The organism is Corynebacterium sp. 11A (assembly GCF_008930935.1).
GTDB lineage: Bacteria > Actinomycetota > Actinomycetes > Mycobacteriales > Mycobacteriaceae > Corynebacterium > Corynebacterium megadyptis.
Genome location: NZ_PQMR01000012.1, coordinates 1 through 57,671, shown reverse-complemented (window position 1 = coordinate 57,671; position 57,671 = coordinate 1). Strand labels below are relative to the sequence as shown.

51 protein-coding genes and 1 tRNA gene (1 of these 52 running past the window's edge) are annotated in these 57,671 nt (G+C 63.0%); 35 read left to right on the top strand and 17 right to left on the bottom strand.

Features of this window, described 5'->3' with window-relative positions; all coding sequences use genetic code 11:
• Both GBB18_RS08980 and GBB18_RS08975 read left to right on the top strand, forming a co-directional pair.
• A protein-coding gene (locus GBB18_RS08980; protein ID WP_151641444.1) for an ATP-binding protein crosses the window boundary here: on the top strand, window positions 1-955 show its final stretch. It extends 1,718 nt beyond the left edge of the window; the window shows 955 of its 2,673 coding nt (coding positions 1,719-2,673); its start codon lies beyond the left edge, outside the window; its stop codon occupies window positions 953-955.
• A gap of 424 nt (window positions 956-1,379) precedes the next feature.
• Window positions 1,380-1,787, top strand: coding sequence for a MarR family winged helix-turn-helix transcriptional regulator (locus tag GBB18_RS08975; RefSeq protein ID WP_225979130.1), 408 nt, complete (start codon window positions 1,380-1,382; stop codon window positions 1,785-1,787).
• Window positions 1,788-1,898: 111 nt separating this feature from the next.
• Here GBB18_RS08975 and GBB18_RS08970 read toward each other — a convergent pair.
• The 5 genes from GBB18_RS08970 to GBB18_RS08950 form a co-directional block, all read right to left on the bottom strand.
• Window positions 1,899-1,971: transfer RNA gene (locus tag GBB18_RS08970), tRNA-Arg, on the bottom strand.
• A gap of 162 nt (window positions 1,972-2,133) precedes the next feature.
• A complete protein-coding gene (locus GBB18_RS08965) occupies window positions 2,134-2,778 on the bottom strand; it encodes an LUD domain-containing protein (protein WP_151641443.1) in 645 nt (214 codons plus the stop codon).
• Between the two features lie 2 nt (window positions 2,779-2,780).
• Window positions 2,781-4,328: a lactate utilization protein B gene (locus GBB18_RS08960; protein WP_151641442.1), complete on the bottom strand. Its 1,548-nt coding sequence runs from the start codon at window positions 4,326-4,328 to the stop codon at window positions 2,781-2,783.
• The gene (locus GBB18_RS08955) at window positions 4,325-5,110 is read right to left on the bottom strand and encodes a (Fe-S)-binding protein (protein ID WP_151549079.1); all 786 of its coding nucleotides are present in this window, start codon (window positions 5,108-5,110) and stop codon (window positions 4,325-4,327) included. Before GBB18_RS08955 ends, GBB18_RS08960 begins: the two co-directional genes overlap by 4 nt.
• 537 nt (window positions 5,111-5,647) lie before the next feature.
• Entirely contained in the window at window positions 5,648-7,321 is a 1,674-nt protein-coding gene (locus tag GBB18_RS08950) for an L-lactate permease (RefSeq protein WP_151641441.1), read from the bottom strand.
• A gap of 337 nt (window positions 7,322-7,658) precedes the next feature.
• On the opposite strand from GBB18_RS08950, the gene argS reads away from it, so the two are divergent.
• The 4 genes from argS to thrB all read left to right on the top strand — a co-directional run bounded on the left by argS (window position 7,659) and on the right by thrB (window position 13,264).
• Window positions 7,659-9,317 carry an arginine--tRNA ligase gene (gene argS / locus GBB18_RS08945; RefSeq protein ID WP_151641440.1) on the top strand — a complete coding sequence of 553 codons (1,659 nt, stop codon included), beginning with the start codon at window positions 7,659-7,661 and terminating at the stop codon, window positions 9,315-9,317.
• Between the two features lie 160 nt (window positions 9,318-9,477).
• Window positions 9,478-10,830: a diaminopimelate decarboxylase gene (lysA, locus tag GBB18_RS08940; RefSeq protein ID WP_151549076.1), complete on the top strand. Its 1,353-nt coding sequence runs from the start codon at window positions 9,478-9,480 to the stop codon at window positions 10,828-10,830.
• A 167-nt stretch (window positions 10,831-10,997) separates the two neighbouring features.
• The gene (locus GBB18_RS08935; RefSeq protein ID WP_151549075.1) at window positions 10,998-12,335 is read left to right on the top strand and encodes a homoserine dehydrogenase; all 1,338 of its coding nucleotides are present in this window, start codon (window positions 10,998-11,000) and stop codon (window positions 12,333-12,335) included.
• A 5-nt stretch (window positions 12,336-12,340) separates the two neighbouring features.
• The gene (gene thrB / locus GBB18_RS08930; protein WP_151549074.1) at window positions 12,341-13,264 is read left to right on the top strand and encodes a homoserine kinase; all 924 of its coding nucleotides are present in this window, start codon (window positions 12,341-12,343) and stop codon (window positions 13,262-13,264) included.
• A gap of 112 nt (window positions 13,265-13,376) precedes the next feature.
• On the opposite strand, the gene GBB18_RS08925 is transcribed toward thrB, so the two are convergent.
• From GBB18_RS08925 to modA, 3 genes are read right to left on the bottom strand one after another with little or no spacing between them, the layout of a single operon-like run.
• Window positions 13,377-14,135 carry a metalloregulator ArsR/SmtB family transcription factor gene (locus GBB18_RS08925; RefSeq protein WP_151549073.1) on the bottom strand — a complete coding sequence of 253 codons (759 nt, stop codon included), beginning with the start codon at window positions 14,133-14,135 and terminating at the stop codon, window positions 13,377-13,379.
• A gap of 11 nt (window positions 14,136-14,146) precedes the next feature.
• A complete protein-coding gene (locus tag GBB18_RS08920; RefSeq protein ID WP_151641439.1) occupies window positions 14,147-16,138 on the bottom strand; it encodes an ATP-binding cassette domain-containing protein in 1,992 nt (663 codons plus the stop codon).
• A gap of 23 nt (window positions 16,139-16,161) precedes the next feature.
• Window positions 16,162-16,929: a molybdate ABC transporter substrate-binding protein gene (gene modA, locus GBB18_RS08915; protein WP_192795995.1), complete on the bottom strand. Its 768-nt coding sequence runs from the start codon at window positions 16,927-16,929 to the stop codon at window positions 16,162-16,164.
• 133 nt (window positions 16,930-17,062) lie between these two features.
• Between modA and GBB18_RS08910 the strand changes: the two genes are divergently transcribed.
• Window positions 17,063-17,635, top strand: a complete 573-nt coding sequence (locus GBB18_RS08910) for a MogA/MoaB family molybdenum cofactor biosynthesis protein (protein WP_370513271.1) — start codon at window positions 17,063-17,065, stop codon at window positions 17,633-17,635.
• Between the two features lie 19 nt (window positions 17,636-17,654).
• Here the strand turns inward: GBB18_RS08910 and GBB18_RS08905 are convergent, their stop codons facing one another.
• From GBB18_RS08905 to glp, 3 genes are all read right to left on the bottom strand, one after another.
• Entirely contained in the window at window positions 17,655-18,320 is a 666-nt protein-coding gene (locus tag GBB18_RS08905; RefSeq protein WP_225990272.1) for a molybdenum cofactor guanylyltransferase, read from the bottom strand.
• The gene (gene moaC / locus GBB18_RS08900) at window positions 18,317-18,793 is read right to left on the bottom strand and encodes a cyclic pyranopterin monophosphate synthase MoaC (RefSeq protein WP_151549354.1); all 477 of its coding nucleotides are present in this window, start codon (window positions 18,791-18,793) and stop codon (window positions 18,317-18,319) included. The genes GBB18_RS08905 and moaC overlap by 4 nt, the downstream gene beginning before the upstream one ends.
• A gap of 108 nt (window positions 18,794-18,901) precedes the next feature.
• Window positions 18,902-20,185, bottom strand: coding sequence for a gephyrin-like molybdotransferase Glp (glp, locus tag GBB18_RS08895; RefSeq protein WP_151641436.1), 1,284 nt, complete (start codon window positions 20,183-20,185; stop codon window positions 18,902-18,904).
• Between the two features lie 64 nt (window positions 20,186-20,249).
• Here glp and GBB18_RS08890 point away from each other — a divergent pair, with 64 nt between their 5' ends.
• Complete coding sequence (locus GBB18_RS08890; RefSeq protein ID WP_370513270.1) at window positions 20,250-20,669, top strand: molybdenum cofactor biosynthesis protein MoaE; 420 nt, start codon at window positions 20,250-20,252, stop codon at window positions 20,667-20,669.
• 24 nt (window positions 20,670-20,693) lie between these two features.
• Here GBB18_RS08890 and GBB18_RS08885 read toward each other — a convergent pair whose 3' ends face one another.
• The 3 genes from GBB18_RS08885 to GBB18_RS08875 all read right to left on the bottom strand — a co-directional run bounded on the left by GBB18_RS08885 (window position 20,694) and on the right by GBB18_RS08875 (window position 23,972).
• Entirely contained in the window at window positions 20,694-20,951 is a 258-nt protein-coding gene (locus GBB18_RS08885; RefSeq protein WP_151641435.1) for a MoaD/ThiS family protein, read from the bottom strand.
• 59 nt (window positions 20,952-21,010) lie between these two features.
• On the bottom strand, window positions 21,011-22,087 hold the full coding sequence (moaA, locus tag GBB18_RS08880) for a GTP 3',8-cyclase MoaA (protein WP_151549066.1): 1,077 nt from the start codon (window positions 22,085-22,087) through the stop codon (window positions 21,011-21,013).
• An 88-nt stretch (window positions 22,088-22,175) separates the two neighbouring features.
• Window positions 22,176-23,972, bottom strand: coding sequence for a long-chain fatty-acid--CoA ligase (locus tag GBB18_RS08875; RefSeq protein ID WP_151641434.1), 1,797 nt, complete (start codon window positions 23,970-23,972; stop codon window positions 22,176-22,178).
• 593 nt (window positions 23,973-24,565) lie between these two features.
• Between GBB18_RS08875 and rho the strand changes: the two genes are divergently transcribed.
• From rho to GBB18_RS10785, 20 genes are all read left to right on the top strand, one after another.
• The gene (gene rho / locus GBB18_RS08870) at window positions 24,566-26,575 is read left to right on the top strand and encodes a transcription termination factor Rho (RefSeq protein ID WP_151641433.1); all 2,010 of its coding nucleotides are present in this window, start codon (window positions 24,566-24,568) and stop codon (window positions 26,573-26,575) included.
• Between the two features lies 1 nt (window position 26,576).
• A complete protein-coding gene (gene prfA, locus GBB18_RS08865; RefSeq protein ID WP_151529950.1) occupies window positions 26,577-27,650 on the top strand; it encodes a peptide chain release factor 1 in 1,074 nt (357 codons plus the stop codon).
• Window position 27,651: 1 nt separating this feature from the next.
• A complete protein-coding gene (prmC, locus tag GBB18_RS08860; protein ID WP_151641432.1) occupies window positions 27,652-28,512 on the top strand; it encodes a peptide chain release factor N(5)-glutamine methyltransferase in 861 nt (286 codons plus the stop codon).
• A gap of 212 nt (window positions 28,513-28,724) precedes the next feature.
• The gene (locus tag GBB18_RS08855; protein ID WP_225990271.1) at window positions 28,725-31,862 is read left to right on the top strand and encodes an alkaline phosphatase; all 3,138 of its coding nucleotides are present in this window, start codon (window positions 28,725-28,727) and stop codon (window positions 31,860-31,862) included.
• A gap of 106 nt (window positions 31,863-31,968) precedes the next feature.
• Window positions 31,969-32,784: a TIGR03943 family protein gene (locus GBB18_RS08850; RefSeq protein WP_151641430.1), complete on the top strand. Its 816-nt coding sequence runs from the start codon at window positions 31,969-31,971 to the stop codon at window positions 32,782-32,784.
• A 15-nt stretch (window positions 32,785-32,799) separates the two neighbouring features.
• Window positions 32,800-33,831 (top strand): permease, encoded by a 1,032-nt coding sequence (locus tag GBB18_RS08845; RefSeq protein WP_225990270.1) that lies wholly within the window; start codon window positions 32,800-32,802, stop codon window positions 33,829-33,831.
• Between the two features lie 176 nt (window positions 33,832-34,007).
• Entirely contained in the window at window positions 34,008-34,664 is a 657-nt protein-coding gene (locus GBB18_RS08840) for an L-threonylcarbamoyladenylate synthase (RefSeq protein ID WP_151641429.1), read from the top strand.
• Between the two features lie 270 nt (window positions 34,665-34,934).
• Window positions 34,935-36,134, top strand: a complete 1,200-nt coding sequence (locus tag GBB18_RS08835; RefSeq protein WP_151641428.1) for an MraY family glycosyltransferase — start codon at window positions 34,935-34,937, stop codon at window positions 36,132-36,134.
• Between the two features lie 42 nt (window positions 36,135-36,176).
• Window positions 36,177-36,599: a hypothetical protein gene (locus GBB18_RS08830; RefSeq protein WP_151529956.1), complete on the top strand. Its 423-nt coding sequence runs from the start codon at window positions 36,177-36,179 to the stop codon at window positions 36,597-36,599.
• A gap of 475 nt (window positions 36,600-37,074) precedes the next feature.
• Window positions 37,075-37,851, top strand: coding sequence for a F0F1 ATP synthase subunit A (atpB, locus tag GBB18_RS08825; protein WP_151641427.1), 777 nt, complete (start codon window positions 37,075-37,077; stop codon window positions 37,849-37,851).
• Between the two features lie 86 nt (window positions 37,852-37,937).
• Window positions 37,938-38,177, top strand: coding sequence for an ATP synthase F0 subunit C (locus GBB18_RS08820; protein ID WP_018019996.1), 240 nt, complete (start codon window positions 37,938-37,940; stop codon window positions 38,175-38,177).
• A gap of 30 nt (window positions 38,178-38,207) precedes the next feature.
• The gene (locus tag GBB18_RS08815) at window positions 38,208-38,777 is read left to right on the top strand and encodes a F0F1 ATP synthase subunit B (protein WP_151641426.1); all 570 of its coding nucleotides are present in this window, start codon (window positions 38,208-38,210) and stop codon (window positions 38,775-38,777) included.
• A gap of 5 nt (window positions 38,778-38,782) precedes the next feature.
• On the top strand, window positions 38,783-39,601 hold the full coding sequence (locus GBB18_RS08810) for a F0F1 ATP synthase subunit delta (RefSeq protein WP_151641425.1): 819 nt from the start codon (window positions 38,783-38,785) through the stop codon (window positions 39,599-39,601).
• 56 nt (window positions 39,602-39,657) lie between these two features.
• Window positions 39,658-41,334 (top strand): F0F1 ATP synthase subunit alpha, encoded by a 1,677-nt coding sequence (gene atpA / locus GBB18_RS08805; protein ID WP_192795993.1) that lies wholly within the window; start codon window positions 39,658-39,660, stop codon window positions 41,332-41,334.
• Window positions 41,335-41,385: 51 nt separating this feature from the next.
• Entirely contained in the window at window positions 41,386-42,363 is a 978-nt protein-coding gene (locus GBB18_RS08800; RefSeq protein ID WP_151549056.1) for a F0F1 ATP synthase subunit gamma, read from the top strand.
• 3 nt (window positions 42,364-42,366) lie between these two features.
• Window positions 42,367-43,812: a F0F1 ATP synthase subunit beta gene (gene atpD / locus GBB18_RS08795; RefSeq protein WP_151641424.1), complete on the top strand. Its 1,446-nt coding sequence runs from the start codon at window positions 42,367-42,369 to the stop codon at window positions 43,810-43,812.
• 10 nt (window positions 43,813-43,822) lie between these two features.
• On the top strand, window positions 43,823-44,191 hold the full coding sequence (locus GBB18_RS08790; RefSeq protein ID WP_151549054.1) for a F0F1 ATP synthase subunit epsilon: 369 nt from the start codon (window positions 43,823-43,825) through the stop codon (window positions 44,189-44,191).
• Window positions 44,192-44,336: 145 nt separating this feature from the next.
• On the top strand, window positions 44,337-44,921 hold the full coding sequence (locus GBB18_RS08785; protein WP_225990269.1) for a DUF2550 domain-containing protein: 585 nt from the start codon (window positions 44,337-44,339) through the stop codon (window positions 44,919-44,921).
• A gap of 39 nt (window positions 44,922-44,960) precedes the next feature.
• Window positions 44,961-45,653 carry an endonuclease NucS gene (gene nucS / locus GBB18_RS08780; RefSeq protein WP_151529964.1) on the top strand — a complete coding sequence of 231 codons (693 nt, stop codon included), beginning with the start codon at window positions 44,961-44,963 and terminating at the stop codon, window positions 45,651-45,653.
• 97 nt (window positions 45,654-45,750) lie between these two features.
• Window positions 45,751-46,044, top strand: a complete 294-nt coding sequence (locus tag GBB18_RS10785; protein WP_192796161.1) for a hypothetical protein — start codon at window positions 45,751-45,753, stop codon at window positions 46,042-46,044.
• 25 nt (window positions 46,045-46,069) lie between these two features.
• Here the strand turns inward: GBB18_RS10785 and mce are convergent, their stop codons facing one another.
• Complete coding sequence (gene mce / locus GBB18_RS08770; protein WP_151529965.1) at window positions 46,070-46,528, bottom strand: methylmalonyl-CoA epimerase; 459 nt, start codon at window positions 46,526-46,528, stop codon at window positions 46,070-46,072.
• A gap of 175 nt (window positions 46,529-46,703) precedes the next feature.
• On the opposite strand from mce, the gene GBB18_RS08765 reads away from it, so the two are divergent.
• Window positions 46,704-47,045 (top strand): thiamine-binding protein, encoded by a 342-nt coding sequence (locus tag GBB18_RS08765; RefSeq protein ID WP_151641423.1) that lies wholly within the window; start codon window positions 46,704-46,706, stop codon window positions 47,043-47,045.
• Between the two features lie 8 nt (window positions 47,046-47,053).
• Window positions 47,054-47,959 carry a tetratricopeptide repeat protein gene (locus GBB18_RS08760; protein WP_151641422.1) on the top strand — a complete coding sequence of 302 codons (906 nt, stop codon included), beginning with the start codon at window positions 47,054-47,056 and terminating at the stop codon, window positions 47,957-47,959.
• Here the strand turns inward: GBB18_RS08760 and glgB are convergent.
• Window positions 47,956-50,163, bottom strand: a complete 2,208-nt coding sequence (glgB, locus tag GBB18_RS08755) for a 1,4-alpha-glucan branching protein GlgB (protein WP_151641421.1) — start codon at window positions 50,161-50,163, stop codon at window positions 47,956-47,958. The two genes, GBB18_RS08760 and glgB, sit on opposite strands and share 4 nt — an antisense overlap.
• 327 nt (window positions 50,164-50,490) lie before the next feature.
• The gene (locus tag GBB18_RS08750) at window positions 50,491-52,521 is read right to left on the bottom strand and encodes an alpha-1,4-glucan--maltose-1-phosphate maltosyltransferase (RefSeq protein WP_151549048.1); all 2,031 of its coding nucleotides are present in this window, start codon (window positions 52,519-52,521) and stop codon (window positions 50,491-50,493) included.
• Between the two features lie 308 nt (window positions 52,522-52,829).
• Here GBB18_RS08750 and GBB18_RS08745 point away from each other — a divergent pair, with 308 nt between their 5' ends.
• From GBB18_RS08745 to GBB18_RS08725, 5 genes are read left to right on the top strand one after another with little or no spacing between them, the layout of a single operon-like run.
• Window positions 52,830-53,687 (top strand): ABC transporter ATP-binding protein, encoded by an 858-nt coding sequence (locus GBB18_RS08745; RefSeq protein WP_151549047.1) that lies wholly within the window; start codon window positions 52,830-52,832, stop codon window positions 53,685-53,687.
• Between the two features lie 20 nt (window positions 53,688-53,707).
• Window positions 53,708-54,529, top strand: a complete 822-nt coding sequence (locus tag GBB18_RS08740) for an NUDIX hydrolase (RefSeq protein ID WP_151641420.1) — start codon at window positions 53,708-53,710, stop codon at window positions 54,527-54,529.
• A gap of 33 nt (window positions 54,530-54,562) precedes the next feature.
• A complete protein-coding gene (locus GBB18_RS08735) occupies window positions 54,563-55,735 on the top strand; it encodes an SAM-dependent methyltransferase (RefSeq protein ID WP_151641419.1) in 1,173 nt (390 codons plus the stop codon).
• 56 nt (window positions 55,736-55,791) lie between these two features.
• Complete coding sequence (locus GBB18_RS08730) at window positions 55,792-56,589, top strand: electron transfer flavoprotein subunit beta/FixA family protein (protein WP_151549044.1); 798 nt, start codon at window positions 55,792-55,794, stop codon at window positions 56,587-56,589.
• A gap of 30 nt (window positions 56,590-56,619) precedes the next feature.
• Entirely contained in the window at window positions 56,620-57,570 is a 951-nt protein-coding gene (locus GBB18_RS08725; protein ID WP_151641418.1) for an electron transfer flavoprotein subunit alpha/FixB family protein, read from the top strand.
• The last annotated feature ends 101 nt before the right edge of the window (window positions 57,571-57,671 follow it).

Below are 57,671 nucleotides of genomic sequence, written 5' to 3'. Positions count from 1 at the left end.
TGCCGCCACCGCGAAGGCGCGGACGAACCTAGAGGAGGCCCGGACCTCGCGGATCGACCAAGACGCGGCGGTGGCCCGAGAGAAACTCAAGGACGCCATCGATGAGCAGAAGCGTCGCGCGCAGGCGCTCGAGGCCGCGGAGCAGGAGCACAGCGATGAGGCCGAGGAAGAGGAACTGCGCAGCCTCGATGCTCACCTCGCCACCCTTAGTGCGGCGCTGCAGGCCTTGGAGGAAGACGACAGTGTCCTCAGCCTCGAGAAGGCGCGTCGCGCCGCGGAACAGGACGAGACCCTGCTGAAGAACACCGAGGGGCACCTAGAGGAGGCATATCGGCGACAGTCGGAGATTAAGGGCAGTATCAACGCCTTTGAGGGCGCTGCCGAGAAGGAGAAGATCGCCAAGGCCGAGCTCGAGCGCAGAGAGAGCATTCTCGCCCGTACCCAGCACAAGGCCGATGTGGCCAAGCTGCTGCTGGATACCCTCGAGCGGCACTACCGCGATGTCACGCAGCGCTATGCCAAGCCGATCCGCGAGGAGCTTGAGCGCTTGGCCGCCCAGCTGCATGAGGGCGATGTGTCCTATGAGTTCGACGAGACCGGTCTTGTCGGGCGAGTGATCCGCGAAGAGCAGCTGAGTGTGGATGAACTCTCTGGTGGCGCCTCTGAGCAAGTGGGGTTGATGCTGCGGCTCGCTATCGCCAACCTAGCGGCGAACAACGCGGATTCGGACGGCGTCGATACCGTGATGCCGGTGATCATGGACGACGCCCTCGGCAATTCCGATGTGCTGCGGCTCAAGCGCTTGTCCGGGTTGATCGAGCGCGAGGCAGCCTCCAAGCAGATCTTCCTCATGACTTGTGATTCCCAGCGTTTCGCCGCTATCGGCAAGCGCAAAGAGTATCGCGTCGAGGAGTTGAAGCGCGCTGCCAATGAGACGCCGCTGAGCAAACGCTGAGTGCGGCAGCAGGCGGCCTGTGGCAGCAGCCGAGCACGCGAGCGAGGAGTATCTCCTTCTCGCGTGTTCGCTGGCGCATGTCACGGCGCTAAGCCAGTTTGTTCCAGCTAAGCAAAGATGACGTGACTGCTGTGACACGCTAGTCTTAGAAGAACTCAGTGACATGAGCACCGCAGGTGTTCTGTGCGTCACGAGCTATTCCCTCATCTCCCGTTACGGGGTGAGGCGCCGCTAGTGCGGTGCCGTCACTCACACTCTGCAGCGGGGCACTGCGGTCGCATCAAGGCTGGCTACAGACGCGGCCGTCCGCACCAGACCGGTAGCGCAGAGATCTCGCGCGCGGAAAAGTTAAGGAAGATAAGGGATAGTGATTCAGCACGAGCCACGCTGGCTAAATGACAATCAGCAAGCACTCTGGCGCCTCATGCTCGATGCGATACGCAAACTCGAGCGCGATATAGAGGACACTCTGCAAGCTGAAGCCGAGCTGACCTCGCCCGAATTCGCCGTGCTGGTCGTGCTGTCCGAGTCGGAGGATGAACAAGCTCGGATCCGCGAAATCTGCACTCACCTGAATTGGGATCGCAGCCGCGCCTCGCACCAGCTCTCCCGCATGCAACGCCGCGGGCTGATCGAAAAAACCAAATGCGTCGGTGATGGCCGCGGTGTTGTCGTGATCATGACCGAGGAGGGCAAGCGGCGCCTCAAGCAGGCAGTGCCCATGCACGTGGAGTCCGTCAATCGGCTGATCTTCGACCACATGAGCAATGATCAAGCCCACCACCTCGACGTGTTCTTCAAGCACGTACTCCAGGCCCAGCCCACTCCCTAAACCCGCCATGGGCGCGGGCGCGGGAGCGCCGCGCGCCGTTTCCCTGCGGCAGCGGAAAAGACCACAAGGGAGGGGCCGCAGCATATCGCTGCGGCCCCTCCCTTTTATCTGTGCCCCCGACACGATTCGAACGTGCGACCTTTGGTACCGGAAACCAATGCTCTATCCCCTGAGCTACGGGGGCAAAAATATGCGTAGTAGCAGTTATCCGCTGCTATGCACCGTACGTATGTTAGCACTATCCCTGCCGTGCGATAAAACACGGGTTGGAGGTGCTACTACGCAGCAGAGTGGGGCCCAGCGGGTGGCGCTCTCAGAGGCCCCGCTGAGCCCCAGGGTGGTGCGTCTAGTCCACCAGCACCACGATCAGGGTGCGGGGACCGTGCACGCCTTCGACACGGCTGAGCTCGATGTCGGAGGTGGCCGAGGGGCCGGAGATCATCGTGATCGGGCGGTGGCGGTCGAGGCGGCTGATCATGGCGGGAACGCCGTAGACCACGGTGTCCATGCGCACGATGCAGATGTGGCAGTCCGGAACCAGGGTGAGGGCGCGCCGGCCGTTGGTCTCATTAGATTCCAGGCAGATCGTCCCGGTCTGGGCGGAGGAAGTGTGGGAGTCGGTGACGACCACGTCCACAGAGTCGAGTAGGCGGGGATCGCTTGTCACATCGTCGGGGGTGGCACTGCCGGAGAAACCCTCAAAGAGGCCGGCGTCGAGGCCGGGCGCATAGCGCACGTCCTCGGCCTCGCGCTCTTCGAGCAGGCGCACGATGGTGGCACCGAGTTCTTCCTCGCTGCTTTGCTCCACGATGGCTTTGTAGTCCAGCAGGCGATCGATGAGCACTTCTTTGATTTCCTCGCGCGGATAGTCGTGCTCGGTGATGTAGTTGCGCACCACATCGTAGCCGCCGGTCTGCACATTGGAGAGCTTCTGGGCGTTGCGGATGCGGTTGAGGATCTCCTTTTTGGCCTCGTCGTTACGCGTAGACATGGCTACTTCTCCTCTTCGTCGGTGCCGGCGTGGGCGGCGGCGGGCAGCCCCTCGCGCTTGGCGTCCTTGAGCAACTGTTGGGCCTCCTCGGACTTGAACCAGTCGCGGAAGGAAGTCTTTGCCGGCACAGCAGTGTCGCGCACATCGGTCCAACCGGCGAGGAAGCTCGGCATGTGGGTGATCTTCTTATTGAAGCCGCCGAGGACTCGTCCCAGAGAGGCCGACTTGGTGGCGAGGCTCCAAATCTTGGCGTTGCCGAACACCAGCCCCATGGCGCCGAAGATGGCGCCCTCGATCTTCGGCTTATCGGTTTCGATCTTCTGGTGGCGTAGCTCCAGCAGTGCGGCCGGAATATCGATCTTGACGGGGCATACCTCGAAGCAATAGCCACACAGGGAGGAGGCGTAGGGCAGCGAGGCATTCGGGTCATTGTGATCGATGATGCCGGTCAGCTGCGGGGAGAGGATGGCGCCGATGGGGCCGGGGTAGGTGGAGCCATAGGCGTGGCCGCCGGCGCGTTCGTAGACTGGGCAGACGTTGAGGCAGGCCGAGCAGCGGATACACTTCAGTGCCTCGCGGCCGATCTCATTCGACAACGCGTGGGTACGGCCATTGTCCAGCAGCACGATGTGGTAGTTCTTCGGGCCGTCATTCTCGGTCACGCCCGTCCACAGCGAGGTGTAGGGGTTCATGCGCTCACCGGTGGAGGAGCGCGGCAGCAGCTGCAGGAATACTTCGAAGTCCTGGAAGGTGGGCAGCAGCTTTTCAATACCCATCACCGAGATGAGCGTCTCGGGCAGGGTGAGGCACATGCGGCCATTGCCCTCAGACTCGACGATGCTCACGGTTCCGGTCTCGGCCACACCGAAGTTGGCGCCGGAGATGGCCACCTTGGCTTCCATGAACTGCTTGCGCAGGAACACGCGGGAGGCCTCGGCGAGCTCCGGCGGGTTAGCCGGCAGGGAGTCGTCGGTGTGGGGCATCTCGCGGACGAAGATATCGCGGATCTCGGCGCGGTTGCGGTGAATGGCAGGCACCAGAATGTGCGAGGGGAAGTCGTGTCCCAGCTGCACAATGAGCTCGGCGAGGTCGGTCTCGCGGGCGGTGATGCCGGCATCGCGCAGCTGGTCGTTGAGCCCGATCTCCTGGGTAGCCATGGACTTGATCTTGACCACGTGGGTTTCGCCGGTTTCCTTGATCAGATCGGTCACGATCTGGCCGGCCTCGACTCCATCACGGGCCCAGTGCACGTGTCCGCCGTGGGCGGTCACGGCTGCCTCGAACTGCTCGAGCAACTCCGGCATGCGGGAGGCAACATCGCGTTTGATACCGGAACCGGCCTCGCGCAGATCCTGCCAGTCGGGAAGTTCATCCACTACCTGGGCGCGCTTATTGCGGATGGTGTGGGTGGCGTTGTAGAGATTGCGGCGCTGGGTGGCGTTGTAGAGACCATCGTGGGCGCCTTTTTGGAAGCTGCGCGAGCCGCGCAGATAGCCGACACCTTCGGGCGCTGTCGGAGGAACGGTGGGGTTTCCGAGGAAGGTGGTCACAGCATGAACTCCTTGGTATAAGCGGCGGAATCCGGGGTCCACGGATGCTCTTTGGTGGAGGCGAGAATCTCGGCGATATGCACGCTGCGGATACCGCTGTGCTGGCGCGAGAGCGTGCCGGAGATGTTCATCAGGCAGGAGTAGTCCGCGGAGGTGACGTATTCGGCGAGGGTGGACTTGATATTGCGGGTCTTGTCATTGACCATCGCGGCCGAGGTTTCGGCGTTCTTCACGCAGAAGGTGCCGCCGAAGCCGCAGCACTCCTCAGAGAAGGGCAGCTCCACCAAGTCGATGGCCTCCACGGCGCGCAAGAGCCTATAAGGGCGATCGCCCAGTTTGAGCAGGCGGCGCGAGTGGCAGGAGCTGTGATAGGTCACGCGGTGCGGGAAGAACGCGCCCACGTTTTCGAGCTGCTCCACGTCGGTGAGGAACTCGCAGAGCTCATAGGTTTTCTTGGCGGTGCCTGCGGCCCCATCGCGCAGCGCTGCAGAGCCGTAGCGATCTGCGATCCGCTCGTGTTCGTGACGCACCGCAGCCGCGCAGGAACCGGAGGGGCTGACGATGCAGTCGATGGAGGGATCGGAGAAGGCGTCCACATAATTTTCAATCTGTGGCACGGCTTCGCGCTGGTAACCAGTGTTAATGTGCATCTGGCCGCAGCAGGTTTGTTTGTCGGGGACCACAACATCGTGGCCGAGGCGGGACAGAATCAGGGCTGTCGCCTTGGCGATGTCCGGCCCGAGAATGTCACCGATACAGGTGGTAAAGATCGCGACTCGCACGGGCGCTCCTTTAACTAATGTTGGCTAACTATTGTTGGCGCAAAATGGCGATTACATCTAGTGGCTATGAGGTCTAACTCGCGGCGGGGCTACCGCTCTGGACTGCCTGACGTGCCAAAGTCAAGAGGCCGACGCGGTGAGGGGGTAGTTGCACGTCGCGAACGAACGGCGGCGGTGCCAGCTTTCACCGACACATCCTACGTTCGGATATGTCTAATCTACCCGAAATCTGCTCAGAATGTGAACCAGTTGCGCTTCTAAAAAAGCCGGTCCACCTGCATATATTTAAGAAACACTCCTGTTTCCTAATTAGGGCTGTGACGGGCGCGCCGACCCCAAGGTGGGGGAGGGGGGGGTGGAGAAAACCCCCGTGGCCGAGTACGGGGCAACGGGGGTAAGAAGCTGAGCATTACCTAACTTCCATGGGTGCTGGACCTTATCGGCGCCCACTCTTGGCCCCACCACCGGCACGGCGGGCGCAGGTGCCGATGGGGAATATGGGGCAGCGGGACGGCGTCGATAAGCGCCGCGGTCGTACTAGGGGACCACGGGTGCCATGAAGGAGAGCACGTTGGTCTGCAGGTAGACAATGGTGCACACGGCGATGAGCATGCCGAAGGACCACAGGACCACGGACTTGAAAATATCGGACTCGCGACCTTCCATCTTCACGGCCGTGGCGGCAATCGCCAGCGACTGCGGGGAGATCATCTTGCCCACCACGCCGCCGGAGGTATTGGCCGCGAGCATGAGGTCCGGGTTCAGTCCAGCGTGCTGCGCGGCGGTGACCTGCATCTTGCCGAAGAGGGCGTTGGCAGAGGTATCGGAGCCGGTCACGGCCGTGCCCACCCAGCCCAAGGTGGGGGCGAGGAAGGCGTAGGCGCCGCCCAGCGAGGCAACGAACTCGCCGATGGCGATGGTCTGGCCGGAGTAGTTCATCACATAGGCCAGCCCCAGCACGAGCACGATGGTCAGGGCAGACCACCGCATGCGGTAGGCGGTGTCGGTGAAGGCCTGTAGCACCTGGCCGGCCTTGAGCGGATAGGTGCCATTCTCGTCGAAGATGGCGTAGACCACGGCCACGATCAGTCCGGAGATCAGCATCAGGCTGCCGGGATTGGCGATGATCGCGAAAGTGTAGGTGGACTTGATCGGATCGCCCTGGGCATTGACTAGGCGATCGGCCAGTACCGGCCACTCCACGCTGATGGCGATGGACTTCAGGGCCTCAGGGATGGTGGAGCCCAAGTTAGCGATACCGAAGACGAGGGTGACCACGCCATAGGGCATGAGTGCCATTCCGACGCGGCGAGCCGGCAGCTCCTCGGCCACGGCGGCCGGGGGAAGGTCCATGCGCTCGCGCAGCGCCTCGATGCCGCGCGGGGTCCAGAATTGCAGGAAGACGAAGGCCACGCCGAGGGAGACGATGCAGGCGACCACGTCGGTGAGCTGGTAGGCGAAGAAGTTCGAGGTGGCCCACTGGGCGATAGCGAAGGCGCCGCCGATAACGAAAGCGGGGATCCATGCTTCCCGGACACCGCGCACGCCGTCGAGGATGAAGAGCAGGATAACGGGAACGAACACGGCGATCAGCGGGGCCTGGTGGCCGACGATGGCGGCGATGTTGGCGGTTTGCTCCGCCGTACGGCCGGCCACATCGCCGGCGGTGGTGATCGGAATGGCCACGGCGCCGAAGGCCACTGGCGCGGTATTAGCCAGCAGGACCGCGGTGGCGGCACGCAGCGGCTTCACGCCGAGGGCGAGGATCATGGTGGCGGTGATGGCTACGGGGGCACCGAAGCCGGCGAGGGCCTCGAGCAGGCCGCCGAAGCAGAAGGCGATGAGGATAGCTTGGATGCGCACGTCGCCATCGCCGAGCTTGTCAAAGGTGCGGCGTAGGTCCTCAAAACGGCCCGAGGCCACCGTGATCTGGTAGAACCAGATGGCCATCACGATCACCCAGACGATGGGCAGGAGGCCGAAGATGCCACCGCGAAGCGCGGACATGAGGGCGAGTTCGGTGGGCATGCTGAAGCCGAAGATGGCGACTAGGATCGCAGCGAGGGTGGCGGCCGCTGCGGAGACGTGTGCTCGGGCCTTGAAGCCGAGGAGCAACACGAAAAAGGTGACCAGGGGGATGGTTGCGACTAACGCAGAGAGGCCAAGACTGCCTCCCACTGCATCAGTGACCACGGTAAATGTATTGTTCACCGCAACTCCTTAAGTGTGGTGGACCTGTGTCTGTCTGCTGTATCGCTTCAGAAAATGCCTATCTGCTGCTGGCCCGTGCCGCTGAGGGGTGGTGCGGCGCGTGTTCCTGTGTGGGCCAGTAGTGCACTCGCAGTGTGAAGTTCTGCACACCGATACTGGTTCTATGAGACACCCACAGGTGGGATGTGATGTTCACAACCATTCTTACGTAGGATGTCGTGAATCCAAAAATAAGCTGAGGTGCTCTGTGTCTCATTTCAGGATTTTTTAAGATTACGCTGGGGGTTCGTGGAGAAATTGGTGGAGCAAATGGGGGTATGCGATACACTGATCCGCTATGACACCTGCCGATCTTGCTGCATTAATCCGACGCACCGCGGAATCCGTATTTGCCGAGCACGACCTCGATTCCTCTGTCCTTCCTGAGACAGTGACCGTCGAGCGTCCGCGCAATCCGGAGCACGGTGACTACGCCACGAACCTCGCCCTCCAGGTGGCCAAGCGTGCGGGGGCCAATCCTCGCGAGCTCGCCCAGTGGCTGGCCGAGGCTCTAGCACAGCACGAGGGCATTTCCGAGGCTGAGATCGCCGGGCCGGGCTTTCTTAATATCCGCCTCAACGCCGCCGCCCAGGGCGCGATCATCGCCGAGATCCTCGCCGCAGGTGAGCGTTATGGCCACGCCGATACCCTCGCTGGTGAGCGCGTGAATCTCGAGTTCGTCTCGGCCAATCCCACCGGCCCCATCCACTTGGGTGGAACCCGCTGGGCCGCCGTGGGCGATTCTTTGGGCCGTGTGCTCGAGGCCAGCGGCGCCCAGGTGACCCGCGAGTATTACTTCAATGACCACGGTCGCCAGATCGATCGTTTCACCAACTCCTTGATCGCCGCGGCTAAGAATGAGCCCGCCCCCGAGGACGGCTATGCCGGCGACTACATCACCGAAATCGCGAACGAGGTGTTGCGCCGCGTGCCCGACGCCCTCGAGCTGCCCGAGGCGGAGATGAAGGAAACCTTCCGCTCTCATGGTGTGGAGATGATGTTCGCGCACATCAAGTCCTCGCTGGCGGAGTTCGGCACCACCTTCGATGTCTACTTCCACGAGAACTCCCTCTTCGAATCCGGAGCAGTCGATGCCGCGGTGCAGACGCTGAAGGATAATGGCAGCCTGTACCAGGCCGATGGCGCGTGGTGGCTGAAGTCCACCGACTATGGCGACGATAAGGACCGGGTGGTCATCAAATCCGATGGTGATGCCGCCTATATCGCCGGCGATATCGCCTATGTGGCCGACAAGATTGATCGCGGCCACGACCTGTGCATCTACATGCTCGGCGCTGATCACCACGGGTATATTTCCCGGCTCCGAGCCGCCGCTGCCGCTTTGGGCTATCGCCCCGAGCAGGTGGAAGTGCTCATCGGTCAGCTGGTGAACCTGGTGCGCGATGGCAAGCCCGTGCGCATGTCCAAGCGCGCCGGCACCGTGATCACCCTCGATGATCTGGTGGAGGCCGTGGGCGTGGATGCTGCCCGCTATGCGATGATTCGCTCCTCGGTGGATCAGAGTCTCGACATTGATCTCGCGTTGTGGGCCTCCCGCTCCTCGGATAACCCGGTGTTCTATGTGCAGTATGGCCACGCGCGTTTGTGCTCGATTGCGCGCAAGGCTGCCGAGTTGGGCGTGAGCCTGCAGGGCGCCGATATCGATTACTCGGTGCTCGATAGCGAGCGCGAGGGTGATCTGATCCGCACCTTGGGCGAGTTCCCTGCCGCAATCGCTTCGGCCGCTGACCTGCGCGAACCACACCGAATTGCCCGCTATGCCGAGCAGCTGGCCGGCACCTTCCACCGTTTCTACGACACCTGCCAGATTCTGCCTAAGGCCGGCGAGGAGACCACCGAGCTGCACATCGCGCGTCTGGCCTTGGCCGCCGCTAGCCGCCAGGTGTTGAGCAATGCGCTCGGTTTGTGCGGGGTCACCGCGCCGGAGCGCATGTAGCGTAGGGTAATCTCGTTCACCACGAACTCCCGACCGCAGGTGGCCGCGATCGCTTATCGACGCCACCTCGCTGCCTCCCACCTCGCGGTGAGGCGCCGGCGTGGTGGTGGGGTGGGCGTGTATGCCGCCGATCAAACTACTTAAGTAAAAGAGCCCCTTGATGAACGACTTCAACAGCATTCCCTCCCACGTGTGGCCGCGCAACGCCATGCGCCAAGACGACGGCGTGGTCACCATTGCTGGTGTGCCGCTTCCCGAGATCGCGGAGACCTATGGCACCCCGTGTTATGTCATCGATGAGGACGATTTCCGTAGCCGCTGCCGCGATATGGCCGAGGCTTTCGGCGGCGGCCATAACGTGCACTACGCATCGAAGGCGCTGCTCACCGCCACCGTGGCGCGCTGGGTCGATGAGGAGGGGCTATGCATGGACGTGGCCTCCCTCGGAGAGCTGCAGATTGCGCTTGCGGCCGGATTCCCCGCCGCGCGGATCACCGCCCACGGCAATAACAAGTCCGTGGCCTTCCTGCGCGCCATCATTCGCGAGAAGGTGGGCTCCGTGGTGCTGGATAATGCCGATGAGCTGGAACTACTCGATGAGCTCAGCGCCGCATCCGGCCACGTCCAGGATGTGTTGGTGCGCGTGAAGCCCGGCGTGGAGGCCCACACCCACGAGTTTATCGCCACCGCTCACGAGGATCAGAAGTTCGGCTTCTCCCTCGCCTCCGGCTCCGCTATGGAGGCGGCGCGTGCAGCCGTGCGCGCCGAAAACCTGCGCCTAGTCGGCCTGCACTGCCATGTCGGCTCCCAGGTCTTCGACGCCGATGGCTTCTCCGTGGCGGCCGAGCGTGTGCTGGGGCTGTTCAAGCAACTACATGATGAGCTGCCCGCTGCGGACACTGCAGAGCTGCGTGTGCTGGATCTCGGCGGCGGCTATGGCATCGCCTACACCGAAGAGGAAGAGCCGCTCAATGTGCGCGAGGTGGCCGCCGACCTAATCGGTCGAGTGGCCGAGTGTGCCGACGAGCTGGGAATCCCTGCGCCCTCGGTGAAGGTGGAGCCGGGTCGCGCTATCGCGGGACCGTCGACCGTCACCCTCTATGAGGTGGGCTCGGTGAAGGACGTGCACGTGGACGCGGACACCACCCGCCGCTATGTGGCCGTCGATGGCGGGATGAGCGATAATATTCGCCCCGCCCTCTATGGTGCCGCCTATGATGGCCGCCTGGTCGATCGCTTCGCCGAGGGTGAGAACACCAGCACCCGCATTGTGGGCGCGCACTGCGAGTCGGGCGACATCCTGATCAATGAGGCCTCCTACCCGAATGACCTGCGTCGTGGCGATCTTTTCGCCATCGCCGCCACCGGCGCGTACTGCTATGTGATGTCCAGCCGCTATAACGCCTTTTTGCGCCCGCCGATCGTGAGCGTGCGCGGCGGCGAAGCCAAGCTCATGGTGCGCCGTGAGACCGTGGAGGACATCCTGGCGCTGGAAAATACCACCGGCTCCTAGCCCGCAGCGTCCCATCCAGCGTCCTTGAGGCCTGGGACACACCCACGGCGATCGCGGCGGCGGAGGTTTATACTTGCCTCACGCTGCGCCCGCCCAGCGCGGATGCTGTAGCTATCCGCCCAACACTGACAACAGACAGAAATAATTCTTAAGGGGAATATCGATCCATGTCTGAGAACGCACCCGTAACCTTCAAGCCCGGGAAGGGCGCTGGCTCACCGGTTGGCGTCGCGATTCTGGGGCACGGCACCGTCGGAAGCGAAGTGCTGCGCATTATGCAGCAGGACGCCGATGCTCTCGAGCACCGCATTGGCGGCCCGCTGGAGCTGAAGGGCGTGGCCGTCTCTGATATTGAGAAGCACGCCGACGCCGTCTCCCGAGATTTGCTCACCACCGACGCTATGTCTCTGATCACCCGAGACGATGTGGACATTGTGGTGGAGGTTATCGGTGGTATCGACTACCCCCGCAAGCTGGTCCTCGCCGCACTGCGTGCCGGCAAGTCCGTGGTGACCGCCAATAAGGCGCTCGTCGCCGCCCACTCGGCCGAGCTTGCCGAGGCCGCCGATGCCGCTGGCGTGGATCTGTACTTCGAGGCCGCTGTGGCCGCCGCTATCCCCGTGGTGGGCCCGCTGCGTCGCTCGCTCGCCGGCGACCAGGTGGAGCTGGTGATGGGCATCGTCAATGGCACCACCAACTTCATCCTCGACGGCATGGACTCCACGGGGGCGAACTACGACGACATGCTCGCCGAAGCCACCCGCTTAGGCTATGCCGAGGCCGATCCCACGGCTGATGTTGAGGGCCACGACGCCGCCTCCAAGGCCGCCATTTTGGCCTCCCTGGCTTTCCACACCCGCGTCACCGCGGATGACGTGTACTGCGAGGGTATTAGCGATATCTCCGCTGACGATATCGCGGCCGCCAAGGATGCCGGCTACATCATCAAGCTGCTGGCCGTGTGTGAGCGATTTACCAACGATAAGGGCGTGGAGGAGATCGCCGCCCGCGTGCACCCCACGCTGATCCCGCGTTCGCACCCGCTGGCCAGCGTGAACAAGTCTTTCAACGCCATTTTCGTTGAAGCCGAGGCCGCTGGTCGTCTTATGTTCTACGGCAATGGTGCCGGCGGTGCGCCTACCGCCTCCGCGGTGCTGGGCGATCTTGTGGGCGCCTCCCGAAACAAGGTGCACGGCGGTCGCGCCCCGGGCGAGTCCACCTACGCCAATCTGCCCATTGCTAGCTTCGGCGATGTGCGCACCCGCTATCACGTGGATATGGAAGTTCAGGATCGGGAGGGCGTGCTCGCCGAGATCGCTACTAAGTTCGCCGAGAACAAGATCTCGATCCGCACCGTGCGCCAAGAGGAGTTCGAGGACCATGCACGTCTGATCGTGGTCACCCACTCCGCCACCGAGGCGGATCTGGCCGCCACCGTGGATGCCATTAAGCAACTCGACGCTGTGCGTACCATCCGCAGCGTAATCCGTTTGGAAGGACGCTAAAGGCCATGGCGACGGACTTGGTTCCCGGCACTCGGGTCAGCGTCACCGTTCCAGCCTCTTCGGCCAATCTCGGCCCAGGTTTCGACACACTCGGCGTGGCGCTGGGGTTGTACGACACCGTTGAGGTCGAGGTCACCTCCTCAGGCCTCGAGGTGGAGATTTTCGGCGAAGGCCAAGAAGATCTGCCGCGGGGCGAAACGCACTTGGTGGTGAAGGCGCTACGCAGCGGTCTCGCCGCGGCGGGGATGAGTGCGCCTGGGTTGAAGGTGAGCTGCCATAACAACATTCCGCAATCGCGTGGGCTCGGCTCCTCTGCGGCTGCCGCCGTGGCGGGGGTGTGTGCCGCCAATGGGCTTGCCGGCGAGCCGCTCAGCGCCGCGGAAATTGTGCAATTGGCCTCCGCTTTCGAAGGGCATCCCGATAACGCCGCGGCCTCCGTGCTGGGCGCCGCGGTGGTGTCGTGGACCGATATTCCCGTGGACGGGCGCACTCAGCCGCAATACCATGCGGTGTCGCTGCCAGTGCACGAGTCCATTCAGGCCACCGCCTTGGTGCCGGATTTCCACGCCTCTACCGATGCTGTGCGCAAGGTCCTGCCCTCGGATGTCACCCACATCGACGCTCGCTTTAACGTCTCGCGTACTGCCGTGATGGTGATGGCCCTGCAGCATCATCCAGAGTTGCTCTGGGAGGGCACTCGCGACCGGCTGCACCAGCCCTACCGAGCCGATGTGCTGCCTGTGACCGCTGAATGGGTCAACCGGCTGCGCAACCGCGGCTATGCCGCCTATCTCTCCGGTGCTGGCCCGACCGTGATGGTACTCTCCACCAAGCCGGTCGAGGCCGCGATCCTCGATGATGCCCGCGCCTCTGGGCTGAAAGTGATGGAATTGCCGGTAGCCGGTCCGGTGCGCGTCGAGCGCTCCTAAAACCTTATGGGCGCGGAAGCTGCTGGCTTTTTAGAAGCGCCATAAAGCCCCGTTGTTATCTGTGTCTGCGCGGCAGACGCGGCAACAACGGGGCTCGCTGCGTCAGTAGGAGCTAACTCTGCTGCGTAGAAGCGCAGTCCAGCCGAATATCGCATTGCCCTGGGCGCGCATAGGGAACCAAGGTCAAGGTGGTGTGGTGATCGGCCACGGTGCCCAGCGCGGCTTGGGCGAAGCCGTGGTGGATCGAGCAGACCAGCGGATCGGGTTGGGTGGACTCGGAAACAAAGGGACAGCGGTTCAAAGAAATGACCCGTCTCTCGGGCGCGGCGGGATCCTCCTGCGGTTCATCGGGGTCGTAGCCGGTCCGACGCATCAGGGTCACCAGCGCTGCTACCTGTTCTGCGTAGTCCGTGCAGTGCTCGCCGCCGTAGCCGACCCGCTGCGCCCAGCGGTGTCCTAGTTGCACCGCATTGCGATGGGCGGCAGAGCTATCTGTGGTGCAGGCTAAGAGCTGGGCGAGCTCATTGACCAGCTCGATCTGCTCGGTGCTGATCTCCGCCGAATCGGGGATACGAGCGTGGATCACCAAGCTGGGGCGGCCCCGCCCACCCGTGGCCGGGGTGGTACTACTACGCACCGCGCCGCGGGCGAGCAGTTCATCGATGTGGCCGCGTACGGTATTGACGTGCATGCCGGTATCGGATGCCAAGGCAGAGATGCTCGCGCCATCGGTGTGGGCGCGCACCGCCTCGAGCACGAGGCGTTGTTTGGCGCTCAGGGGCAGCGAATCGTCGAAAAGCGCGCGGGTGGGCGCGGGACCTGGTGACGGGCTGCTCGCAGGGCGGGACGACTCGGCATGCGGGGTGGGCATGGTGGAGTAGTTTACTCGGCGCACCGGCGCGGAGAACGCTCGGTGCGGGGCATGGGGTGCACCGAGGTGGCTAGCGCTTTGAAGGTGCAGCAGACCGTGCTGCCGACCTTCAGCCCCAGCTCGGCGACGCTGCGCGCGGTCACCGCGGCCCGCAGCAGCTGGGTGCTCTCGGCCACGCGCACGTGCACACTGACCTGTTCGCCGCTGTGTTCCAAGGCCACGACGGTGCCGTGGAGGCAGTTACGCGCCGAGGTGCGCGCGGTGGTGTCGCTGGGGGTGATACTCACGGCGGTGGGGGCGAGCAGCACGGCGACGTCGCTATTCGGAGATAGCGGGCTGGTGTGGCTCTCGGGTATGGGGGCTGTGTGGTCCTGGGTGGTGGCGTCGATCAGCTGCCCAGCACAGCGCACCGTCACCAGACCCGCGCTGTGCGAGACCACCGTGGCATGTAGCCGGTTGAGGCCGGCGAGATACGCCATGAACTCGGTCGGCGGCTGGTGCATCATCTCTTCCACGGGGCCGAAGGCGGTGACGTCTCCGGCCTCGAGGACTGCTGCGTAGTGCGCCAAGGTGGCGATATCAACCACGTTGTGGCTAATGAGGAGCACGGTGCGCTGCTGGGCGCAGGCCTCGAGTACTGCCCGCCAGCGGCTAGCGCTCGCGGCGTCGAGGGCGGCCATGGGCTCGTCCAAGATGAGCGTATGCGGGCGAGCCGCCAGGCCGCGCAGCAGAGCCACTTGGGCTTGTTGGCCGCCCGAGAGCTCGGCAACGGGCAGCTCGGCGAGCTCCGCGAGGCCTGCCGCGACAAGCAACTGGGTGGCGGTCTCGGCGCTGCCACAGACCACCGTGAGTACCCGGTGCACCCGCATCCGGGGCGGCAGCGCGGGATCCTGGGTGAGGAGCACGATGCCGCGCTGCCGCATCGGCACCACCGTGCCTGCGGTACCTGCGGGGTCGAGGATCCGCTCGCCGAGCTGGATGCGAGTGCCATGGAGCTCGCCGACGATCATGCGCGCTAGGGTGGTTTTGCCCGCGCCGTTTTCGCCGACCAGTGCGGTGGTGCGGGCCTGGGGAAAGGTGGTGCTGTGTACGCCCTCGCCGATCGTCAGCGCTGCGGCTGTCTCGGTGGGGGCGGTGAGGTTGGAGAAAGCAGCCGCATCGATCGGGCCGAGCGTTGCCCGGTGGGCCTTCCCGGCGCTGTGGGGACGCAGCCATAGAGCCGCCCCGCCCAGTGCCGCCCCGAGCACCGCTACCGCCAGCAGCATGAGCACCGCTGCCAGCACGAGGGCGCGTTCGGGGTCGATCTCTCGCTCGAGATAAATACCGATCGGCAGGGTGCGGGTCACCCCAGGATAAGAGCCGGCGAAGGTGAGAGTGGTGCCGAACTCGCCCAGGGAGCGGGCACACGCCAAACCGGCCCCGCTAGCAAGCGCCGGCAGTACCGTGGGGATGAGAATATGCCGGTTGATCGCCCCCGTGCTCATCCCCACCGAGCGGGCCGAGGACTGTACTCGGGGACTCAGCTGGGCTAGTGCTTGTTCGATGGTGATGACCACGAAGGGCATAGCGATAAACACATGCGAGGCCACCACGCCTGGGAAGGCGAAAGCAAAGCGCAGCCCGAAGAGATTCAATAGCGGTGCGCCCACCCCGTAGACCCCGAGCAGCGTGGTGAGTGCCATGCCGCCCACCACCGGCGGCAACGCCAAGGGAAGCAGCACCAGCAGTCGGGTGATCGTGCGCCCAGCCCGCAAGGTGTGCACCCACAGCGCCACCGCCAAGCCGAGGACAGTGGAGATCAGCGTGGCCCAGAGCGCCGAGGAGATCGTCACCCCGATCAATTCCCGGGTGGCGGGTTCACGCACAATCTCCGGTACCCGGCTCCACGGCACCCGCCACAGCAGGGTGAGCACAGGGGCAATAATCACGCAAAGCCCACACCACGCGGCCACGATGATGGGAAGGGTTTGGCGGGTGCGGGCAGGGGTGAGTGCGGCAGGCATCGCGATGACTTCTGCGAGAAAAACTAGGAGCTGGCGGGGCTAAAGCCGTGGCGGGACCACGCCTCATCGGCGGCGCTACTATGCAGCGCCCGTACAAAGGCAGCGGCTTGTGGCTTCTTCTCGCTCTGCGCAACCACAGCGGCCAGATAGCGGTTAGGGCTCGCCTCGGCGCCGGGGATCTCGAAGGCGCGCACGGCGTCGCCGGCGGCGATCGCATCAGAGGCGTAGACCAACGCGGCATCGGCCCCGCCCGAGGTGACCTTGCCCAGAGTGTCGGTCACATTCGACTCCAGCGATGCGGGGCGAAGGGACGGCAGGGTGGCGTCGATAAGCGTCTGTGATGCCGCCCCGCAGGGCACCTGCTCATCGCAGAGCACGACGGTGGCATCGAGCAGGGACTCATCGAAACCGGTGATCTCGCCGGGATTATCCGCGGGTACAACCAACACCAGATAATTGCTGGCGATGACCTCGGGGCTGTCGACTACGCCTTGCTCGACGGCGCGGTTCATGGTGCGCTCATCGGCGGTGATGAGCACATCCGCGGGAGCACCATCGACCAGCTGCTGTACCAGCGCCGAGGAGCCCGCGTTGTGGATCACCAACTCGGCCGGGCTATCCAGCTCGGAGCCGAGATCCGCGAAGTCATCATTGAGCACCCGCGTCGAGGCGGCAGCGAAAACATCGAGTTGGGTGGCGTCTCCGCCGGGAACATCCGTGGGGGAGGAGCAGGCGCTGAGCACGCCGGCTGCGACGAACACACTACTCAACGTCGTCAGGAATGTACGCATGCACATATGGTACACAGCGTATCGCGGGTGACCGCGCTGCCTGCACACCTGACGCACTAGCCTACAGTGGCACTACGCAGCAGCCTGAACACTGCCTGCCCCGCCGCCGACACGCATGAGGAGCCACACTATCGTGACTGAACACATTGCCCACCAGCACACCCACCACAGCCCCCAACCCATTGCCTCCATGCCGGATATCTTCGGCGCGGTGATCACCGTCTCCGATCGCTGCGCCCGCGGGCAGCGGCAGGATCTCTCGGGCCCCATCGCCCGCGAGGGATTGCGCTCGCATGGGGTGACAGTGGAGGAGATCACGGTCGTCGAAGACGGCGTGGAGTCGGTGCAGGGCGCGATCATCGCGGCGATCGAGGCAGGCGCGCGGGTGGTGCTGACCACCGGCGGCACCGGGGTATCGCCGCGGGATCTAACCCCCGAGGCGACGGCACCCTTGCTCGATGTGGAACTGCGCCAAATCTCCACCCAGATCCTGCTGCGCGGGCTAGAGAAAACCCCGCTGGCGGCATTGTCGCGGGGACTGGTGGGCATCGCCCGCCGCCCAGGGCAGCAACCCGCAGTGATCGTCAACGCGCCGGGCTCGCGCGGTGGGGTGAAGGATGCGCTGGCAGTAGTAGGCCCGCTACTGAGTCACATTGTGGATCAAATGGACGGCAGCAGCGAGCACGAAAACCAAGAGCATCACTAGCCGCCTCGCGTTGCGAGCGCTAGCCGTGCCGCTGGCCGGTCGCCGGCGGAAACTCCGCCAACGCGGCGAGCGTGTCATAGTCACGTTCGGAGCCATCGCCCGTCACAGTAATGATGCGCTGATTCTTCATTAACGCCGATACGGCAGCCCCAGCGCATTCCTCTAGTGCCGCCACCGCCTGCTCTAATGCCGCGGTGCGCCACAAAGCGCACAAAGGCTGGCGGTGGCCATCGCTACTACGCACCAGAGCGACATCGCCGCCCGCTGTGTCCGCGCTGTGGGGCGCGTCTGCCTGCTCTGCCACATCCTCGCCACCGGCCACAGGTGCCGCGAGTGCCGCGGCCAGCTGCGGATAGAGCTGGGCAGAGTGGGGCGCGTCCACCGCGAGAATAAGCGTGGTGGGACTCGGCGTGCGATCCACCCTCAGCTGCTGCACACCTGCGGCGATGGCGGCGACAGGTCCAGCGAAGGTGGGACGTTCGGTGGCGCGCAGAACAGTCTCCGGCAGCTCCACCGGGCGGGTAGTGACCACGCAGATGGCCGTGGGTGTGGTGCTCGCCTCGATGGTGGCGAGGCAGTGATCGATCAGCCGGCGGCCCGCCACCTCGACGGTGGCTTTATCGCGGCCACCCATGCGACTGCCGCGGCCCCCGGCCAGCAGGATCACATCGAGCTGGGTGCTCATTGGGGGATCTCGCGGGACCAGTCGCCGGAGCGCCCACCTGACTTGGAGATGATCGCGCTGCGTCGAATATAGGCAGAACGATCCACGCCCTTAACCATGTCGATCACGGCGAGTGCCGCCACCGAGACCGCCGTGAGTGCTTCCATCTCCACACCGGTGCGATCAGCGGTGCGCACCGTGGCGGTAATGGCCACGTGATCGTCCTGCAATTCCAGTTCCACCGAGCAGCCATGCACGCCGATGGTGTGGGCCAGTGGGAGAAGCTCGGGCACTTTCTTTGCCGCCGAGATCCCGGCGATGCGGGCCACGGCGAGCACATCGCCCTTCGGGACGCGGTTATCGCTCAGCGCACTCATCACCTCGGGGGAACACGCCACCTCGCCATACGCGGTAGCTTCGCGCACGGTGGGGTTCTTGGCGGTCACATCCACCATGTAGGCGGTGCCCGCCTCGTTGAGGTGGGTGAAAGTCAGATCTTTGCTCATGAAACGTCCTTGGAAAATACGTAAGTCGTGGATAAAAGTACGGTGGCGCGCGCCCGAATCGTACTAGCCGGTGCTCAGCAGCCGGCGCACCGCCCTTTAGAGCCGGGTGCTGAGCACCGACACAGCTGCACCGTCGGTGATATCGCCTGCCCTAGGTGGCACGATCGCCAGCCCATCGGCGATCGCGAGCGAGCTAATGAGATGTGAGCCGAGGCCGCGATCATGGGCGGGTACCGCCCGCACCGTCGCATCGGTAATGGAGCCCTCGCGCTCAAGACACACGGGCACGAAACGGGCGCGCCGAGAATCGCTGGGGAAGTGCCCACCAGCGGTGGCGTGAATGATGGGAAGATCCCAGTGATCCGGGGTGCTCGCTCTGCTGCGTAGTAGCCGAATGAGCGGAGCTACGTAGAGGTGGAAGGACGCGTAGACACTCACCGGGTTGCCCGGCAGGCAGGTGATGAGGGTGTCGTGGATCATGCCGAGGCCCTGCGGCTTGCCGGGTTGTTGGGCGATGGGGCCGAACCATACTCCGTGGCGGCTGAGTACCTCCTTGACCACGTCGAAGGAGCCTGCCGATACTCCGCCGGAGGTGATGATCAGATCGGCGCGCTCGCTCAGCGACCGCAGGGTGTCTTCGAACTCCGCAGGGGAATCGGAGCTGCTGTGAACGCGGATGCATTCGGCGCCGAGAGCGGCAACCAGTGCTGCCAGCATTGGCCCATTGGAATCGGGGATGTGGCCCGCCCCGAGTTCCTCGCCGGGGCCGCGAAGCTCATCGCCGGTAGACAGTACTGCCACGGTGGGCAGGCGGTAGACGCTGAGCTCGGCGTAGCCGATGGAGATTGCCGTCGCGATCGCGCCGGCATCGAGCACCGTGCCTGCGGTGAGTACGAGTTGTCCGACGCTGACATCTTCCCCAGCGGCACGGATATGCTGGCCAGGAGCGGCTGTGCCGTTCAGGCGCACCTCGGCGGGGCAGTCGCTGCGCCCGATGGGCATATCCGAGGCCTCCACCGGCACTACGGCCAGCGGGGAGTCTGCGGGCGGGCCACTGAAATCGATGGGGGCGCCGGTCATGATGCGTACCGCTTCGCCCGAGCGCGGGGTGTGCGGGGCACTGCCGGCGGGCACGTCCGCGACCACCGGCAGGGTGGTGGTGCCGTCGGTGAGATCTGCGTGATGCACCAGGAAGCCGTCCATCGCCGAATTATGAAACACCGGGATGGGATAACGGGCGGGAAGGTCTGTGGCGAGCACTCGGCCGCGACAGTGTTCCGTCGCACACATCTCGGTGGAAGTATCAGTGGCGTTGAGGTAGCGCTGGCCGAGTTCGACGACGGCGCGCAGGTGATCGTCGACATTGCGAATCTGTGGCATAGTGGGCAAGTCTAGCGAGTAGCGATGAGCAGCGGAGTCAGCCGCAGCGTAGAAAGGATGCCCCTTGGCCGTCACCAGTTCCGGAATGTGCACCGAGCCGATCGATATGGCCGAGCTTCATGCTTCGGTCGCACGCCCCGAGGCGGGTGCGGTGGTCACCTTCGATGGGCGGGTGCGCAATCACGATCACGGCCATAGCGTGAGCGCGCTCGAATACTCCGCGCATCCGGCGGCCTCACGCATCATCGCCGAGGTGGCAGACGACATCGCCGAGCGCTTCGATCTGCACGCGCTGGCCGTTTTTCATCGCACCGGTTCTCTGCGCATCGGAGACGTGGCGCTCGCCGCGGCAGTATCCTCTTCGCACCGTCAGGACTCTTTTGCCGCCATCGCGGCGCTTGTCGACGCCGTCAAGCTGCGTCTACCGGTGTGGAAGAAACAGTATTTCGCCGATGGCAGCTATGAGTGGTCGAACTGCGCTTAAGCCTTATCCAGCGGCGGCAGTAATTTAGCCGCCGGCGAAAGGCGGCAGGAGATCCATGCTCTCTACGGTCGCCAGCTGGCGGGATTCATCCGCCTCGAGGTGGTCGTCGATGAACACCGCACAGTTGGCAAGTACCGGCGCTGCGGTGGGGAAACGGCGGTGCAGCGCGGCCAGCGCATCGGACACCGCCGACTCCGCCGGCAGGTGCAGGGTAATGTGCTCGCGGCCCACCGCATCCGCAGCGGCGGCGAAGAAACGAACATGAAGATTCACATCAGACATCACGGGCGGGTTCTCCTCTGAGACAATCACACGATTTGGGTCAGGGCGGCGGCCTATCTTTAGCCGCCGATTTCGGACATGAGGCGCTGGGGCTGGATGAAGCTGTGATCATCAATCCCGTGACCGGCTTTTTTCTCCGCCATGCCCGCGGCCCAGGCGGCCATGATCTCTTCATCACTCGCCCCCGAGCGCAGCAGCGTACGCAAGTCAGTTTCGCTGCGGGAGAATAAGCAATTGCGCATGAAGCCATCGGCGGTCAGTCGCGAGCGATCGCAGTCGCCACAGAAGGGACGCGTCACCGCGGCAATCACACCGATCTCCCCAGAGTGGTGCGGGTGCTGGCGCTCTACAGCATGCCACAGCTGGGCTGGGGAGGAACCGCGGGGTGTGGAGGATGCGGTGAGCTCAAAGTCTTCGGCGAGGGTGTCCACGATGTCCTGGGCGGTGATCATGATGTTGCGGTCCCATTTCTCGGGCGGGCCGAGGGGCATCTGCTCGATAAAGCGCAGCTGAGCACCGGTGCGCACCGCAAAGTGGGCGAGAGGCAGAATATCGCCTTCGTTCGAGTTAGGCATCACCACGGTATTGATCTTGACCGGAGTGAGCCCGACCTTGAGCGCGGTGTCGATGGAGGCCAGCACGTCATCGAGCCGGTCGCGCCGCGACAGGGTGTGATAGCGGTGGCGGTCGAGCGAATCCAAGGAGATATTCACGCGATTCAGGCCAGCGTCGACAAGCTCGGCGGCCCTTTTATCCAAGCCGAGTCCATTGCTGGTCAACGCGGTGAGCGGGGCGCGGCCTTCGTCGGTGCGCAAGCTGGTGGCGAAGGCAATGATGTCAGGAAGGGAGCGGCGGAGCAGGGGTTCGCCGCCGGTGAAGCGGAGCTGACGAATGCCGAGGCGTTCCACCGCGATGCGCAGGAGACGACACAGCTCCTCATCGGTGAGCGTCTTTTCCTGAGCTAGCCACTTCAGCCCCTCGGCCGGCATGCAATAGGTGCAACGCAAATTGCATTTATCGGTCAACGACACACGCAGATCGCGGGCCGTGCGGCCGAACCTATCCTCTAAGAGCAGGGTGGTTGGTTCGGATGCGGCCTCGCGCTGAAGGGAATGAGGGGCAGCGTCATTGTTCATGGTGCAGACAAGAGTATAGATACCCCGACTGTGATGCCACCACGCCCCTCGGGTTTTATGCGGCGCCCACGTGCGGTTCCCGCTGGACCTACTGCTGCGCTGCGGGATCTTGCCCCTCGTTGGCCCCGCGATCCGCCGGGCTGTCTGTGCGCTGCGTACTGTCCTGCGGGGTGGAGGCGCCGGGTCCGATCAGCTTGATCACCGAATAGTCTCCATCGCGCAGGTGCATGCGCAGATCCTTCTTGTCGAACTTATCCACGCTGGTCTTGTCGATGCGTTCGACAAAGGTCCAATACTCGGGCAGCATCCAGCGGGGCAGGCGCTCGCGCAGGCTATCGCGCAGCCGCTCCGCCGTCGCCCGAGTGGGATCTACTCCCGGGTGCAGCACCGTCACCGAGAGGGGGCGCTCGCCCCACTTATCGTCGGGGTAGCCGATCACTGCGGCCTCGACGACATCGTTGTGTTCCATCACCATGTTTTCCAGCTGCACCGAGTAAATCCACTCGCCACCGGAGCGGATCACATCCCGGGCACGGTCCTCGATGGTGAGGAAGCCATCCTTGGTCACCGAGCCCACATCGCCCGTCTTCAACCAGCCATCCTCGGTGAATTGTTCTGCGGCATGATCCACTGGTTCGCCGCGAAAGACCGAGGCCGGGTTTTCGCCGTGCTCGGTGGGGGAGTCATAGTAGCGCTCGGTCACATAATTGCCGCGCACCTGAATCTCGCCCTGGTTGCGGTCCGTGGAGGACTGGATAGCGCCATCGTTGACCACTCGGAACTCCACCGAGGGCGAGAAACGCCCCTGGGAGGTGCGATAGAGCCAGCGCCGCTCGCCGGAGGCGCCCACCGGCGGGCGCGAGACCGTGCCGACCGTGGAGGTTTCCGTCATGCCCCACACGTGCACCACATCCACGCCATAGCGCTCCTCCCACAGCTGGATCAGCACCGGCGGCACGGGGGAGCCGCCAACGAATAGCTCGGTGAGGCTCATGCGCTGCGGCGGGTGGGAGAGATAATGCACCATGAGGGAAATCCACAGGGTGGGCACCCCATGCGCCATGCGCGGGTGGCAGGTCTCGATAATCTCCGCCAGCCGCGGGGCCGAGACATCGGAGCCGGGCAGGATCAGCGGGGTGCCAGACATAAAGGCCGTGACGGGCACACCCCAGCTCAACACGTGATAGATCGGCACGCAGCATAAAAAGGGCACGCCGTGGGCAATTGCCATCGCATCGGTGGAGCGCAACTCCAGGGTCTGGATATAAAGGGAACGGTGCGAATACGCCACGCCCTTCGGAGCGCCCGTGGTGCCGGTGGAATAGCACATGGCCGCGGCCGTGGTCTCATCCAATTCCGGCCAGTCATAGTGCGCCGGGCGCCCATCGAGCAGCGCCTCATAGGAGTACACGGGCAGATGCTCGGGAATGAGCGTGCGCAGCCGCTCGTGCTCCTCAAGCCCGATAAACACCACCGCGCTCACGGTGGGGCAGCCGCGCAGAATAGAGCCCAGCGGCGCGGCGAGAGAAGGATCGGCGACGATCACCCGCGACTCGGCGTGATTAATAATGTGACGAATCTGATCGTGCATCAGCTGCTTGTTCAGCGGCGCAAATACCGCCCCCATGCAGGAGGTGGCGAAGAGCACCTCGAGATGCTCGGCGCAGTTAAACATGAAGGTACTCACGCGCTGGTCGCCATCGATACCCAGCTCATCGCGCAGGGCATGAGCGAATGCGGCGGCACGGGAACCGATGTCCGCGAAGGTCGTGGTCTCGGGGCCATGAGTGGTCCACGTGGTCACTGTGGTGTCGCCGAACACGGTGGAGCCGTAGGTGAGGATTCGCGCCAAGGACAGGGGAATATCGTGCATGGTGCTGCGCATACGGTCTAGCTTAACTGCTTGCCGCGACACTCTTGTGTCTGATTGCGGGCCCAACCCCACATGGCACAATGCGGGCGATGCCTCTTCGCAGGAGAGTTACAGCTCTGTTATGATCGAGAGTCAGTAGCACGCAACTTAAGAATGATTGAGGATCGTGCTCTACGCTCTTGGTGCGAACACAGGCGTCAACGAGGCTTTAGACGTCGCACACTCCCCGCACACTCTTTGCCACTTCGCGGTGGCTAACTGCAGACTGCGGTGCGTGTGGTGCGGCTCACATCACATTGTTTGATCGCCCTTGTAGGAGGCGGCTGACCGCCACTGCTTATCGACGTTGCGTCGACGGCCGTGAGCCTGCACTCCGTGACGCCTCGCGTTTACGCCACGCGTATAGACTATCTGCCGACATTTCACCGCTGGGTAATCATGATCCACAGGTAGTCCCCATATCAAACTCCACAGTAGCTTTTAACCTCGAATGCCCATCCGTGCCCTACCGATTAGGGCAGGTGTTCGTATCCGCTGCATACGGCGTGTTTCCTGCACAGCCGCGGCGATCACGGGGGATGAAGAAAAGCGATGAAAGGAACTCTGTGACCGACAAGGACACTTCCGCTAAGGACCTGAACTCCCTGCGGCTGCCGGAACTCCGCGCGATGGCCCGCGACTTGGGTCTGCGTGGTCTCTCCGGTAAGCGCAAAGTTGAGCTCGTTGACGCCATTAAGGCCGCCCAGAACGGCGCGGCCGGAGGCAACGGGGGACAGGGCTCTCAGCGCGCTGCGGCGAAGAAGGATGCCTCCGATTCCTCCGCTGAGGCAGAGGATCACTCGCCACGTTCGCGACGTCGTCGCGCTACTACCAAGGCCCACACCCCCGAGCAGCACGACGCTGCCGATGAGAAGAAGGCCGAGAAGAACTCCGATAAGGGCGACAAGAACGAGAAGCCGGAAAAGGCCGCCGAGTCCTCCTCCCAGTCTTCCGAGACTGACGACGAGCCGGTGTACTACGAATCTCGCTCCGCAGCCCGCCGTGCCCGCCGCCATAAGCAGCGCCAGATCCAGCGCGAGCGTCGCGATAATGACCGCGGCGAGGACGATAATGAGCGCGGTGACTCCGAGGACAACTCCTCCAACGACAATCGTGATCGTCGCGACCGCGACAACCGCAACCGTGATAACCGCGACAACCGTGATCGCGACAACCGCGGCAGGAACAAAAACCGCGATAACCGCGATGGCGATGATTCCGGTCGGGATGACAGCGATAACAACGACGACCAGGGCGGTAACCGCCGCAATCGCCGGGACCGCAATGACAGGGGCGGTCGCCGCAATCGTCGTGATCGCAACAACCGCCGTGGCCGTAATAATGACCGCAACAATGATCGCAATAACGATCGCGGCAACGACGGCCAGGATGATAATGACAACCGCAATGATGACCAGCTGCAGCCGGTAGGCGGCATCCTAGACATCGTGGATAACAACGTTGCCTTCGTGCGTACCACCGGCTACCAGGCCGGAACCCAGGACGTTTTTGTCAATCAGAACATGATTCGTAAAAACGGGCTGCGTCGCGGCGACGCCATTACCGGCCAGGCCAAGGTCGGCGGGAATAACCGCGGCAATAACCGCCGCCAGAAGTACAACCCGCTGGTCCGCGTGGATACCGTCAACGGCATGAGTGTGGACGAGGCCCGGCAGCGCCCAGACTTCTCCAAGCTCACCCCGCTGTATCCGAACCAGCGTCTGCGGTTGGAAACGGAGCAGCGGATCCTCACCACCCGTGTGATCGATCTGATCATGCCCATTGGTAAGGGACAGCGCGCACTGATCGTCTCCCCGCCGAAGGCTGGTAAGACGACGATTCTGCAGAACATTGCGAACGCTATCGCCACCAATAACCCGGAGTGCTACCTGATGGTGGTGCTGGTGGACGAGCGCCCCGAGGAAGTCACGGACATGCAGCGCAGCGTCAAGGGCGAGGTTATTGCCTCGACCTTCGACCGCCCGCCGAGCGAGCACACCGCCGTCGCCGAGCTTGCCATCGAGCGCGCCAAGCGCCTGGTGGAGCAGGGCGAGGACGTGGTGGTGTTGCTGGACTCCATCACTCGTCTGGGCCGCGCCTACAATAATTCCTCCCCAGCCTCGGGCCGCATCCTCTCCGGTGGTGTGGACTCCAATGCTCTCTACCCGCCGAAGCGTTTCCTCGGTGCTGCCCGCAATATCGAAAACGGCGGCAGTCTCACCATTATCGCCACGGCCATGGTGGAGACCGGCTCTGCCGGCGATACCGTGATTTTCGAGGAGTTCAAGGGCACCGGCAACGCCGAGCTGAAGCTGGATCGCAAGATCTCTGAGCGCCGCGTATTCCCGGCCGTGGATGTCAATCCCTCCGGCACCCGTAAGGATGAGCTGCTGCTCGCCCCGGAAGAGGCCCGCATCATGCACAAGCTCCGCCGTATCCTGTCTGCGCTGGACAATCAGCAGGCCATTGACCTGCTGATCAAGCAGCTGAAGAAGACCAAGAACAACGGCGAGTTCATGGTGCAGGTGGCATCCTCCGCGCCGATGGCGGCCGACCAGGAGGAGGAATACTCCTAAGATGAGCCAAGTTTCAGCAGTTGATGACATCCTGGCCGAATATCACGGCTTGGAGCAGCAGATGGCTGATCCTGAACTCCATAACGATCAAAAGGCCGCGCGCCGCGTCGCAAAGCGCTACTCGGAGCTCGGCCCGATCGTGAAGGTGTATAAGGAACTGAAGTCCACCCGCGAGGACCACGAAGCCGCGAAGGAAATGGCCTATGAGGATCACGACTTCGCGGAGGAGGCCGAGCGGCTGGGGCAGCGCGCCATCGAACTCGAGGAGCAGCTCGCCGATCTGCTGGCCCCGCGCGATCCCCACGATGGCGATGACATCGTGATGGAAGTGAAGTCCGGTGCCGGTGGCGAAGAAGCCGCGCTCTTCGCCGGTGAGCTGGTGCGCATGTACCAGAAGTTCGCCGATAAGAATGGCTTTTCCACCGAGGTGCTGGATCTCGCCGAGTCCGATCTGGGTGGCGTCAAGGACATCACCCTCTCGATCCGCTCAAAGCAGCCCTCCCGCGATGGTGCGTGGAGCGTGTTCAAGTTCGAGGGCGGGGTGCACCGCGTGCAGCGGGTGCCCGTCACCGAATCGCAGGGCCGTATCCAGACCTCCGCGGCCGGTGTGCTCGTCTACCCCGAGCCCGATGAGGTCGAGGATGTGGAGATCGACGAAAAGGACATCCGCGTGGATGTCTATCGTTCCTCCGGTAAGGGCGGCCAGGGCGTGAATACCACCGACTCGGCCGTGCGCATCACCCACCTGCCCACAGGAGTGGTGGTGACCTGCCAGAAGGAGCGCTCGCAGATCCAGAACCGTGCCCGCGCCATGCAGGTGCTGGCCGCTCGTCTGCAGCAGATGCGCGAGGAAGAAGCCGAGGCGGAGGCCGCCGAGGGCCGCGCTAATCAGGTGCGCACCATGGACCGCTCGGAGCGTGTCCGCACCTACAATTGGCCGGAAAACCGCATCTCTGATCACCGCATCAACTACAAGGCCAATAACCTTGATTCGGTGCTGGATGGTCAGCTCGATGATCTCTTCACCGCGCTCCAGGCGGCCGAACGCGCCGCGCGCTTGGAGGCGGAGAACTAACGTGACCGACCTCACGGTCCGTCAAGCACTACAGAAAGCAACCGCTCGTCTCGCCGCGAGCGGTTGCTCTTCTGCGCTTCACGACGCCTCCTCGCTGCTCGCCCACCACCTCGGCATCGACCGCTCCCGCCTGTTTTTTCATCACGGTGACGTTCTTCCCCGACCCACAGACTTCGAGGAACTCCTTTCTCGCCGCACCGCCAGGGAGCCGCTCCAGCACATTCTCGGCAGCGCCGCCTTCGGCCCCCTCGACCTTGCCGTGGGGCCCGGGGTATTCATTCCGCGCCCCGAAACCGAGGTACTCGCCGAATGGGCCGTGCAGCGCCTAGAGGACATGATGCACGCGGGGATAGCCGCGCCTCGCGTGGTGGATCTGTGCACCGGTTCGGGCGCGCTGGCCTGCTGGATTGCCGCGGCTGTGCCGCAGGCGCGGGTGAGCGCGGTGGAGCTGAGTGCGCGGGCGCGGGAATATACTACGCAGAACGCCGCGCAGTACCCGAACCTCGAGGTGCTCGCGGGTGACGCTACCGATCCGCAGCTGCTTAGGGCGCTGGATGGCCAGGTGGATCTGATAGTGACGAACCCGCCGTACGTGCCGGAGGGCAGCGTCGTCGAGCCAGAGGTGGCCGCCGATCCTCATGCGGCAGTATTCGCTGGTGCGGACGGGATGAGCGTGATCGAGCCGATGATTCCCGTGCTGGCGCGGCTGCTTCGCCCCGGTGGAGCAGTGGGGATCGAACATGATGATGCCACCTCACAGTTAGTGCGGGCCGCCCTTGATCGGTGTGGAGCCTTCAGCCCCGCCGAGGTGCTCGACGATCTTAATGGCAGCCATCGATTCGTGATAGCTATCCGAAACTAACAAGTTTCTTATTCGTCACCGAGTATTCACATGTGTGTAGCGTCACGGTACGGGCCGTGTCACGCTCTCTTTTTAGAGTGATCCCTTGAGGCATCGACTATGCCCGAGCCATCTCAGTGCCCGCTGCGGTTTCCTAGAGTAGCGACGGCGAGTTGGCTCCCGACGTGGATAGCTAAAAGGGATACAACAGCATCATGGCGATATCGACTCGAGTGCCCCGATTGTGCGCATCGGGCCTGCTCATCGCAGCACTCACCGGATTCGGACTAGCCCCGCTCGGCCATGCCGAGGACACAGCAACACCCACCCCACCCAGCGACGGCGGCGACTGCATCGCCATCACTGACGACGGCACTGTCCGCGCTCCTGGGTCAGGCGACTGCGCTCGCTTCGGCACCGCGGGGCCGGGCCGGAGTGCGGAGACCGCCCGCAACGTGATCCTCATCGTGGGCGATGGCATGGATCAACAAACCACTACCGCAGCCCGGAATTATCTCAAGGGCGCGGGCGGACGGTTCGGGGGCATCGATAACCTGCCCGCTACCGGCACCTACACCCATCACTCCATTGACCGCGACGGCAGCTTCAACCTCGTCACAGACTCGGCCGCCTCCGCCACTGCGTGGACGAGCGGCACTAAAACTTATAACGGCGCCATCGGCGTGGACCTTGAGGGCGAGCCGGTGCCGAATATCGTCGAAATGGCCAAAAAAGCGGGCATGCGCACGGGCAATGTCACCACCTCGGAAATCCAGGATGCCACCCCAGCGGCGCTCGCGGCGCATGCGGTGGGGCGCAAGTGCTACGGGCCGGAAGAGGACAAGCACCAACGCTGCCAGGGAGGCGAGTACTCGGCGCAGTATCGCAACAATGGCGGATTGGGATCCATTTCGGAGCAGCTGGTGGAAACCCGCGCCGATATCACCCTCGGCGGCGGCATGGAATCCTTCCGCGAGATCGTGCAGGAGGGTGGCCCGGCGCGCACCCCCTATCTGGATAGCACGATGACCTGGCAGGAAGGCCGCAGCGTGCTTGATAACGCCACCGACGCCGGCTACACCGTCGTCACCACTGCCGAGGAGTTGGCCGCTGTAGAGCGGGCCTCACAGGAGGAGCCGGTGCTGGGGTTGTTCAACGACGGCAATCTCACCACCCGTTTCGCCCCCTCGACGGCCACCGTCGGTGGGGCGCAGAAGCCGCCCGAGACCTGTAGCGCCAATGACATCGGTAGTGAGCCCGAGTTGGCCGAGATGACCTCCACGGCCCTGCGGCTGCTGGACGATCCTGAGGCCGAGAGCGGCTTTTTTCTGCAGGTGGAATCCGCCAGCATTGATAAGCGCAATCACGCCGCCGATGCGTGCGGAATGATTGGTGAGGTCGAGCGCATCGACGAGGCTATCCAAGAAGCCCTCGACTTTGCCCGCGCCGATGGCAACACCCTGGTATTGCTGGCTGCCGATCACGCCCACTCGGCGCAGATCATTCCCGATAGCGCAGAGTCGGTCAGCCCGGCGACCCGCTTGGCCACCAACGATGGAGTGGGCCAAGCCGTCGGCTATGGCACGCTGCCCGCAGAGGTGATCGAAGGGGAGGAGAAATTCTCCACCCAGCACAATGGTGCCGAGCTGCGCGTGGCTGCTTTCGGTCCAGGAGCAGAGAATGTGATCGGCACGATCGACCAAACAGACATGTTTTATGTGATGGCCAATGCGCTGCGCCTCGGCGATTGGGAGGTGGCTGAGTCCTCTCCGTTCCAGAGCATCGACCTGAAGAAGTCTGCCGAGGCACGCGATGATGTACGCGAGACGTGCTATCTCGTCACCGCCGATGGCGGCGCGCCCCAGCCGGGAGACTGCGCGCAGTATGGCAAGCAGGGGCACGGGCTGTCTACGGATAAGGCAAAGAATGTGGTGCTGATGATTTCTGATGGCACCGGTAATTCTGAGATCACCTCGGCCCGTAACTATCTCGTGGGCCCCTCGGGACGGCTGCCTGGCTATGACAACTTCGACTTCACCGGCAGTGCTACCACCTATGCGCTCTCCCGCACCACCGGCCAACCGGATCTCGTTACCGACTCCGCGGCCTCTGGCTCGGCGTGGAATTCGGGGATCAAAACCTATAACGGCGCGGTGGGCGTGGATGTCACCGGCGTGCCGGTGCCCACCATGGCGGAGCTGGCCAAAGCCAAGGGCATGAAAATCGGCAATGTCACCACCGCTGAGGTCCAAGATGCCACCCCAGCAGCCTTCGCCACTCACGCCTTGAACCGCAAGTGCTATGGGCCGGAGAAGGAGAAGAACAATGAGAAATGTCAAGGCCCAGACATGGACTCGCAGTATCGAGAGAATGGCGGACTCGGGTCGATCTCGGAGCAGATCGTGGATCTGCGCGCCGATGTGACTCTTGGCGGCGGCCGCGAAGCCTTCGAGCAGATTGTGCAACGCGGCGGAATGTGGGCGGGCAACGACTGGACCGAAGGTAAGAGTGTGCTCGAGAACGCCGAAGCTCAGGGCTATCAGATTGTCAGCACCACCGAGGAGATGCAGCGGCTCAGCGACGCTCATACCGGCAGCCCGGTGCTGGGTCTGTTCGCACCTGGCAATCTGCCGCGACACTATGCCCAATCGATCCCCACCGAAGACGGCGCCATCGCCCCCGCCCAGCAGTGCAGTGCCAATAGCGAGCGCGGCCCGGAGATCCCATCGCTGGAGCAGATGACCACCACGGCTTTGGATTTATTGCGTAACGACGCCGGCTTCTTGCTGCAGGTTGAAGCCGCCTCGGTGGACAAGGCCGGCCACGACGCTGATGCCTGCGGCCAGTTCGGTGAATTCAGCGACTACGACGCCACCCTCGCCGCAGTCCGCGAATGGGTAGAGACCACCGGCGAGCCCACCTTGATCATCTCCACCACCGATCATGCCCACACCTCCCAGATCACCAACCCGGGGGCGATCACAGCTGGCCGCACCATCACTCTGGCCGGCACCACCCCAGGAGTGGAGATGACGATGAACTACGCCACCGCGCCCTCCAATGAGGATGATGTGGCGCTCGGCGGTCAGACCCACACCGGGGCGCAGATTCAGGTAGCCGCCTCTGGCCCCGGCGCACAGAACGTGGTGGGGCAGTTGGATCAAACAGATATTTTCTACGTGGCCGCCAATGCCCTCGAGCTCGACACGGATCCAGGTGTCATCGATCTCAGCCCGCAATGGGATAAACAGGCGCAGTACGACGCCACCTCCTCGAATACGCACACCGTGTGGTGGATTCTGGTCGGTGTGGCGGTGATCGTTGTGGTCGGCGGAATCGCTCTGTTCAGCAGTCGCTCCCGCACCTCCTAGGTCTAGCGGCTAGGGCGGTGGCGCGCCCTAGCCGCGCAGATACCTACACTGAATTTTCAGATCACTCTGCTGCGTAGTAGCCCCGTGGAAAGGACATCTACTCACCATGGCTCCGTGTGAGCATTCATCTCCGCCTCAGCAGGCCTGCTGCGCCACGATGCGCGAGACCGGCCCCGCACAGGGCCTTTCTACCGTGCTGGCCTCCACCATTGTGGTGCTGCTGAGCATCGTGTTGCTGGTATTGGCGATCACTGGGCAGCTCAACAACTATGTGCAGCCCTTCTTTCGGCCGATCATGATTCTCACCGGGCTGGCGCTTTTCGGTTTGGGAGTATGGTCCCTCGTGCGGGTGCGGCTCGACGCGGCCACCGCAGCGGGGGAGCACCCAGTACGCGCCACCTCGTGGGTGTTGCTTGTGCCCGTCCTACTCGCGGTGTTGAGCGCGCCGGACCCGTTAGGGGCGTCGATGTTGGGCTCTGCGGCCGTGGGTGGGGCGTCGACAAGCATGGGGGATCCGCAGGCGCAACGCGCCCAACAACTGGTGCGGGTGGAGCGCAATCCCGATGGCACCATCGCCTTTCCCGAGCTGGCGCGCGATGACGTCAATGAGATCACGCTCGAGGATCTCGCCAACCGCTTCTACTTTGGCTCCAAAGAGGACCTCGATGGGGTGCAAGTCCGAGTGGTCGGCTTCGCCTCAGAAGGCGCGGAGGGAGACTGGTTTCTTGGGCGGTTCAAGATCTATTGCTGCGCGGCCGACGCCATTCCCTATCAAGTACGCCTAGAAGGCCTTGCGGAACCAGTTTCAGATCAGTGGTACGAGCTCAGCGGCACAGTAGACACCGCTGCCGACGCACAATGGCCGGTGCTGCGGGTGGAAGAAACTGAGCCGATCGATCAACCCAACCGCCCTTATCTCTAAGAAAGCAGGTGTGAGATGACCACGCACGCGCATCCCCCGCACACCGCGAGCGATCTGTCCCAGCGCAGGCACGGAACAGGGCCGCGAAGCTGGTGGCTCATTCCCGTCGTTGCGGTAGCTCTGCTCGCCGTAGCGTTGCTGGTGGTACGCATCCGCGGGCCTATCCTGCCCATGAGCGGCGCAGTGGAATCCTGGGCCTCGATCACCGTGGCCATCACGCTGCAGGCCATGCCCTTCTTGGTGCTCGGCGTGATCGTGTCGGGGGCGATTTCGGCGTTTGTGTCTGATACCGCACTACGCACAATCACTCCGCGCAATGAATTTCTCGCCGTGCCCACCGTGGCCAGCTCCGGTCTGCTACTTCCGGGTTGTGAATGCGGCTCGGTTCCGGTGAGTGGGTCACTGATTCGGCGCGGGATTCCGCCTGCTGCAGCACTTGCGTTCATGCTCGCCGCGCCAGCGATCAATCCGGTGGTGCTCGTCTCTACCGCCGTGGCCTTCAATGGTTTTCCCCTCATGGTGTGGGCGCGGTTTCTCGCCTCGCTCGCCGCCGCGATCCTCGTGGGATGGATGTGGATCAGCATCAGGGGAGAGGAGCACATGGACATCGGCCGCGGCCACGACCACAGCCACGCGAAGAAACTGGACGTGTTTCGTGCCTCCGCACTGAGCGATCTGATGAACGCTGGGGGCTTCCTCGCTCTCGGCGCGATGGCCGCGGCACTGATCAAGGTGACTGTGCCGCGCTCCTGGTTCGAGACGATCAATGAGTACCCGCTCATGGCCGTCGCCGTGATGGCGGCGCTGGCGATCGTGCTCAGCCTCTGTTCTGAGGCTGATGCCTTTATCGCCGCCTCCTTCACCCATGTCTCGCCCACAGCGCAGCTCGTCTTTCTCGTGGTGGGCCCGATGGTGGATATTAAGCTCATCGCTATGCAATACGGCATGTGGGGCAAGGCCTTTGTGCTGCGTTTCGTGCCCTTCGCGCTGGCCTTTTCCATCCTCAGCGCGGTGATCGTCGGAGGTATTCTCTTCGGCGGACTATAGCGCCGCCGCCGTGCGCTGGGGCCACCTGCCGCTGCTGGGAGCCTCGCCACTCGGCAGCTGGACGCACCCGAATAGGCGGCCTGCCGTGGACGGTGTTATCGCGCCGTGTGCTCTGGGGCGTACTATTTTTGCTACACCACCACAATTGCCGCTGACGTATAAGGAGAGAATTCGACGTGTCTCGGATCTTCGATTGCTCCCAAGATGACAAGCGCGAGCTCGGTGTCCGCACCGCCGCAGCCGAGGTTGCGGAAGGAAAGCTTGTTGTTCTTCCTACCGATACCCTCTATGGCTTGGGATGCGATGCCTTCAATAATCAGGCGGTGAATCAGCTCCTCGCCACGAAGCGGCGGGGACCAGATATGCCGGTGCCGGTACTCATCGGAAGCTGGGACACAGTACGCGGCCTCGTTCACACCTATACGCCCAATGCACAACGCCTCGTGGAGGCCTTTTGGCCCGGCGGGCTGTCCATCGTGATCGAACAAGCACCGTCTTTGCTGTGGAACCTCGGCGATACCCGCGGGACCGTGATGCTTCGCATGCCGCTGCACCCCGTGGCCATCGAACTGTTGCGCGCAACCGGCCCGATGGCCGTATCCAGCGCCAATATCTCCGGGCAGCCACCGGCCACCACTGTTGTCGACGCCAAGCAGCAGCTCGGCAACGCAGTGTCTACCTATCTCAACGGTGGGAAGTGCGCCATGGGTCAGCCCTCGAGCATCGTTGATCTCTCCGGAAACAAGACACGGCTGCTCCGCGAGGGCGCAATCTCTGCGGAACGGATCGCAGAGGTGCTGGAGATCGACCCAGAGCAGCTTCGCGCCCGCTAAAGTACACGAGGACGTACCGCTCACGTCGCCATCGCTCGGCGCGCGGTGATGCGGCAGTACGGCAGCATGCGGCGGCGCGCGAAAAGAAACCAATCGGCCCGTACCGGAGCCGCGGCCACCCCGCGAGTGCTGGCGGTGGCCTAAACTGCTGAGACGAAGAGTGCACAGGGTGTGGGGCCAATCTAAGGGGCCACGCTGCTGCGTAGTAGCAGTAGTGGATATGGCTTGAGGCGCTACATCTGGGTAGCACGAGAAGGAAAGGACAACACCATGGGCGCTGGTGGAGCGGGTGTTCCCCTGCGTGAGCTGGCGCTCATTTTGCTGGCGGCGTGCGCGGTCACTTATCTCACCACGGGCATCATTCGGCATGCGGTGGTGCGCGCCGGGCTGCTGGCCGATATTCGGGATCGGGATGTGCACACAATCCCGAAACCACAGCTCGGCGGGGTAGCGATGTTTACCGGGCTGGTGCTGGCGGTGGTGATGGCCTCCCAGCTGCCGGCGCTGACGCGTGGCTTTATGCCCATGACCCCCGAAATGCATGCGGTGTTTTGGGCGAGCATCGTGATTGTTGTGGTGGGTGTGATCGATGACATCTTCGAGCTCGACGCCGTCACTAAGCTCATCGGCCAGATTCTGGCCGCCATTGTGATGAGCGCTCTCGGGCTGTCGTGGACGTTGATCTATGTGCCTTTCGGCGAGGGCACCACCGTCATCCTCGATAGTGTCCAGTCCACGATCTTTACCACTGTGTTTACAGTGGCGTTGATTAATGCCATTAACTTCGTCGATGGCATCGATGGTCTCGCCGCAGGACTGGGCATGATCGCCGGGGCGGCCATTCTCGTATTCTCCCTGACGGTGCTGCACGATCAAGGCGGGGCTGTCTCGGCCTATCCACCGGCCATTATTGCCGCTGCCCTGGTGGGGGTGTGTGCCGGTTTCTTGCCGCATAACTTCGAGCCTTCCCGGATTTTCATGGGCGATACCGGAGCGATGCTCATCGGGCTGCTGCTTTCTGCCGCGGCCACCTCCGCCTCGGGCAAGATCAACATGAGCCTCTACGGCACCGAGGACATCGTCGCCCTGCTCAGCCCCTTCATCGTGGTAGCGGCAGCGATCTTCATCCCCGTGCTGGATCTGGTATTGGCGGTGGTGCGGCGCGTCTCCGCGGGGCGCTCGCCCTTTGCCGCCGACCGCAAACACCTGCATCATCGCCTGCTCGACATTGGCCACACCCACCGCCGCGTGGTGCTCATTTTGTACACCTGGGTCTCGGTGGTTGCCTTCGGCGCTGTGGGGTTCACGGTGTTTCCGGCGCGCATCGCCGGCCTGATCTTCGGGGTGAGCGCCCTGCTCGCCGTGGTTCTCACGGTGCTGCCTTCGCTGCGCCGCGCGGCAGGTACTCGAGGCAGTGGGGAAGGGCGCCATATGCGCCGCAGCTCGACCCCTGTGGCGCGGGGTTCCTAGCGGGGCGCTGCGCTTGTGTGTAGTGTGTACAATTTCCGCATTATGACTGAAAAAACCGCCTCGCAATACGATGATCCGCGGCGCCCCTTGGTGCGCGCCATGAAGATGGGCTCGCTGGCGCTGGTGGCCGTGACGGTGGTGTCCTTGCTGCTGTGGTGGCTCATCCGCGATCTCCCCGGGGTGTGGGGCGTGCTCCTCGGCGCGGCTATTGGTGGCGGTTTCGTGTTGCTTACCGTGCTCAGCACCCTTCTTACCTCCCATACCTCCCCAGAAATGACGGGTGTGGTGGTACTGGGCGGCTGGCTCGTGAAAATCGTCGTGCTCATCATTGTGCTGTGGGCCCTGCGCGATTTGACGTTCTACGATCCGATTGCGCTCGTCGTGACCACGGTGGCGGCGCTAGTGATCGTGCTCGGCGCCGAGGTTTGGGCAATTATGACCACCAAGGTGACCACCATCAACTAGCTGCGAGTGCGGGCGGATGCTTATCGACGCCTACTCGCTGCACGCTCAGGGCGCGTTCGCCCGCGACAATCCCCTCTACTGGGGGATGCCTCTGGGGAAGGTGGTGCATCTATTCACTCTGCTCAATAGTTATGGCGAGAACCCGTGCCGGAGGAGCCACCCCCATAACAGGGGCGAAAAACCCCTGTGAGACAGCTTACAAGAGGGGAAAAATGCCCGCTACGCGCGGGTTTTTCTTGTGTCTGGGCGAGGGGTGGGCAAGGCCGTTTCATCTTTCGGGTGAACTTGAGACAAGCCTGATAATCTTATCGACGGGCAAACGCTCTCATGCGCTGCCCACAATTGGCCGTCACGAGATGTGCGACGGAGTCCGGTACGGCCAAAGAAAATCAGACGTCCATCGCACCGAAGCTGCTCTGTACAGGGCGTTTCGGCCCGAACACGGGAGAGAACGCTGAGCGTTACAACACTGTCCATGAAGGGTGAGTTCCATCCGCCCTCTCTGGAACACGAATTTTCCCCGGGTCCAATTTGGTTCGACGATACTTGGTTCGCAATCGACCGTCTGATGTTCGTCCGCCTGCTTATGGCGGTGCTGTTGGCGATCTTCTTCCTCGTGGCTATGCGCAACCCGAAGGTTGTTCCGCGTGGCCTCCAGAACGTAGCCGAGATGCTCCTTGACTTCGTTCGTATTCACATTTCGGAAGATATCTTGGGCAAGAAGGAGGGCCGCCGGTTCTTGCCGGTCATTGCCACCATCTTCTTCCTTGTTCTGGCTATGAATATCCCCTCGATCATTCCTGGCCTCAACGTATCCCCGAACGCCAGAATCGGCATGCCGCTGGTCTTGGCAATTTTCGGATACATCGCCTTCGTCTATGCGGGTGCTAAGCGCTACGGATTCTTCAAGTACGTCAAGTCCTCTGTGGTGATTCCTAATCTCCCATGGCTGCTGCACTTCTTGGTGATCCCGCTGGAGTTCTTCTCCACTTTCGTGCTGCGCCCCGCAACCCTCACTCTGCGTCTTATGGCCAACATGTTGGCCGGTCACATCATCTTGGTGCTGCTGTTTTCTGCCACCAACTTCTTCTTCTGGCAGATGAATGGCTGGACCGCGCTGTCCGCAGTGACCCTATTCGCAGCGATTGCATTTACTCTGTTCGAGATGCTGGTCATTTTCCTGCAGGCGTACATCTTCGCCCTGCTGTCGGCCGTGTATATCGAACTCTCTCTGCACGCAGACGAACACTGACCCGCTGATTTCAGCGGACCAAAAAACCACACAATTCCAGGCTCAGTTAAGGAAGCGCTGAGCCCCTAGAAAGGGAACGACACATCATGAACGAAGTCATCCTCGCACAGGCCGCTAACGGTCTTGACGGCTCCATCGCCACCGTCGGCTACGGTCTCGCCACCATCGGTCCGGGCCTCGGTATCGGCATCCTCGTTGGTAAGGCCCTCGAGGGCATGGCTCGCCAGCCTGAGATGGCCGGCCAGCTGCGTACCACCATGTTCCTGGGCATCGCTTTCGTCGAGGCCCTCGCCCTCATCGGCTTGGTTGCCGGCTTCATCCTCTAAGACGAACAGACACGAAAGCACTAAAGACTCATGACGAACGTCTATACCTACTTAGCAGCCGGTGGGGAGGATCTCCCCGGGGAGGGGAAATTCTCCGTGCTGTTGCCTGCTAACTACGACCTCGTCTGGTCCTTTGTTTCGCTCATCGTAATCCTGTTCCTCTTCTGGAAGTTCGTACTTCCGAAGTTCCAAGAGGTCCTGGCCGAGCGTGAGGACCGGATCAAGGGCGGCATTCAACGCGCCGAGGCCGCACAGGCTGAGGCAAAGGCCGCGCTGGAAAAGTACAACGCGCAGCTTTCTGAGGCCCGCGCCGAAGCACAGCAGATCCGCGAAGAAGCCCGCGAAAAGGGCAAGAAGATCGTGGACGAGATGAAGGCCGAGGCCACCGAAGAGAGCAACCGCATTATTGAGTCCGGAGAGAAGCAGCTTCTTGCCCAGCGCGAGCAGGTTGTTTCTGAACTGCGTTCCGAGATGGGACAGAACTCGATCAACCTTGCTGAGCGTTTGCTCGGGGAGCAACTCTCCGACAACGTCAAGCGTTCTGGCACGATCGATAACTTCTTGTCCTCGCTCGACAGCGTGGCTCCGGCAGGAAAGTGAGCGATATGCACGCAGCGAGCCGCGAGGCGCTAAACCAAGCGTTCGGATATGTTGACCGCGTGGCCAACAGCTCCGATAACGCAGTAGCAGTTGCCGCTCAGACGGGCACCGAGTTGTTCGACATCGTCGATGCCCTGGATGTTGACCGCGGCCTGCGTGTGGCAGCAGCCGATACAGCCGCTCCGGCCGACGCTCGCGCCGGCTTGATGAAGACGGTGTTTGGGGGCAAGGTCTCTGAGACCGCCCTTGGCGTGCTGTGCGACATTGTGAAGCTCAGCTGGTCCAACCCGCGCGAAATGCGCACCGGACTTGTTGAGGTTGGACGACGCTTCCTGTTCCGCTCCGCACAGGAGCAGGGTCAGCTGAAGCAGGTGGAAGGCGAGCTCTTCCGACTGAGCCGCATCCTGGAAGATGAGCCCGAACTGACTCATCTTCTCAGCGACCGGACCCAACCTGCATCTCGGAAGCGTGAGCTGTTTGCCAAGGTTCTCTACGGCAAGGTCACCGCGGTGACCGAGGCGCTTGCATTGCAAGCCGTTGGTCGCCCAGAGAAGAACCCGATCGATGATCTGGCTTCTCTCGTTGACTCCGCTGCAGAGGTCTCTGGCCGCTCAGTTGCCCATGTCGTTGCTGCATCAGAGCTCAACTCCACGCAGGAGCAGGCACTAGCGGACAAACTGGGACGTATTTACGGTCGTGCGATGAACGTCCATACCGAGGTTGATACCAGCCTCCTCGGTGGAATGCTCATCCGCGTCGGTGATGAAGTGATCGACGGCTCTACCAAGGGCAAGATCGAAAGAATGCGCCGCGCATTCGCCTAAACCCGCATCGCGGGTCACAGGCACTACGCACTGACACGACTACATTTTTGGACAACATGCTGGACGAAACAACCGAGAGCAGGAAGAACATGGCGGAGCTGACGATCTCCTCCGATGAGATCCGTAGCGCGATTGCTAGCTACACCTCGAGCTACTCCCCGGAGGCCTCCCGCGAGGAGGTCGGCGTGGTCATTTCGGCAGCTGACGGTATTGCCCAGGTTTCGGGGCTGCCGTCGGTGATGGCGAATGAGCTGCTCGAGTTCCCTGGCGGCGTGATTGGCGTCGCTCAGAACCTTGACACTGACCGCGTCGGCGTCGTGGTTTTGGGTAACTACGAGACTCTTAAAGAGGGCGACGAAGTAAAGCGGACCGGAGAGGTCCTTTCGATTCCGGTTGGGGATGACTTCCTCGGCCGCGTTATCAACCCCCTAGGCCAGCCCATCGACGGCCTGGGCGAAATTGCATCGCAAGAAGAGCGTGCACTGGAGCTGCAGGCACCGTCCGTGCTGCAGCGCCAGCCGGTCGAAGAGCCGATGCAAACCGGCATCAAGGCAATCGACGCAATGACCCCGATTGGTCGCGGTCAGCGTCAGTTGATCATTGGTGACCGCAAGACCGGTAAGACCGCGGTCTGCATCGATACCATTCTGAACCAGAAGGCCAACTGGGACAGCGGCGACCCGCAGAAGCAGGTCCGTTGTATCTATGTGGCCATCGGCCAGAAGGGCTCGACCATTGCTGGAGTCCGCGAGACTCTGCGCGAGCACGGTGCACTGGATTACACCACCATCGTGGCGGCCCCGGCCTCCGATGCCGCAGGCTTCAAGTGGCTGGCTCCCTTCTCGGGTGCCGCTCTGGGCCAGCACTGGATGTACCAGGGCAAGCACGTGTTGGTAATCTACGATGACCTCACCAAGCAGGCTGAGGCGTATCGTGCGATCTCCCTGCTGCTGCGCCGTCCTCCGGGACGCGAGGCTTACCCCGGTGACGTGTTCTACCTGCACTCCCGTCTGCTGGAGCGCGCTGCGAAGCTCTCCGACGACATGGGTGCCGGTTCGCTCACCGCTTTGCCGATCATCGAGACCAAGGCGAACGACGTGTCCGCCTTCATCCCGACCAACGTGATCTCCATCACCGACGGTCAGGTCTTCCTCGAGTCCGACTTGTTCAACCAGGGTGTCCGCCCCGCTATCAACGTGGGTATCTCGGTCTCCCGTGTGGGTGGTGCCGCTCAGACCAAGGGCATGAAGAAGGTCTCCGGTAACCTGCGTCTGGATCTGGCCGCATACCGCGACCTAGAGGCATTCGCTGCCTTTGCTTCGGATCTGGATTCCGCTTCCAAGCGTCAGCTCGAGCGCGGACAGCGTCTCGTGGAGCTGCTGAAGCAGGCAGAGAACAACCCGATGAGCGTGGAGGACCAGATGGTGTCCATCCACCTCGCGAACGAAGGCGTCTTTGACTCCGTTCCCGTTGAAGACGTCCGTCGTTTCGAGTCTGAGCTGCACGAGCACCTGCATGCATTTGCCGGTGACGTGTTCGAGCAGATTAAGGGTGGCGTTCCCTTCTCTGATGAGTCCAAGGATCAGCTGCGCCAAGAAGCCGATAACTTCGCGGCCAGCTTCCAGGCCTCGGACGGAACCCCGATTATCAATGAGCCGGAAGTTGATGCACTCGACGAGACGGAAGTCAGCAAGAGCAAGATTTCCGTGTCCAAGAAAGCTGCTAAGAAGTAAGCAGTGATGCACACAATGACCGTCCAAGGAAAAGAAGGGAGGCGATGATTCATGGCTAATCTTCGCGAGCTTCGCGACCGCATCAGGTCAGTGAACTCCACTAAGAAGATCACTAAAGCTCAAGAAATGATCGCCACCTCGCGAATCACCAAGGCCCAAGCACGGGTTGAGGCCTCGCAGCCGTATGCGGTCGAGTTGCACCGTGTGATCAACAAGCTGGCATCCGCCAGCTCCCTGGATCATCCGATGCTGCACGAGCGTGAAAACGGCAAGCGTGCCGCCGTGTTGGTGGTTTCGAGTGACCGAGGAATGGCCGGTGGCTACAACCACAACGTGTTCAAGAAGGCAGCGGAGCTGACGCGCATGCTGGAGGATCGCGGTTACGAAACGGTGCGCTATGTCACCGGTAACAAGGGTGTTGGCTACTACAGTTTCCGAGGCGAAGAATTTGCGGGTGCGTGGACTGGTTTCTCGCAAGACCCGTCATGGAAAGAAACGCACGACGTGCGTCGTCACCTGATCGATGGCTTCCTAGCCAGCTCCGAGGGCTACACCAAGCCCCGTGAGGGCTTGAAGAGCGATGGGGGCGAGGGCGTTCAGGGCTTCGACCAGGTCCACGTTGTCTACACCAAGTTTGAGTCGATGCTGACCCAGACCGCCGCTGTGCAGCAGGTGCTGCCCATCGAGCCGGTTCTGGAAACTGAGGAGTTCGACTCCGAGGACTCCATCCTGACTCAACACCAGGGTGTTGCAGCGGACTACCTTTTCGAGCCCGACGCAGACACTCTTCTGGCAGAGCTTTTGCCAAAGTATGTCTCGCGCACCGTGTACGCCCTGTTCCTGGAGGCCGCTGCGGCAGAATCCGCTTCCCGCCGCACCGCCATGAAGTCCGCTACGGACAATGCAACCGAGCTGGTCAATGACCTCTCCCGCGTTGCCAACCAGGCTCGACAGGCTCAAATTACGCAGGAAATCACAGAGATCGTCGGTGGCGCGGGAGCGCTCGCCGAAAGCGGAGAAAGTGACTAAATTATGTCTACAGCTCTACAAGAGCACGATACTCAGACCGCAATTGCCGGTCGAGTAGTTCGTGTCATTGGGCCGGTTGTCGACGTGGAATTCCCCCGCGGCGCTCTTCCGGCACTCTTCAACGCCATGACAGTCGAGGTCACCCTCGAAGCAGTGGCAAAGACCATTACCCTCGAGGTCGCTCAGCACTTGGGCGATAACCTCGTGCGCGCCATCTCCATGGCCCCCACCGACGGCCTCGTCCGCGGTGCAGAGGTCAAGGACACCGGCAAACCGATTTCGGTACCCGTGGGCGACGTCGTCAAGGGCCACGTGTTCAACGCCCTCGGTGACTGCCTCGACGAGCCGGGTCTCGGCCGCGACGGCGAGCAGTGGGGCATCCACCGCGAGCCTCCGGCCTTCGACCAGCTCGAGGGTAAGACCGAGATCCTCGAAACCGGCATCAAGGTGATTGACCTTCTTACCCCCTACGTTAAGGGTGGCAAGATCGGTCTATTCGGTGGTGCAGGTGTGGGCAAGACCGTGCTCATCCAGGAGATGATCACCCGTATCGCCCGCGAGTTCTCCGGTACCTCGGTGTTCGCCGGCGTCGGTGAGCGTACCCGTGAGGGTACGGACCTCCACCTCGAGATGGAGGAGATGGGCGTGTTGCAAGATACCGCGCTTGTCTTCGGCCAGATGGATGAGCCGCCAGGAGTGCGTATGCGCGTGGCCCTGTCCGGTCTGACCATGGCGGAGTACTTCCGCGATGTCCAGCACCAGGACGTGCTGCTGTTCATCGACAACATTTTCCGTTTCACTCAGGCTGGCTCTGAGGTGTCCACCCTGCTGGGTCGTATGCCTTCGGCCGTGGGCTACCAGCCCACCCTGGCTGACGAGATGGGTGTCCTGCAGGAGCGCATTACCTCCACCAAGGGCAAGTCCATTACCTCGCTGCAGGCCGTGTACGTCCCCGCGGACGACTACACCGACCCCGCCCCGGCCACCACCTTCGCCCACCTCGACGCCACCACCGAGCTTGACCGTGGTATCGCATCGAAGGGTATTTACCCGGCCGTGAACCCGCTGACCTCTACCTCTCGTATCCTCGAGCCCGGTATCGTCGGCGAGCGTCACTACGCAGTGGCGCAGCGCGTGATCGGTATTCTGCAGAAGAACAAGGAGCTGCAGGACATCATCGCCATCCTCGGTATGGATGAGCTCGGTGAGGAAGACAAGATCACGGTGCAGCGTGCCCGTCGTATCGAGCGCTTCCTTGGCCAAAACTTCTTCGTTGCTGAGAAGTTCACCGGTCTGCCCGGCTCCTACGTGCCGCTGGAGGACACCATCGACGCGTTCGAGCGCATCTGCAACGGCGAGTTCGACCACTATCCGGAGCAGGCCTTCAACGGTCTTGGCGGGCTGGACGACGTCGAGGCTGCCTACAAGAAGATCCAAGCGGAAGGTTAAGGGCTAAGCTATGGCTGACATCGCCGCAGAACTGGTCTCCGTGGAACGCGTGCTGTGGTCCGGTCGGGCCACCATCGTCACCGCGCAGACCATCGAAGGTGAAATCGGCGTGTTGCCAGGGCACGAGCCTATGCTCGCTCAGCTCGTCGAAAACGGCGTGGTGACTCTGACCGCGACAGACGGCCAGAAGAAGGTCGCCGCCTGCCAGGGCGGCTTCCTCTCCGTCACCCCGGAGAAGGTCACCGTGCTGGCCGACTATGCAACGTGGGCCGACGAGGTGGATTCTTCCGCCGCTGAGTCCGCATTGGCCTCGGGCGACGCTGTGGAGAAGGCTCGGGCAGAAGCCGAGCTGAAGGCAGTTCGTCGCCACGCGGGCTAAAGCCCCAAGGCTGACACGCTACTGAACAAAGGCGCTATCCCAGACAGGGATGGCGCCTTTTTCTCGTGCTCTACGGATCTCGCTAAAGCGCCTCTCGTGCCACACTCAGCGTCTCTCAGCAGACATCAGAGGAGATGCCAGCGCGATGGCGTCGAAAAGCGCAGGTAGAGGTAATAATGAAGAAGATGATCTGCAATGGATGTACACTGGGAATAATTTCCGAGTCTCTGAGTACCTGATGCGCGGCGGGAGAGTGGCAATGGAAGTGCGAGTGATCGCCAGTCTGATTATTGCGGCAGCCGGAGTGGCGGCCCTCCTCGTTCTGTGGCGATTTTTTACGCTGCGATCCCAGGGCACCCCCGTGATTATGCGGCGGCTGCCCGCCGAAGGAGTGCATGGCTGGCGTCACGGAATGCTCCGCTATCGCGGCATGGTGCTCTATTACTACAAGGTGCGCTCCCTTTTGCCTTCCCCGAATATGGTGTTCAGTCGGTCCGATACCCAGGTGGTATCCCGGCGCCGGATCACCACGGGGGAGGCTTCTTTTATGGAGCCGAACCTCTCCATCCTCGAGCTGGATATCGCCGGCCAGCACTACGAAGTAGCCTTGGACGCGCACGGCGAGATGGCGCTGACCGCCTGGATCGAAGCGGCGCCGTCACGGCAGCGCGTGCGCACCAATCTGCGGGCCGCACGCTCGTATTTTCGCGAAAGCCAGGGGCATCAATAGCGCTCTGGCCCCATCGCTGACTCTGTTAATGTAGTCAGAATGCGTCTTGTGATTGCTCGTTGTTCCGTTGATTATGTGGGTCGGCTCGAGGCCCATCTTCCCACCGCCGACCGGCTGTTGATGATCAAAGCCGACGGCTCCGTGTCCATCCACGCCGATGACCGCGCCTATAAGCCGCTGAACTGGATGACACCTCCCTGCACGCTCACCGAACAGGCCATCGACGATGCCGACAAGGCCGAGGCTGGGGTGCGGCTGTGGGTGGTGGAAAACTCCAAAGGTGAGCAACTACGCATCACAGTCGAGGCCATTCACTCCGAATTGGAATACGACCTCGGCGAGGACCCAGGCTTGGAAAAAGACGGGGTGGAGCAGCACCTGCAGGAGCTCTTGGCCGAACACATCACCACCTTGGGGCCTGGCTATACCCTCATTCGCCGCGAGTATTTCACCGCGATCGGGCCGGTGGATATTCTTTGCCGCGACGAGAAAGGCCAGACCGTCGCGGTCGAGATCAAGCGGCGCGGGGAAATCGATGGCGTGGAACAGCTCACCCGCTACGTGGAACTACTTAACCGCGACGAGCTGCTGAAACCGGTACGAGGCATCTTTGCCGCCCAGAAGATCAAACCCCAGGCACGCACCCTTGCCGAAGATCGCGGGTTCTCCTGCGTAGTCCTCGACTATAACGAGCTGCGTGGGCTCGAATCCGACGAGCTGCGCCTGTTCTGAGCAGGGAAAAGGCGGGTAGGCGGCGTCGATAAGCGGCGGTGCTACTACGCAGCAGAGTGGTAGTGGAACAACCGCAGATACACGGGAGGTAAGTGTCGTGCCGCGGAGGAATCGCAGAAACACCACGGGCCGCTATGCCCGGCGGCCGTTGCCGCGCGATGGCAGCGGCTATTGGGGGACCCGAGTGGAGGAGGGGCCGAGCTATAGCTTCGGTCGGGATTATTATGTGCGCGAGATGGGCGGGCCATCCGCGGTGAAGGACTATGTGTGCCCGGGCTGTCAGGGGCCGATCTACGCGGGCACGGCGCACATTGTGGCGTGGCCTAAAGACACGATGCGCGGTGCCGCTGATCGTCGTCATTGGCACCGCGCATGTTGGGCGCGGCGGTAGGGGCCGCACCTTAAGAGAGGGGGAGTTACTTCACCGGCTCAGTGAGCTCGAGGAGCACGCCGCCGGCATCCTTCGGGTGAACGAAGTTGATGCGGGCGCCGCCGGTGCCCTGCTTCGGTGCATCGTAGAGTAGGCGCACGCCCTGGTTGCGCAGGTGCTCGCAGAGGGCGTCCATGTCGTTGGTGCGCAGACACATCTGCTGCAGGCCGGGGCCCTTCTTATCGATGAACTTCGCGATGGTGGACTGCTCGTTCAGCGGGGCGAGGAGCTGAATCATGCCGTCGGTGGCGGACATGTTCTTCGGGCCGATCATGGCCTCGTGCACGCCCTGTTCTTCATTGACTTCGTCGTGGTGGTTCACCCAGCCGAATGCGGAGCGGTAGAACTCCACGGCGGCGTCGAAGTCGGGAACAGCGATACCCACGTGGTCCAAGCAGACGACGTACTCGTGGGGAATCTCAATGCCAGAAATGTCATTACTCATGCTCCCCACTTTAAGCCACTTAGCAGCGGCTGTGGGGCAGAAGATGGCCGTGACAACTGAGAGAAACCACACTGTGACACAACACGAGCGCGTGTCGCTTATCGACGCCGCCCGCTGCCACCACACTCATTGCCGGTTGCAGCGAGGCCGAAAACGCACAGCTAGGATGTGTCCCATGCTGATTGCCTTTTCTGTAGCACCTACCGTCACTCCCACGACGGACGCCGAGATGTCCGAGGCTGTTGCTGAGGCGGTGCGCGTTGTGCGTGCCTCCGGCCTGCCGTGTGAAACCAATGCCATGTTCACCCTTGTCGAGGGCGACTGGGATGAGGTGATGAACGTGGTCAAGCGCGCCACGGAGGCGGTGATGGAGGTGAGTCCTCGGGTGTCGCTGGTGTTGAAGGCCGATATCCGGCCCGGCTACAGCGACCGGTTGAAGGGCAAAGTAGCATCGCTAGAAAAGCACCTGAGTGAGGATGCGGCCGAACTCACGGTAGACGACACTACGCAGAACTAAGGAGCACCATGGCTGAGAATGCACCTGAACGATTTGTTGCTGGAGCTATTGATCTGGGGGAGGTGAAATCCCGCGCAGAGGCGAAGAGCAACGCCCATAGCCGCGATGGCGGACAGACCGTGGTACCGGTGGTGGATGTCACCGAGCAGAATATTAAGTCCGAGGTGCTGGAGCGCTCCATGCAGGTGCCGGTGGTGGTGCATATCGGTACCCAGCGCTCGCCCGAGTCCGTGGAGATGCACACCGTGTTGAGCCGTCTCGCCAATACGCAGGAGCAGATTAGCTGGATCTATGCCTATCTGGATGCCGATAGCACCCCGCAGCTCGCCCAGGCGCTGGGCGTGCAGGGCTTGCCGACCGTGCTGGCACTCGCCCAAGGCCAACCAATAACCGACTTTCAGGGCGGCCAGCCCGAGGAGGCGCTGCAGCAGTGGACCGCCGCCGTGGTGGGCGCTGTCGCCGGCAAACTCGAGGGATTGCCGGGCGAGGAGCCGGAGGAGGATCCGCGTATCGCTCAGGTGCGTAGTCTCCTTGACGCCACAGAGCCTGATCTCGACCAGGCGCTGCCGATCCTCGAGGAGGCCCTGGCCGAACGCCCGGAGGATCCGGAGCTGGTGCAGCTGTCTAAGCGTGCCGAGGTAATCCAGCGTGCCCGTGCAAGCGAGGCTGCCGTGGACGATGAGGGGGATGCGGCGCAGGGTGCCGTCGATAAGCACTACGCAGCAGCGGATGCACTGATCGCGCACGGGCGTGTGGAGGAGGCCTTCGACGGGCTCATCGCGGCGATCACCCAGGCCGAGGGTGAGGAAAAGGCGGCCCTCAAGGACCGCCTCATCGAGCTTTTTGGCATGTACGAGACCACTGACCCGCGCGTGTTGGCGGCGCGGGGCAAGCTGGCCTCGGCGCTGTACTAGCGCTCGCTATCCAGCCGGTACCACTGCGCGGACAGCGCCGGGATGTGCAGCGTCGTGGAGTAGGGGTAGCCATCCCAGGCGCTGTCGGTGGCATCGAAGCCGCTTCCGATATCGTTGCCCGCGCCCTCATAGGCGCCGGCATCGGTGTTGAGGAGCAGCGACCATCGTCCGGCCTCCGGCACGCCGAGGGTATAGGCCTGCTGGGAGGAGCCACCGAAGTTGAATACGCAGAGCAGCTTCTCGCCCTTGTCGCCGGTGCGGTAGAAGGCGAGGATGTTATTGTCCGCGTCGTCGGACTTGGCCCACTGGAAACCGGCGGGGTCGCTATCGAGCGAATAGAGCGCCGGTAGCTCCTTGTAGTTGGAGTTGAGATCGCGCACCAGCTGGTGCACGCCGCGATGGTATTCGCCTTCCCAGCCCTCCATGTTTCCCCAATCGATGGAGCGGTTTTCATTCCACTCCTGCACCTGGGCAAACTCCTGGCCCTGGAAGAGCAGGTTCTTGCCTGGGTGCGCCCACATGTAGGCGAGCAGGGTGCGCACGCCGGCGGCCTTGTTCCAGGGATCGCCCGGCATCCGGGTCCACAGGGTGCCCTTGCCGTGCACCACCTCGTCGTGGGAGATGGGCAGCACGTAGCGCTCCGAGTAGGCGTAGACCATCGAGAAAGTGATCTCGTTGTGGTGGTACCTGCGATGGATGGGGTCCTGCGCAAAGTACTCGAGGGTGTCATTCATCCAGCCCATGTTCCACTTCAGGGAGAAGCCGAGGCCGTCGTTGTAGGTCGGGGCGGTTACGCCTGGCCAGGAGGTGGACTCCTCCGCAATGGTGAGCACGCCGGGGAAGGTGCTGGCCACGGTGGCGTTGACTTCCTGCAGCAGCTGCTTGGCCTCGAGGTTTTCCCGGCCGCCGAACTGGTTGGGCAGCCACTCGCCCTCATCGCGGGAGTAATCCAGATACAGCATGGAGGCCACCGCGTCCACGCGCAGACCGTCGATGTGGAACTCCTTGCACCAATACAGCGCATTGGCGACGAGGAAGTTGCGCACCTCGGTGCGGCCGAAGTCGAACACATAGGTGCCCCAATCTCGCTGCTCGCCGCGGCGCCAGTCGGGGTGCTCGTAGAGAGCCTCGCCATCGAAGCGGGCGAGGGCGAACTCATCCTTGGGGAAGTGCGCCGGCACCCAGTCCACGATCACGCCGATACCGCGGGCGTGGAAGGCATCCACGAGGGCACGGAATTGATCGGGGGTGCCCCAGCGCGACGTTGGTGCGTAGTAGCCCGAGACCTGATAGCCCCACGAGCCGCCGAAGGGGTGCTCCGCCACCGGCAGGAACTCCACGTGGGTGTAGCCCATGTGATCGACATAGTCCACCAGTTCCACGGCGAGATCCTCGTAGGTGCGCCCCTGCTTCCACGACCCGAGATGCACCTCGTAGACGCTCATCGGCTCGGTCTGAGCATTGGAGCGCGCCCGCTTGGTGATCCAGGCATCGTCTTTCCACTCATAGGTGGATTCGGTGATGATCGACCCCGTCGCCGGAGGCACCTCCGCCTGACGAGCCATGGGATCGGCCTTATCGCGGCGGTAGCCCTCCTTGGTCTGGATGGCGTATTTATACACCTCGCCCACGCCGACGTTGGGGATAAACACCTCCCACACGCCCGAGGAGCCGAGCGAACGCATCGGATACTGGGCCGGGTTCCACCCGGAGAAACTTCCCACCACAGCGACACCGATCGCGTTCGGCGCCCACACCGCAAAGGAGGTGCCGACCACCGGGCCCATCTCCGTGTCGATGGTGCGCACATGCGAGCCCAGCACCTCCCAGAGCCGCTCATGACGGCCCTCACCAATCAGGTACAGGTCCGTCTCGCCGAGCGTGGGCAGGAAGTGGTAGCCATCAGCGACAGTGATCGGATCCATCCCCGGCCACGTGACGCGCAGGCGATAGTCAATCGGCTCCGAGGACTCGAGCAGCATGGCGAAAATGCCATCCGTGGTGTGCACCGCCTCGTGGGTGCCGCCATCAGCAGTGAGGATCTCCACCTTCTCCGCGCCGGGCTGGCGGGTGCGGATCACCGCGCCGCTCGGGGTGGCGTGCCAGCCGTAGAAAGCATGGGGGTCGTGGTGCTGGCAATACCGCAGACGCTGCAAGTCGTGGTCGGGGATGCCGAGGGTGGGATCGTGAGGATCGAAGGGCATGGGGTGAGCTTTCTGTCGGATGGTCGGGTGTCTGAGCTACTACGCAGAAGAGTACGCGGTGTAGCGGATCGGTCTGAGAGCTATCGTGTCTGCGGCCGGATAGGCGGTGGGTACGCGCCCTTGCAAGGTGGCGCACGGCGCTGTGGGCTGGGGTGGAGCGGATGCTACGAAGGGGGGAGGGGCATTAAGAAGCGGCGGTTCTCAGCGGCGCGAGCCGCTTATCGACGCCGTCACGCTGCCACCCGCACTCTGATGCGTAGTGCTACCCGCCGCAGTCGGTGCCGCGCTGGGCATCGCAGCTGCCAGCCCTCAGTGCCGACGGTGGGACTAGAGGCGGTAGTCCTCGATGGTGCGCCACGCCAGTGCTTCGCGCCGGGCAGGGGGCACGTCGGGCAGCACGAAGATGTGCGCGACGTTCTCCCAAGGCTTGAGATTGACGTAGTTGGCGGCGCTCCAGGTGTAGCGGTTGCCGGTGATCTGGTCGGTGACCTCGAACTCGGCATCCCAGTCCTGGCCGATGGCCTCCATGTTGAGGTGTACGGTCGCTGCGTGCTCGTTCCACGGGTCGAGATTGACGATTACCAGCACGGTGTTCCCGGTGAGAGCGTCCACCTTGGAGTAGGCGATCATCTGGTCGGAGTCGATGTCGTGGAAGTGGATGGAGCGCAGCTGCTGCAGGGCGGGCTGCTCGTGGCGAATCCGGTTGAGGGTGGTGATATAGGGCTCGAGGGAGTCGCCATTGCGCAGTGCGGCCTCGAAGTCGCGGGGGCGCAGCTCGTATTTCTCGGAGTCCATATACTCTTCGCTGCCAGGGGCCACGGCCTCGCCTTCGTAGAGCTCGAAGCCGGAATACATGCCCCACAGCGGGGAGAGGGTGGTGGCTAGGGTGGCTCGGATAGCGAAGGCGCCGCGGCCGCCTTCCTGCAAGGAGGCGTGGAGAATGTCGGGAGTATTGACAAAGAGATTGGGCCGCGAGATATCGGCCATGCGGGCAATCTCTTGGCCGAACTCGGTGAGTTCCTGCTTGGAGGTCTGCCAGGTGAAGTAGGTGTAGCTCTGCGAGAACCCTGCCTTGGCCAGGCCATAGAGGCGCGGGCGGCGGGTGAAGGCCTCGGCGAGGAAGATCACCTCGGGGTTGGTTTCATGCACGGTGGCGATGAGCCACTCCCAGAAGTTGGTGGGCTTGGTGTGCGGGTTGTCTACGCGGAAGGTGGTCACGCCTCGTTTAATCCAGAACTTCACCACGCGCAGGACTTCGTCGTAGATGCCCTGTTGATCGTTGTCGAAGTTGAGCGGGTAGATGTCCTGGTACTTCTTGGGCGGGTTTTCCGCATAGGCGATGGTGCCGTCCGGCAGGACGGTAAACCACTCGGGATGATCCTTAGCCCAGGGGTGATCGGGGGCGCATTGCAGCGCCAAGTCGAGGGCGATTTCGAGGTCCAGTTCCTTGGCGCGGGCGACGAGGGCATCGAAGTCCTCGAGGGTGCCGAGCTGGGGGTGGACGGCGTCATGGCCGCCGTCGCTGGAGCCGATGGCCCAGGGCGAGCCCACATCGTTCGGCTCGGTCACCAGGGTGTTGTTGCGGCCCTTGCGGTTGATCTCACCGATGGGGTGGATCGGCGGGAAGTAGACGGTATCAAAGCCCATGGCCTTAATCCGCGGCAGTTGCTCCGCGGTGCTGGCGAAGGTGCCGTGCACGGGGGCGCCGGAGTCATCCCAGCCGCCGGTGGAACGAGGGAAGAGCTCATACCACGAGCTGACCAGTGCCTTGCGGCGCATGACCTCGACCTTGTGGGTGCGGCCGCGGGTGAGTAGCTCGCGCAGCGGGTGCAGGTCCAAGATGCCGAGGATGTCCTTCGAGAGTGCGGGCGCGACGCGGGCGCGGACCTCGGCGTCGGAGCGCAGCGTGGCGGCGACGTCGAGAAGCTGCTGCTGATAGGTCTTCGGCGCTTTCTTGGCGGCGCGCTCGAATAGCTGGGCGCCGGTCTCCAGATCGTTGGCCAGCTCGGCCGCGGACTGGCCGGCGTGGATTTTCGCGGTGACCGCGTGGCGCCAGGTGGCCATGGGATCGGACCAGGCGTCCACGCGGAAGCTCCACTGGCCCGGCACATCGGGCACGAAGATCGCGTGGTGCTCGTCCTGGTCGAAGGCATCGGCGCTCATCGGGATGCGCTTCATCTTCGGAGCCACGGAGGACTCTTTGGGTCCTTTAACGTTGAGGGTGGCGGAAATAGCATCATGCCCCTCGCGCCAGACGAGGGCGAAGACGGGAACGACCTCACCAACGACGGCCTTGGAGGGGCAACGATTCCCTGAGATGTACGGGCGGACGTCATCAATACCGAGTCTGCCAGTCACAATAGACACCACTTTCTCTCGCTCCGCGCGGCCTGAAAAGGGCTCGAGCGCGGGGCAGTTTTATATAGACGATTTTGTATAGACGATGCGACGTTGAACCCCAAGTCTACTGGCTTAGAAGGGGAATTACAGGGTGCTGCTTTTGGTATTTTGACCACAGTTATAGGTGATAGTGACCAGTGCTCGCCCCGCGCTCAATCGATCCCGCCACGCGCCACCGCAGCCGCTGGAGCACTGCTGGGGCGCAGCTAGGGCGCCGCAGGGGGAGGCCAGGGTGTGGCTCGCCCACAGCACTGCATTTTTCCGCCATGATGGAGGCTATGAGTTCCTCGCCTGTAGCCCCCACGGATCCGGACCTGCTGATCGATTTTCGCGATATTTCCTTCGTGCGCGATGGTCGCGCCCTCCTGGGCGATATCACCTGGCAGGTGGAGCTGGACGAGCGCTGGGTGGTGATCGGCCCGAATGGTGCGGGCAAGACCACCCTGTTCCGCCTGGCCGCCGCAGAAGCCTTCCCCACCAGTGGCGTGGCCTTTCTCATGGGCGAGCAAGTGGGCAAGACCGATATGCGTGATCTGCGCACCATGATCGGCATGACCTCCTCGGCGATCGGCACCCGCATCCCCGAGGATGAAAAGGTGGCGGATCTGGTGATCTCTGCCGGCTACGCCATTCTCGGCCGCTGGCGCGAGGCCTATGAGGAAATGGACTTCGAGCACGCCATCGACACCCTCGAGCAGGTGGGCGCCCTGCATCTGCGGGATCGCACCTGGGGAACGCTCAGCGAGGGCGAGAAGAAGCGGGTGCTCATCGCCCGCGCCTTGATGACCAATCCCGAGCTGTTGCTTCTCGACGAACCGGGCGCAGGCCTGGACCTCGGCGGCCGAGAGGACCTCGTGGGCTATCTCGGCGATCTCGCCATGGACCCCGATGCGCCGGCCACGGTGATGATCACCCACCACGTGGAGGAGATCCCCCGCGGTTTCACCCATGCACTGCTTCTCGACGAGGGCGGCATCGTCGCCCAGGGTCTCATTGATGATGTCCTCACCAGTGAGAACCTCACCACCACCTTCCACCAGCAGATCACCCTAGATCGCATCGACGGCCGCTATTTCGCCCGTCGCTCCCGCACCGGTGGGGCGCACCGCGCCCCGCGTTCCTAGGGCTACTACGCAGCAGAGTGATGGAGCGTCCCACCGCCCGCGATCTCTCCCAGGCCGCCCTGCGGCTGCCGCCGGGCCACACTCCGCCCACACCGCGGCTGGCGGCCACGGTGGTGTTAGTGCGCGACGGACAGGCCGGTCTTGAGGTCTATGCCCAGCACCGAGTGAACTCCATGCCCACCTTCCCCTCGGCCACGGTATTTCCCGGCGGAGGGGTGGACCGAGGCGACTATCTTTCTTCCGCCATGCACACTGCGCTGTGGCAGGGACCGTCGCCTGAGCAGTGGTCGCACCGACTCGGAGTTGCGCCGAGCCACGCCGCGGCGATTGTGACCGCCGCGGTCCGCGAACTCTTCGAAGAAACCGGCACGCTCATTGCCTTCGACGGCACGCAGGAGCTGCTGCGGCGGGCGGACAGGTTTCATCAGCAACGCCTCGCGCTCGAGGCCAAGCAGCTCGGCTTCGGCGATTTCCTGCACACCCAGCAGCTGCAGATAGCGTCCTCGCTGCTGCACCCCTTTGCCCGTTGGATCGGCCCTCCAGGCGCCGCGCGCAGCTTCGACGCTTTTTCTTTCGTGGTGGTCGCGCCGCGCGAACAGCGACCCGATGCGGTCTCTGGGGAAACCACGACGGCCGGCTGGTATCGGCCCCAGGAGCTGCTTGCACGGTGGGCTGAGGGGACGGTACAGCTCGTGCTGCCGACCTGGTCGAAGCTGCGGGTGCTCAGCGCCGTGGATTCTGTCGCCGCGCTCTGTGCGACGCTGCCAGAGGTGGACATGGAGCCGATCGTCGATAAGCCGGAATGCAACAGCTATTTCGGACGTGTGATCTCTGATGCGTAGTAGCAGTGAGGGCGGCAACTACACTGTAGGGCTATGTCCTTGAGCCCGAGCGAGGTGCACTTTCTCGCATCCCACGGTCCCGCCGTCGCGCACTGGGCGCGGGAGCATGCCTGTACGAAGGCGAGCATGATTGCCGATCACGCCGCTGCGCGCGCAGAATTCGGCGACTATGGTCGCGCCGTCGTTGAGCTGGTGAGCGCTCGCAGGTCCGCAGTACAGAAGTTCCGTTCCGGCAGCGAGGAGCTGCTGATGTGCCAGGAATCCGCCCAACAGGCCACACCGTGGCAGGTGGCGGCTGCCCGCGCCGAGCGGCTACGGGCGCTGTGTGGAGATCAGGCCTTGGTCACTGATGTCACCTGCTCGATTGGCAGCGAGGGCCTCGAACTCACCCAGGCTGGGCTGCGCTATCTCGGTTCGGATCTCGATCCGGCGCGGGTGGCCATGGCGGCCCACAACCTGGCGCAGGGGTGGTGCGTGCGCGCCGATGCCCTCGCCCCGGTGGCGCCCGACGCCGATGTGGTGCTGGCGGATCCGGCGCGCCGGGCTGGCGGGCGGCGCATCACCAAGGTGCAGGATCTGGTGCCGCCGCTGCCGGATCTTCTGGCGGCCTATCCGGATACCCCTGTGGTGGTGAAGTGCGCCCCGGGTATCGACTACGCAGAATGGCCGGGGCTAGTAACCGTGGCGAGCGTGGCGGGGGCGGTCAAAGAAACCTGTCTCTATTCCGAGCAGCTCGGCGCGAGCGGCCGCGAGGCCTGGGTGATTGATGAGGCGGGCACGGTGGATCTCTACACCAGCGCCGAGGAGCCGCCGGAGGCGCCCGTGGGCGAGGTGGGCCGCTATATCATCGACCCCGATGGGGCCGTGGTGCGGGCGGGGCTGGTGCGCGCCTATGCCCAGCGTCATGGGCTGTGGATGCTGAATGAGCACATTGCCTATCTCACTGGTGAGCAGATCCCGCCGGGCGCGAGCGGCTTCGAGGTGCTTGAGGCCGTGCCATTGAAGCAGCTGCGGCAGGTGATGAAGCGGCGCGCGGCGGGAAGCCTGGAAATTTTGGTGCGTGGGGTGGATGTGGATCCCGATGTCTTACGCAAAAAACTGAAACTGCGTGGATCGCAGGCCTATGCCTGCGTGATCGCCCGCCTCGATCGGGGCGCGATGGCCTTTGTCTGCCATCCGCGGAAGCATTACGATGGTGTCCGCTAAGCAAATAGACAACAAAAGTGTGTTGAAATACTGCCCGAAGGAGATTGAACGAGCTCATGCCAGCATTGGTTGCACTGGTCAAGCACGTACCCGATACGTGGTCCACGAAGTCGCTCGAGGAGGATTTCACCCTCGATCGCGAGGCTGCGGATGAGGTGATCGATGAGATCAACGAGTACTCGGTGGAACAGGCACTACGCATCAAAGAGGCGCACCCCGATGCCGGCTTCCGCGTGGTGGCGCTGAGCATGGGCCCCGAGGGCGCCGAGGAGTGCCTGCGCAAGGCTCTCGCCATGGGTGCCGATGACGCGGTATTGCTTGTCGACGATTCTCTGGCGGGCTCCGACACGATGGGAACAGCCTGGGCGCTGCATAACGCGATCAACACCATCGACGATGTGGCGCTCATTATTGCTGGTAATGCCTCCTCTGATGGGCAGATGGGCATGATCCCGGGCATTCTGGCGGAGTATCGCCAGCTCCCGGCGCTGACCATGGTGGCGGATGTGGACGCCGATCCGGAGGCAGGGACCGTGCAGGCTACGCGCACCGACCACCAGGGCAGCTACGAAATGAGTGCCTCCTACCCAGCTGTTGTCTCCATCAGTGAGCGCGCCGCGAAGCCGCGCTTTCCTAACTTCAAGGGCATTATGGCTGCCAAGAAGGCCGAGATCACGCGGATCGATCTAGCCGCTATCGGGGTGGATCCCTCCCAGGTGGGCGTGGCCCACTCCGCCACAGTGGTGCAGTCCGCCACGCCGCGTCCGGAGCGCGGCTCCGGCCAGATTGTCCGCGACAACGGTGACGGCGCGAAGGCCATCGCCGATTACCTGTCCTCCGAGGGCCTGCTCTAAAGCGCAGTCAGAAAGGCGTAGTGAACAACAATGACGTACGTACTTGTCAAGCATTCCAATGGTGAGCTCGACGCAGTCACGGCCGAGCTGATTAGCGCTGGCCGCCAGCTCGGCGAGGTCTCGGCGGTGGTGGTGGGCACCCCCGGTACCGCCGAGGGTTTTGCCGCCCAGCTGGGGCAGTGGGGCGCGGAGATGGTGATCGCTGCCGAGTCGGAGTCCGTCACCGAGCGGCTCATCATCCCCGAGGTTGATGCCCTGTCGATGCTCGCCGCGGGCCAGCCCGGCCCGATCGTGGTGGCAGCCGGGGTAGCTGGATCTGAGATCGCCGGGCGGCTGGCGGCGCGTGTCACCTCGGGCGTGCTCAACGATGTGGTGGCGATCAACCCCGATGGCACCGCATCGCAGTCTATCTTCGGCGACCAGTACTCGGTGACAGCCGCTGTGGGCGGCGAGAGCCCGATCTATGCGCTGCGCGGCGGCGCTATCACTCCCGACGCGGTACCGGCCGCTGGGGCGCTGGCCACTATCGATCTGCCCGACTCCTCGCCGCTGGATGCTCAGGTCCACTCCTTCATCCCCACCGCGCGTGGGGATCGTCCGCAGCTCACCCAGGCGCCTGTGGTGGTGGCCGGTGGGCGTGGTCTGTCCTCTGCCGATGGCTTTAAGGCTCTGGCCGAGCCTCTGGCGGATCTTTTCGACGGTGCGGTGGGGGCGACCCGCGACGCAGTGGACGAGGGCTTCTACGACGGCAACTATCAGATCGGCCAAACCGGTGTGACTGTCTCGCCGGATCTGTATATCGGCCTTGGTCTCTCCGGTGCCATCCAGCATAAATCCGGTATGCAGACCTCCAAGCGCATCGTGGTGATCAATAGCGATGAAGACGCCCCGATCTTCGAGATCGCGGACTTCGGCGTGGTCGGCGATGTCGACGAGGTGGTGCCGCAGCTGATCGAAGAGATCACCAAACGTCGCGGCTAGAACATCCCTTTTACCCGCGTCCTTGACTTGGGGGGGGCATGCGCGGGTAAAAGGGATGTTCTAGCCGCGACGTTTGGTGATCTCTTCGATCAGCTGCGGCA

Bases quoted from the DNA above. Each gene is read 5' to 3' on its own strand.
- GBB18_RS08975 (WP_225979130.1), top strand. From the start codon at position 1,380: ATGCTCGATGCGATACGCAAACTCGAGCGCGATATAGAGGACACTCTG.
- GBB18_RS08965 (WP_151641443.1), bottom strand. From the start codon at position 2,778: ATGTCTACGCGTAACGACGAGGCCAAAAAGGAGATCCTCAACCGCATC.
- argS (WP_151641440.1), top strand. From the start codon at position 7,659: ATGACACCTGCCGATCTTGCTGCATTAATCCGACGCACCGCGGAATCC.
- lysA (WP_151549076.1), top strand. From the start codon at position 9,478: ATGAACGACTTCAACAGCATTCCCTCCCACGTGTGGCCGCGCAACGCC.
- GBB18_RS08935 (WP_151549075.1), top strand. From the start codon at position 10,998: ATGTCTGAGAACGCACCCGTAACCTTCAAGCCCGGGAAGGGCGCTGGC.
- thrB (WP_151549074.1), top strand. From the start codon at position 12,341: ATGGCGACGGACTTGGTTCCCGGCACTCGGGTCAGCGTCACCGTTCCA.
- GBB18_RS08925 (WP_151549073.1), bottom strand. From the start codon at position 14,135: ATGCCCACCCCGCATGCCGAGTCGTCCCGCCCTGCGAGCAGCCCGTCA.
- GBB18_RS08920 (WP_151641439.1), bottom strand. From the start codon at position 16,138: ATGCCTGCCGCACTCACCCCTGCCCGCACCCGCCAAACCCTTCCCATC.
- modA (WP_192795995.1), bottom strand. From the start codon at position 16,929: ATGCGTACATTCCTGACGACGTTGAGTAGTGTGTTCGTCGCAGCCGGC.
- GBB18_RS08905 (WP_225990272.1), bottom strand. From the start codon at position 18,320: ATGAGCACCCAGCTCGATGTGATCCTGCTGGCCGGGGGCCGCGGCAGT.
- glp (WP_151641436.1), bottom strand. From the start codon at position 20,185: ATGCCACAGATTCGCAATGTCGACGATCACCTGCGCGCCGTCGTCGAA.
- GBB18_RS08885 (WP_151641435.1), bottom strand. From the start codon at position 20,951: ATGTCTGATGTGAATCTTCATGTTCGTTTCTTCGCCGCCGCTGCGGAT.
- moaA (WP_151549066.1), bottom strand. From the start codon at position 22,087: ATGAACAATGACGCTGCCCCTCATTCCCTTCAGCGCGAGGCCGCATCC.
- GBB18_RS08875 (WP_151641434.1), bottom strand. From the start codon at position 23,972: ATGCGCAGCACCATGCACGATATTCCCCTGTCCTTGGCGCGAATCCTC.
- prfA (WP_151529950.1), top strand. From the start codon at position 26,577: ATGAGCCAAGTTTCAGCAGTTGATGACATCCTGGCCGAATATCACGGC.
- GBB18_RS08850 (WP_151641430.1), top strand. From the start codon at position 31,969: ATGGCTCCGTGTGAGCATTCATCTCCGCCTCAGCAGGCCTGCTGCGCC.
- GBB18_RS08845 (WP_225990270.1), top strand. From the start codon at position 32,800: ATGACCACGCACGCGCATCCCCCGCACACCGCGAGCGATCTGTCCCAG.
- GBB18_RS08835 (WP_151641428.1), top strand. From the start codon at position 34,935: ATGGGCGCTGGTGGAGCGGGTGTTCCCCTGCGTGAGCTGGCGCTCATT.
- GBB18_RS08830 (WP_151529956.1), top strand. From the start codon at position 36,177: ATGACTGAAAAAACCGCCTCGCAATACGATGATCCGCGGCGCCCCTTG.
- atpB (WP_151641427.1), top strand. From the start codon at position 37,075: ATGAAGGGTGAGTTCCATCCGCCCTCTCTGGAACACGAATTTTCCCCG.
- GBB18_RS08820 (WP_018019996.1), top strand. From the start codon at position 37,938: ATGAACGAAGTCATCCTCGCACAGGCCGCTAACGGTCTTGACGGCTCC.
- GBB18_RS08815 (WP_151641426.1), top strand. From the start codon at position 38,208: ATGACGAACGTCTATACCTACTTAGCAGCCGGTGGGGAGGATCTCCCC.
- GBB18_RS08810 (WP_151641425.1), top strand. From the start codon at position 38,783: ATGCACGCAGCGAGCCGCGAGGCGCTAAACCAAGCGTTCGGATATGTT.
- atpA (WP_192795993.1), top strand. From the start codon at position 39,658: ATGCTGGACGAAACAACCGAGAGCAGGAAGAACATGGCGGAGCTGACG.
- GBB18_RS08800 (WP_151549056.1), top strand. From the start codon at position 41,386: ATGGCTAATCTTCGCGAGCTTCGCGACCGCATCAGGTCAGTGAACTCC.
- atpD (WP_151641424.1), top strand. From the start codon at position 42,367: ATGTCTACAGCTCTACAAGAGCACGATACTCAGACCGCAATTGCCGGT.
- GBB18_RS08790 (WP_151549054.1), top strand. From the start codon at position 43,823: ATGGCTGACATCGCCGCAGAACTGGTCTCCGTGGAACGCGTGCTGTGG.
- GBB18_RS08785 (WP_225990269.1), top strand. From the start codon at position 44,337: ATGGCGTCGAAAAGCGCAGGTAGAGGTAATAATGAAGAAGATGATCTG.
- nucS (WP_151529964.1), top strand. From the start codon at position 44,961: ATGCGTCTTGTGATTGCTCGTTGTTCCGTTGATTATGTGGGTCGGCTC.
- mce (WP_151529965.1), bottom strand. From the start codon at position 46,528: ATGAGTAATGACATTTCTGGCATTGAGATTCCCCACGAGTACGTCGTC.
- GBB18_RS08765 (WP_151641423.1), top strand. From the start codon at position 46,704: ATGCTGATTGCCTTTTCTGTAGCACCTACCGTCACTCCCACGACGGAC.
- GBB18_RS08760 (WP_151641422.1), top strand. From the start codon at position 47,054: ATGGCTGAGAATGCACCTGAACGATTTGTTGCTGGAGCTATTGATCTG.
- glgB (WP_151641421.1), bottom strand. From the start codon at position 50,163: ATGCCCTTCGATCCTCACGATCCCACCCTCGGCATCCCCGACCACGAC.
- GBB18_RS08745 (WP_151549047.1), top strand. From the start codon at position 52,830: ATGATGGAGGCTATGAGTTCCTCGCCTGTAGCCCCCACGGATCCGGAC.
- GBB18_RS08740 (WP_151641420.1), top strand. From the start codon at position 53,708: ATGGAGCGTCCCACCGCCCGCGATCTCTCCCAGGCCGCCCTGCGGCTG.
- GBB18_RS08735 (WP_151641419.1), top strand. From the start codon at position 54,563: ATGTCCTTGAGCCCGAGCGAGGTGCACTTTCTCGCATCCCACGGTCCC.
- GBB18_RS08730 (WP_151549044.1), top strand. From the start codon at position 55,792: ATGCCAGCATTGGTTGCACTGGTCAAGCACGTACCCGATACGTGGTCC.
- GBB18_RS08725 (WP_151641418.1), top strand. From the start codon at position 56,620: ATGACGTACGTACTTGTCAAGCATTCCAATGGTGAGCTCGACGCAGTC.